Raw genomic sequence first — 55,170 nt, 5'->3', positions numbered from 1 at the left:
TCGAACTCATCGGCGGCGTCCGCTTCCCCGCCATCGGCGAACTCCCCTACCTCCTCACCCTCGCCGGCCACGGCTTCTACTGGTTCCGACTCCGCAAGGACATGGCCTAGAAACAGGGAGAAGAAGCAGGTAGGAGTAGAACGGGGGCGGGGCGGTTTCCCCCGCCCCGCCTTGGGCACGCATCAGTAACACCCCGACTCACCCGGTTTCCGGGTCCTGGGGAAAGGACGCGACGCCATGTCGGAAGCCGTCACCCGTTCCGTGCACTCCGCTTCGACGAGTCCAGGCCTCCTTGCGTCCCTCGATCCGCTGCTTCGCGAGTGGCTGCCACGGCAGCGGTGGTTCGCGGGTAAGGGCCGTCCCGTCACCGGGTTCTCGCTGGTGGCGGCCACAGAAGTGCTGCCGTGGGACTCGAAGCTGGGGCTGCTGCATCTGCTCGTGCGGGCGCATCAGCCGCTCGTACCGACGCAGAGTGCCGCCACGCATCCGGCCGACTGCTACCAGCTCCTGATCGGTGTGCGCGAGATGCTGCCGCCACGGCTGGCGCCCGCGCTGATCGGCCGTCCGACCGAGGGGCCGCTGGCCGGACGGACCGTGTACGAGGCTCTGCACGACACCCGGCCCGCCGATGTGCTCCTGGAGGCGCTGCGGGCGCGGGCGCGCGTCGGCGACCTGCGCTTCGAGCGGGACATGCGGCAGGACATCCGGGACGGCCTGGTGCCGCGGCTGGTGACGGCCGAGCAGTCGAACTCCTCGATCGTCTACGGAGATACGTTCATCCTGAAGCTGTTGCGGCGGATCGTGCCGGGGGACAACCCCGACCTGGAGCTGCCGCTGGTGCTGTCCCGCGAGGGCTGCCCCCGGGTTCCGGCGCCCGCCGGGTGGCTGCTCGCGGACCTGGCCGACGAGACGTACGTACTGGGCGTGCTGCAGCCCTTCGTCCAGGGTGCGGCGGACGGCTGGGAACTCGCGCTGCGCGAGCTCGCCAAGGGCGAGGACTTCAGCGGTGAGGCGCGGGCGCTGGGGCGCGCCACCGCCGAGGTGCACACGGCGCTGGCGCGGGCGCTGCCCACGGTGACCATGGGACGCGGGCAGATGGAACTGCTCGTGGACGGTATGACCGAGCGGCTGGAGGCGGCCGCCCAGGCGGTGCCCGCGCTGCGGCCGTACGCGCCGGGGCTGCGCACGGCCTTCGAGGCGCTCGCCGACCTGGCGGGCGAGGGCGAGACGTGGACGGCCCAGCGGATCCACGGGGATCTGCATCTCGGGCAGTGTCTGCGGTCGCCGTCCGGTGAATGGTCGCTGATCGACTTCGAGGGCGAACCGTCCAAGCCGCTCGCCGAGCGGCGGATGCCGCAGCCGACCGCGCGGGACGTGGCCGGGATGCTCCGCTCCTTCGACTACGCGGCGCACTCGCACGCGCCCGTGGTGCCCGGCTGGGCCGACGCCTGCCGGGCGGCCTACTGCTCCGGGTACGCCGAGGCCGACGGACGTGATCCGCGTACGGATCCGGTGCTGTTGCGCGCGTACGAGACCGACAAGGCGATCTACGAGGTCGTGTACGAGGCGCGGCACCGGCCCGACTGGCTGCCCGTGCCGATGGAGGCGGTCCGCCGCCTGGCCGTCTCCGGATCGTCGTAGGCGCCCGGATGTCCCGCCACCGCTCTGCCCGTCCCTCATCACCGTCGACTCCGCTGAGGAGGCCCCACCCGTGACGCCCCGCCCGAACCCGCCCGCCAAGAAGCCGAAGAGCGCGAAGGCCAAGTCCGACACCGGCAAGGCCGCCGCGAAGGCGAAGGCGAAGACCGAGCCCGCGGTCGCGGATCCCGCGGAGCCGGTACGCGAAGAGGAGCCGACCGTACGAGACGCGGAGCCGACCGTGCAGGACGCGGAGCCCGTACGGGATGCGGAGCCGACCGTGCAGGATGTGCGGCCGTTGGCGGTGCTGGACCGTGGTGACCGGGAGCGGCTGCTCGGGGGCGCGCACCACGAGCCGCACTCGGTGCTCGGGGCCCATCCCGTGCCCGACGGTGTGGTCTTCCGGGTGCTGCGGCCGTACGCGCTGTCGGTGACGGTCGTCACCGAAGAGCTGCGGGCCGAACTGAACGACGACGGCGAGGGCTTCTTCTCCACCGTGCTGCCGTTGCGGGAGGTGCCCCCGTACCGGTTGATCGTGGAGTACGAGGGGACGGTTCAGGACACCGAGGACGCGTACCGGTTCCTGCCCACGATCGGCGAGTTCGATCTGCATCTGTTCGGCGAGGGGCGGCACGAACAGCTGTGGACCGCGCTCGGTGCCGAGCCGATGGTCCACCAGGGTGTGGCGGGCACCCGGTTCACCGTCTGGGCGCCCAACGCCCGTGGGGTGCGGGTCGCCGGGACCTTCAACTTCTGGGACGCCACAGCCTTTCCGATGCGATCGCTCGGCTCCTCCGGGGTGTGGGAGCTGTTCATTCCCGGGATCGGCGAGGGCGAGCTCTACAAGTTCGAGATCACCCGGCCCGACGGTTCCAAGACGATGCGGGCCGACCCGATGGCGCGGCGTACGGAGATCCCGCCCGCCACCTCCTCCGTCGTGCACGCCTCGCGCCACGAGTGGCAGGACGGGGAGTGGATGGCGCGGCGGGCCTCCGACCCACCGGCCCATGAGGCGCCGTTCTCGGTGTACGAGGTCCATCTGGCGTCCTGGCGACCGGGGTTGACGTACCGTCAGCTGGCCGAACAACTGCCAGTGTACGTCTCGGACCTGGGCTTCACGCATGTGGAGCTGATGCCGGTGGCGGAGCACCCCTTCGGCGGTTCATGGGGTTACCAGGTCACGGGCTTCTACGCGCCGACTGCCCGGCTGGGGACGCCGGACGACTTCAAGTACCTGGTCGACGCGCTGCACCGGGCCGGGATCGGCGTGATCATGGACTGGGTGCCCGCGCACTTCCCGCGGGACGACTGGGCGCTGGCGGAGTTCGACGGCCGGCCGCTGTACGAGCACGAGGATCCGCTGCGGGCCGCGCACCCCGACTGGGGAACCCTGGAGTTCGACTACGGGCGCCGGGAGGTGCGCAACTTCCTGGTCGCCAACGCGGTGTACTGGTGCGAGGAGTTCCACATCGACGGCCTGCGGGTCGACGCGGTGGCGTCCATGCTGTATCTGGACTACTCGCGCGAGCCGGGCCAGTGGACGCCCAACGTCCACGGCGGGCGGGAGAACCTCGACGCCGTCGCCTTCCTCCAGGAGATGAACGCCACGCTGTACCGGCGGGAGCCGGGTGTCGTCACGATCGCCGAGGAGTCGACGGCGTGGGACGGCGTCACTCGGGCCACCCACCACATCGGGCCGGGCGGCTTCGGGGGTCTCGGCTTCGGGCTGAAGTGGAACATGGGGTGGATGCACGACTCGCTCGGCTATGTCGCGCACGAGCCGGTGCACCGCAAGTACCACCACCACGAGATGACGTTCTCGATGGTGTACGCGTACAGCGAGAACTACGTGCTGCCGATCTCCCACGACGAAGTCGTGCACGGGAAGCGGTCGTTGGTGTCCAAGATGCCGGGTGACTGGTGGCAGCAGCGGGCCACGCTGCGGGCGTATCTGGGCTTCATGTGGGCGCATCCCGGCAAGCAACTCCTCTTCATGGGGCAGGAGTTCGCGCAGGGCGCGGAGTGGTCCGAGGCGCACGGGCCCGACTGGTGGCTGCTCGATCCGTCGTACGGGGCCGCCGCCGACCACCGGGGTGTCCGTGATCTCGTCCGGGACCTCAACGCCGTGTACCGGCATGCTCCCGCGCTCTGGGAGCGGGACACCGATCCCTCCGGGTTCGCCTGGATCGCGGGGGACGCGGTCGAGGACAACGTCTTCGCGTTCCTCCGCCACGCGGCGGACGGCTCGCCCTTGCTGGCCGTGTCCAACTTCTCGCCGGTGGTGCGGCACGAGTACCGGCTCGGTGTTCCGGATGACGTGCCCGCCTGGCACGAGGTCCTCAACACGGACGCCGGCCGCTACGGCGGTGCCGACGTCACGAACCCCGACCCCGTCAAGCCCGACGCCCAGCCCTGGCACGGCCGCCCGGCCAGCATCCGTCTGACGCTGCCACCGCTGGCTACGGTGTGGCTGCGGCCGGCATAGCTCTTCTCGCCCCCGCCGCCCCTACCCTCCCCCATCTCTCGGCTTCGCTCGAGCGGGGGGACCCTCATCGCCCCTTACTCAGGGGCTCCGCCCCCGAACCCCCGCTCCTCAAACGCCGGAGAGGCTGAATACTGCGCAGTTCCCCGCGCCCCTAAAAGGGCGCGGGGAAGTGCGCGACCAGCCACAACAATCGGACGAGGCCGTCCAGGCCGACAGCGAGGAGCAACGGCACGACACGCCACCGCTCCCAACGGACCGTCACCCCTATGCCCGACCCAGCGAAAACGCCGTCCCCTCAAGCTCCGTTGTCTGCCGGCCACGCCTGGGGTCCGAGCCGCAACTGTCGATAGCGAAGTGATCGTCCGGTCGAGTCTCCGGGCGCCGGAAGCCTTCGCGAAGAACAACATCAGGCCGTGGGCCCGCCCGTGGGGGCCGGCCGAGGTGACCCCGCTACGGCAGAGCTCCCAGCAGCTTGCCACCCCAAGCCGACAATTCATGACATACGGCGTAGGCTGGTGTCATCGGATGGAGCCTGAGTGGCTCGGCCCAAGGCTGGTAGCTCAGTAACTGGACAGGCCCTCCGCTCCGGGCCACCCCTAAGCCGGTGTCTCCGTCGGGCAGGCGGCGCCCGGGCCGGACCGGGCGTATGAGGAGCCTCGCGAGACGCGCATGGTCTCGAATCCGCTCAACTCGGCGTGCTGTTCATCCAAAAAATCCGGTACGTGCAGTGTTCATTGCCGAATCACCTCGTAAACCGAGCACGGAATCACCCATGCCTGTGAGTGCAGATCCTGGATATCCCCGCCAGCCAACCCGGGTATCGAGAGGAAGGCCGGCGCCATGAATGCCAACTTCGTCAATGCCGAAGTGAACCGTGCCCTGGCGGGTGGCGCGCTCCTCCCCCTGTGGATCGTCCTGGGGTGCTTCGCTCTGATTTCCCTCGGGTTGTTGTTGACCCGCTTCCACGCTCGGCGTGGTCACCGATGAGTCGCTTCATCTCGGCCGCTGCGATGCTGGTGGTCGTGGCGATCATCCTGATCACGCAGGGCGGCACCATGGCATCCGTCTACGGGACCGCCGTCTTCGCCTTGATGTTCGCCAAACTGGGGGCTTCTCTCGTCCGCCGGCCGCAGACAGCCGCAGCCCCTGAGGACCTGGCGAAGGTGAACGAATTGACGGTCGGCGCGATCATCACTGTCTACAACGAGGACCCGGAAGCGTTCGCCAGGTGTCTCGACAGCGTTCTGGGTCAGACCCGCCGTCCGACCACACTGACGGTTGTCGATGACGCCTCGACGGACTCCCGCGCGTTGGCTTACGCGCTCTCGCCCGAGGTGGTCCGACGGTTCCGGGACGCGGGCATCGGCTACCAAGTGGTGGAATTTTCGGAGAACAAGGGAAAACGTCAGGGACTGGCGGCCGGTTTCCGGCTTCATGCCGATACGGACATATACCTGGGCATCGATTCGGACACTGTGCTGGACAAGTACGCCATCGAGCGGGGCATGCTTCCGTTCGCCTCGGACAAGGTGAACGCCGTCACTGGACTGGTACTGGCCCTCAATGCCCGCAAGAACGTTCTCACCCGACTGATCGATCTTCGTTACGCCAATGCGTTTCTGTACGAGCGTGCCGCATACAGCCTGCTGGGAGCGGTCCTGTGCTGTTGCGGATCACTGGCCTTCTACCGCGGAACCGTGGTGCGCGAACACCTTCACGGCTTCCTCAACCAGCGGTTCCTGGGTCGACTGTCCACCTTCGGCGACGACCGGCACATGACGAACTACTGCCTCCTGACCGGCAAGGCGGTCCTGCAGGCCAACGCGGTGGCCTGGACTCTGGTTCCCGAGAAATTCAGACACTACCTGCGACAGCAGGTGCGGTGGAACAAATCGTTCTTCCGTGAATCACTGTGGATTATCCGGGTCGGACAGATGAGCAGGCCGGCATTCTGGCTGGCGCTGCTGGAGTTGATATCCTGGACCTGTTTCACAGGGGTATTGATCTTCGCCATGGTCATGATGCTCATCAGTGCTCAGGGCGCCTTGCTGTTGGTGTACCTCATGCATGCGATGCTCCTCAGTTACGCCTGGTCTGCCAGATATCTGGAGTCCGGTGACCGTACCCGGATTCCCTGGACGGAACGGCTGGGAACCTTCTTGCTGGCTCCGCTGTACGGCCTGCTGCACATGGGTGTTCTGCTGTGGGTGCGGGTCTACTCCCTGTGCACGCTGCGCGACACCGCCTGGGGCACTCGCAAAGGAGTGGAAGTCTCCCTGCCGGCCATGACCGGTCCCGGGGAGCAGCACCCTGACGTCTCAGAGTGATGGGCGCCCGAGCGCCCTGTACGTCCATCCGGCTTTCCGCCAGCGCCCGGGATCCAGGCAGTTGCGCCCGTCGAGGATCCGTTTGTGGCACACCCCGTCGAGGGCCGCGGGTTCCATGTCCCGGAACTCCTGCCATTCGGTCAGATGAAGCACGATGTCCGCTTCATGAGCCGCATCCCGGGCCGAGTCCACGTAGTCGAGTGTCGGGAAGGTTCTACGTGCGTTGTCGTTGGCTCTTGGGTCGTACACGGTGACCTGTCCGCCGTACAGCTGGATCTGAGCTGCGACATTCAGTGCCGGCGAATCCCTGACGTCGTCAGAGTTCGGCTTGAAAGCGGCCCCGAGTACCGCCACCCGTTTACCGAGAAATTCGCCGCCGCAGTACTGGCGGGCCATGTCAACCATACGTGTCCGGCGGCGCATGTTGATCAAGTCGACTTCACGCAGGAAGGTAAGAGCCTGATCGGCGCCCAATTCGCCCGCACGGGCCATGAAGGCGCGGATGTCCTTGGGGAGACAACCACCTCCGAATCCCAGGCCGGCATTGAGGAACTCTTTGCCGATCCGCGCGTCGTGCCCCAGTGCCTCACTCAACTGCAGCACATCGGCGCCTGCGGCCTCGCACACCTCTGCCATGGCGTTGATGAAAGAGATCTTCGTGGCAAGGAAGGAATTCGCCGCGGCCTTCACCAGTTCGGCCGTGGCGAAATCCGTCACCAGAAAAGGCACTCCTTGGGAAATGGGTTTGGCATAGACCGCCCGCAGGAGAGATTCGGCGCGCCGACTGCGTACACCCACGACCAAGCGGTCCGGTCGCAGCGTGTCACCCACGGCGTGGCCCTCGCGCAGGAATTCGGGGTTCCAGGCAAGCTCCGCCTCCTTCCCCGCCGGTGCCAGCATCTCCAGGCGCTCGGCCAGCCGGGCGGCGCTTCCCACAGGAACGGTCGACTTGCCCACTACCAGCGCCGGACGGCTCAGATGAGGAGAAAGCGCCTCGATCGCCGCCTCCACATGGCTCATGTCCGCGGCAAGCCCACCGTGGCGCTGGGGCGTACTGACGCACACGAAATGCACGTCCGCGCCTGCGGCAGCCGTCTCCCATGACGTCGTGAATCGCAGCAAGCCGGTTGATCCAGGCTGCCCCACCACGTGCTTGGAAAGCAGCTCCTGCAAATCCGGCTCGTACAACGGCGCCCTGCCGGACGCCAGCAGAGCCACCTTCTCCGGATCAATATCGACCCCCACCACCTCGAAGCCCATCTCCGCCATGCACACGGCATGAGTTGCCCCCAGATATCCTGTCCCGATCACCGAGATGCCGATGGCCATGCCCCGTTACCTTCCGCCTCGCCGGACCCCACAGAGAAACCCTTGCACATGGGCGGCGTCTCCTCTCGGCAGCGGAAAGACGGAAAGCCACAAGCGGGCATATGTGCCGATGCCGCTGTGCGGTAAACAGAGCCAAGGTGAGGCAGACAGCGATACGGGCAACCCAGGACTGCCCACCCGCCAGCGCAGAACCTGCTGACGGCTGCGGGTCAAACACGCGCTTCGAGGGCTGCGGCCGTTGGGAAATCGCACTCCGACGCGGCGCGCGTGGCGCGGTAACGGGACGCTCGCATCAGCAGCGCGTGTCTGAGCCAAGAGAGTGGTTCTGGGGCGAGACCGCCGCCGTTGCGGCCACCGTTGGACGCGCGACGTCCTGACTGCGGACGGGATGAGCGCCCGGCCTGCTCGACGGCCTTCGGGCAACCGGAAAGTGCGGGGCCAACAGAGTTCCCCCCGGTGTCATACGGCCGCCGACGCGCACCGTGCCGCCGCCCCTGTGCCGCCCAGTGTGCGTTCGCCTGCCGCGGCTTTCCGCACGGGCCCATGTCGCCCTGAGGGGCGACACCTAGTCGTGATAGATCACAAATAGGGGCATCATGACGACATCACCAGCTGCGGTTCAAGGAGGACGCAGTCACGATGCATGGGTCCCGGTCAGGAGCGATGGCCAGTCAGCAGCCGTCGCTCGCACTCCTGGCGACGGTCCGTCGGACCACGCCATCTCGTCCGCCGGTCGTCCCTGGAACGGGAGCCGACGGTTATGGCCGAGCGACCTGTCCCGGTGCAGGCGCTTCGCAGGTCGTCCGTCCCGCTCCCCGCCGGTGGCGTCCCCCTGCCGCCACCGCGGCCTTCCTGGTCGCGCGGGACGAGCGCGCCTTCGTCGAGTTGACCGCAGGAGCCGTCACGTGACGCCGTCGTGCCACCCCGTTCCTTCGCCCGAGACTCCGGAGCAGCACCCCCGGGCCTCCGCCGCCTCCCATGACTGGTGGCGCAGCGCGGTCGTCTACCAGGTGTACATCCGCAGCTTCGCCGACGGAAACGGTGACGGCATCGGTGATATCGCCGGGCTGCGGGACAGGCTCCCCTACCTCGTGGAACTGGGGGTCGACGCCCTGTGGCTCAACCCCTGGTATCCCTCGCCCATGGCCGACGGGGGGTACGACGTCTCGGACTACCGCTCCATCGATCCGGTCTTCGGCACCCTGGAAGAGGCCGAGAGCATGATGAAGGATGCTCACGAGCTCGGACTCAAGGTCTTCCTCGACATCGTTCCCAACCACACGTCCGACCAGCATCACTGGTTCCGCGAGGCACTGGCCGCTGGACCGGGTTCCACCGCACGCGACCGGTACGTCTTCCGGACCGGGCGCGGCTCGGGGGGCAGCTTGCCGCCCAACAACTGGCGCAGTGGCTTCGGCGGCCCCGCCTGGGTTCGGGTGACCGAGCCCGACGGAACACCCGGCCAGTGGTACCTCCATCTGTTCGCGCCGGAACAACCGGATCTCAACTGGGACAACGCCGAGGTACGCAGAGAGTTCGAGGCCGTCCTGCGGTTCTGGTTCGACGTCGGCGTGGACGGTATCCGCATCGATGTGGCCCACGGACTGGTCAAGGAAAAGGGCCTGCCCGACCTGGGCCACTCGGACATCGAACGTATCGGGATGGCGGCCGACGGCGGGCACCCGCACTGGGACCGGGAAGGCGTTCACGCCATCTTCCGCGGCTGGCGCGCGGTCGCCAACTCCTACGACGAACCACGCGTATTCGTCGCCGAGGCATGGATGGGTGCCCCCGACCGGCTGGCCCGCTACGTACGCCCCGACGAACTGCACACGGCCTTCAACTTTGACTACCTCACCGCGCCTTGGCGCGCGGACCACCTGCGCGAGGCGATCGACACCAACCTCGTGGCTTTCCGCGCCGTCGGCGCACCGGGGACGTGGGTGCTGTCCAACCACGATGTGGCGCGACACGCCTCCCGCTACGGCAGGCCCCAGCCCGACGAGCCCGTACGGGCGCTCTCGGACTTCCTCAAGGACACACCCTTCGACCTGGAACTCGGCACCAGACGAGCGCGAGCAGCCGCACTGCTGACCCTTGCTCTTCCCGGAGGGGCCTATATCTACCAGGGGGAGGAACTGGGGCTGTGGGAGATCGAAAATCTCCCTGAAGAACTCTTGCAGGACCCCACCTGGAAACGCTCGGGGGGCACCGACCGTGGCCGTGACGGATGCCGGGTGCCCATTCCGTGGTCCGGCGTTTCCCCACCGTTCGGATACAGCCCCCCGGCGGCCACGGCAGAGCCCTGGCTGCCGCAGCCGACCGCGTGGAGGAGCCTGACCGTGCAGGCCCAGCGCGGCGATGAGAAGTCCATGCTGGAGCTCTACCGCAAGGCTCTTCACCTGCGCCGTGCGCATCCCGCCCTGGGCGACGGAACCATGACCTGGGACTCCACGGACCAGGAGGAGGTCCTCTCCTTCACCCGAGAGCCGGGGTTCCGATGCGTGGTCAATCTGTCCGAACACCAGGTCGCCCTACCTGATCACGCAGAGGTGATCCTCTCCAGCGCGCCGATCCACGACGGCTGCCTGCAAAGTGACACAGCCGTTTGGCTGACCATATAACCGCCCATGAGCGTGAATGGCAGTTGTCTTTCCGATCTTGAGAGATGCACGTCGAACGGGGGTCCCGATTGAGCGGTCGGGGGCGCTGGGCGCATGCGGGTGGCGCCCCCTGAACAGCTCGTAGCCGCCGACGCGCACCACCTGCTGGCCCTGGTCTGGGCCGACGGCGGCTACACCGGCAGCCTCGTCGAGTACTGCCTGGCCGCGCTCGCGCTGGTGCTGGTGCTGGTGCTGGTGCTGGTGCTGGTGCTGACGATCGTCAAGCGCCTCTTCGCCAACCTGATGCGGAATCGCCGCCTGGTGCGCGACTTGGGGCCGCGCACCAGTAGTGCCGAGGCGATGGTCCACTGGTCGATGCCCCCCGGCTCATGACCCTCTGGTTGTCCCGGCCACACCCGTGGCGAGCGTGAACCGGCCCGGCGCCGGCCCGGCCGGCCCGCCACGGGCAACCAGGCGTTTCGCCTTCGACCGCAGTGCCTCCACCCGTGCCGGCACCACGTCCATGCCGAACGCTGCGGCCATCTCCTGGCAGGTCAGCGGCCCTTGACCGACCCGGACCCGGTCCGCGAGCGCCTTGAGAATGCGCTGGTAGTCCACCGACAGCACCGACCGGGGCAGCTCCTCACACCACACCGGCACCTGCGGCTGCACCGCGTCCCGAGGCGCCGAGGGCACGTCCGCATCCCGGCGATCCTCGGCGACCTCCGCATCGGCGGTGGTACCGCCGTTCGGACCCAGCACCGTATCGACCCGCCTGCGGGCGATCACCCACTCCTGCCGTTCCAGCTCGGCCACGGCCAACCCGGCCTGGCTGCGATCGGCCTCCTCACGCAGTTCGTCCACGCGACGGCGAGCACCCAACTCACGCTGTTCCAACTGCCCAACCACCGACGGCATCCACGACCTCCACAGGAGCGACGACACGACAGTTCACCACTCCCACGGGATCGCCGCCCCTGTGCCCGACCAGCGAAAACGCCGTCCTCAAGTCCGGAAGGACAACAGCTGCTCAGCGGCTCAGCGCCTTCGCCAGTGGCGGCGGCAGCTCCCCCGTGTGCACGATCCCCAACGCCTGCGTGGCCCGCGTCAGGGCCACATACAGATCACTCGTGCCGTACCGCGCCGGCTCGACCACAAGCACCGCGTCGAATTCCAGCCCCTTCGACTGACGGGGGTCCAGCAGCACGACCGTATGGGTCAGATCCGGCTCCGCCCCAGCCGTGACCCCGTCGAGCCGCGCGGCCAGCGCCGCGTGCAGGTCCCGTGGCGCGATCACCGCGAGCCGCCCCTCGGCGGGAGCCAGTTCCGCGACGGCCTTCTCCACGGCGCCGGGCAGCTCGGCGGCGTCGGCGGCCTCGCGCACCAGCGGGCGCACCCCCGTCGAGCGGACCGAACTCGGCGGCTCGAAGTCGGGGTGCTCGGCGCGCGGGACGGCCGCCGCCACGTCCATGATCTCGGACGGGGTGCGGTAGTTGACCGCGAGGCGGGTGTGCTCCCAGCGGTCCTGGACGTAGGGGTGGAGGATGCCCGACCAGGAGCCGACACCCGCCGCGTCGGCCGTCTGCGCGGGGTCGCCGACGAGCGTCATGGACCGCGTGGGGCTGCGGCGCATCAGCAGGCGCCACGCCATCGGCGAAAGCTCCTGCGCCTCGTCGACGATGATGTGCCCGAACGCCCAGGTCCGGTCGGCCGCGGCCCGCTCGGCGGCGCTGCGGTGGTCGTCCTCCTCGTGGCGCTCGGCCATCCGCTCGGCGTCGATGATGTCGTGCGCGGAGAGAACCTCCGCGTCCTCGTCGTCCTTGTCCTCGAACTCGTACGTCCTGGAGGCATAGGAGACGTCCAGCACGCCCTGTGCGTAGGCGACTTGCTGGTTGCGTTCCCGCTCCGCGGCCGCCCTCGCCAACCGGTCGTCCTCGCCGAGGAGTTCGGCGGCCTCGTCGAGGAGGGGAACGTCGGCGGTGGTCCAGGCCCGTGTCACCGTACGGCGGATGGCGTTCGCGTCGGCCTCGGACACGTACGCGTCGGGTTCGGCGAGGAAGTCCGCGATCAGCCGTCGCGGGGTGACGCGCGGCCACAACTGGTCGATGGCGGCCCAGACTTCGCGGTTCTCGGCCAGCTCGTCGCGGATCTGGGTGACGTCGCTCGGGTCGAGCAGGTTCGTGCCGTCGAAGGGGTCCGTGCCGATCCGCTCGGCGAGCATGTCGGTGAGGGTGTTGAGGATGTGGCCCTCGAAGTGCTCGCGGGCCGCGTTGTGAGGCAGGTTCACCTCGCGGGTGCGGTCACGGGCGACGCGTACGAGACCGGCGTCGAGCATCAGGATGTCCCGGTCGTGCTCGATGGCGATCACCGGGTCGGGCAGCGCCTGGCGGTCGCGTACGACGGCGGCCAGGACGTCGGCCATCTCGGCGCGGCCCTTCACGGCGGCGGCCTCGGGGGTGTCGGACGCGGTCGCCTTCACACCGGGGTACAGCTCACCGACGGTCGCGAGGAGCACGCCCGTCTCGCCGAGCGAGGGCAGGACCTCGCCGATGTAGCCGAGGAAGGCGGGGTTCGGGCCGACGATCAGGACGGCACGCTTGGCGAGCAGCTCCCGGTGTTCGTAGAGGAGGTAGGCCGCCCGGTGGAGCGCCACGGCGGTCTTGCCGGTGCCCGGGCCTCCCTCCACCACCAGCACTCCGCGGTGCGGGGCGCGGATGATGCGGTCCTGCTCGGCCTGGATGGTCTGCACGATGTCGCTCATGCGGCCGGTGCGCGCGGAGTTGAGGGCGGCGAGCAGCACGGCGTCGCCGGTCGGGTCCTCGTGCCCGGTGCGCTGCTGGTCCCCCAGGTCGAGGATCTCGTCGTGCAGGGCGGCGACCGAGCGGCCGTCGGTGGTGATGTGCCGACGGCGGCGCAGGCCCATCGGGGTGTGACCGGTGGCGAGGTAGAAGGGGCGGGCGACCGGGGCCCGCCAGTCGATCAGGATCGGGGTGTGCTCGGTGTCGTCGGCGCGGATGCCGATACGGCCGATGTGATGGGTGAGTCCCGTGGTCAGGTCGATACGGCCGAAGCAGAGCGAGCCGTCCACGGCGTTGAGCGCGGCGAGCAGGCCCGAGCGCTCGGCGACGAGGATGTCCCGCTCCAGGCGGGCCTGCATCGGTGTGCTGCCCTGTGCGAGCGCGTCCGTCACCGAGTCCTCGGTGCCGCCGCGCAGGGCGTCCACGCGCGCGTACAGACCGTCGATGAATTCCTGCTCGTGCCTCAATTCATCGTCGGTGAATTCTGTGTGTGATCCCCTGTTTGACAATTCCGCTCCCGGCCGGATATACTGCGCCTAGTGAACTTCTTCGCGACCAAGTTCCTTGAAGTCGCGAACCATTCAATATACGCAAAGAAATCCCCCGCGAGCAATTGCTCGCGGGGGATTTCTTGTTGGCCCGGGAGTTTCGGCCGACCGGCTACAGCACGTCGGCCAGTTCCTCCAGCAGCCGTCGCTTGGGCCGGGCGCCCACCATCGACTTCACGGGCTGTCCGTCGCGGAACACAATGAGCGTGGGCATCGACAGCACCCCGTACGCGTTCGTGGTCTCCGGGTTCGTGTCCACGTCCAGCTGCACCACCTTGAGCCGGTCGCCCTCCTCGGCGGCGACGGCGCTCAGCACCGGCGCGATCTGCCGGCACGGCGGGCACCAGTCGGCGGTGAACTCCACCAGCACGGGCAGCTCCGCCCCGATCACCTCCGCCTCGAAGTCTGCGTCCGTCACTTCGGTCACACCCGCTGCTCTGATCATCTGAAGGTTCCTCCCAGTTCGCACACGGGCTCCGGACCGCCCGGAACCTCCGCCCCGGCCGCCAGCTCGTCCCTCGACGCCTCGGCGCGCGCCAACTGCTCGCCGACGTGCGCGCGTACGGACTGCAACTCACCGATCAGCGCGTCGAGTTCGCCCAGCTTGCGGCGGTACACGGCGAGCGACGCGGGGCAGGAGTCGCCCTCCGGATGCCCGGCCCGCAGACACTCCACGAAGGGCCGCGTCTCCTCCAGGTCGAACCCGAAGTCCTGCAGCGTCCTGATCTGCCGCAGGAGCAACAGATCGTCCTCGTCGTAGGTGCGATACCCGTTGCTCCCCCGCCGCGCGGGCAGCAGCCCCCGCGACTCGTAGTACCTGAGGGTCCGCGTGGTGGTCCCGGCCCGCGCCGCCAGCTCGCCGATTCGCATGCGTACGAACGTAATCCTTGACCCTGGCGTCAAGGCAACGCCGGCGGCAGCAGGGGCTTCCGCTCCACCGGGGACGACAGGAGGATCGACGTCGTCGTACGGCCGAGTGCCGAGGTCTGCTCCAGGACCTCCTCCAGATGGAGGGTGTCCTCGACCGCGACCTTGAGGATCCAGCAGTCCTCACCGACGACGTGGTGGGCCTCGGTGATCTCGGGGCGGGCGAGCAGCTCAAGGGTCCTCGGGTGCTTCAGCGTGTAGCCGCCGTGCGGGTTGACGCGGATGAAGGCCTGCATGCCGTAGCCGAGGCGGGTCGGCGAGACATGGGCGCCGTAGCCGGTGACGGCACCGACGGACTCCAGCCTGCGGACGCGTTCGGCGACCGCCGCCGGGGACAGCCGGACCCGGCGGCCCAGCTCGCTCAGCCTGATCCGGCCGTCGCTCTGGAGCAGCTCCAGGATCTGCCGGTCCAGGGCGTCGAAGGCCACCGACGTTTCGTTGGCGGCGGCTCGCAGATGCCGTGGTTCTTTCGGTACCGCGGCCGGATCTCCCATGACTCCCCCTTCAGACCTCACTCGTACGCCGGAAGAATTATGACCACAGGGTCCACGGAACAGGACCGCGGTGAAGAGCATTACGGGAGGGGCGCCGTGCGCGAGGTATGTGTCATTGGCGGAAACCGGTATTTCGGCAAGCGGCTCATCGCCAGGCTGACGGCCGCGGGAGACAGGGTCACCGTCATCAATCGCGGCTCGTCGGCACCTCCCCCGGGAACGACTCATCTCGTCGCCGACCGCAATGACGAGAATTCCCTTGAGAAAGCGCTCGGTTCACGGACCTTCGACGTCGTCGTCGACCAGGTCTGCTACACACCGAGGCAGGCGGAGATCGCCCGCCGGGTCTTCGCGGGACGCACGCGCCGCTATGTGATGACCTCGACGGTCGAGGTGTACGAGTACGAGGACTCGCCGGACCTCGTACGCGAGGACGCCGTGAACCCGCGTACGGTCCCCGTCGATCTCGAACTCCCCTGGGACGACCAGGAGTTCCTCGACACCCACTACGGCGAGGGCAAGCGGCAGGCCGAGGCGGTCCTCGCGGCCGATCCCGCGTTTCCGTACGTGACCGTGCGGGTGGCCCATGTGCTGGGCGGGGACGACGACTTCACGGGACGGCTCGACCACTACGCCGAGCGGATCCGCTCGGGCGAGGCGATCGCCGTCCCCGCCACGAACCACCCGGCGACGTACATCCACGTGGAGGAGATCGCCGACTTCCTGGCGTGGGCGGTGGGCGAGGAGTTCACCGGGCCGGTGAACGCCGCGTCCCACGGGGCGCTCACCACCGGGGAGTTGTGCGAGGCCCTGGCGGAACACCTCCCGGGCGGGCGGGCCGTGTTCCGGACCGTCGAGGTCGGGGAGCTCTCGCCGTTCTCCTTCACGCGCTCGTACGGGATGGACAACACGCGGGCCACGCGGCTCGGGTTCGCCTTCGGGAAGGCGCGGGAATGGCTGCCGCGTGCCGTGGTGGAGACGCTCGGGACGAAGGTCGACTGACATGCGATACCGCACAATTGGCGGGCTGCGGGTGAGTGCCGTCGGGCTCGGGACGATGCCGTTGTCCATCGAGGGCCGGCCGGACAAGGGGCGGGCCATGGCCACGGTGCACGCCGCACTCGACGCGGGCGTCACGCTCCTGGACACGGCCGACTCGTACCACCTGCCCGGTGAAGAGCCCGGGCACAACGAGCGTCTCGTGGCCCGCGCCCTCGCGACGTACGGCGGCGACACGGCCGACGTCCTGGTGACCACCAAGGGCGGGCGCGGCAGGCCGGCCGACGGCAGCTGGACGGTGACGGGGTCTCCCCGGCACCTGAAGTCGGCGGCGGAGGCCTCGCTGAAGCGGCTGGGCGTGGAGGCGATCGGCCTCTACCAGCTCCACAAGCCCGACCCCGCCGTCCCCTTCGAGGACTCGGTGGGCGCCCTGCGCGACCTGATCGACGAGGGCAAGATCCGCTACGCCGGTATCTCCAACACCGACACCGGCCTGATCCGCCGGGCCCACGCCCTCCTCGGCGACCGGCTGGTCTCGGTCCAGAACCGGTACTCCCCCGCCGTCCGGGACAGCGAGCCCGAACTGCGGCTCTGCGCCGAGCTGGGCCTCGCCTTCCTGCCGTGGAGTCCGCTGGGCGGGATATCGCGGAGCTCGCTGGACGGGCCGTCGCGGCTGCCGTCCGAAGACCCGGGCCACTCCACCCCGTCCGGCCACTCCACCCGGCTCAGTGACGCCACCCGCCCCGGCCACTCCATCCGTCCCGGTGACGCCACCCGCCCCGACCGCGCCACCGGCCTGGACGCCTTCCACGCGGTGGCTCGCGACCGGGGCGTCAGCCCTCAACAGGTCTGCCTGGCATGGCTGTTGGCGCGCTCACCGGTGATCGTCCCGATCCCGGGCGCCAGTCGGCCCGGGACGATACGGGACTCGGCGGGGGCGGCGGATCTGGAGCTGATGCCGGAGGAGGTGGCGCGCCTGGCGGCGGCGCGGCTGCAGACGGCGGTGGGCTCTTGAGCGCGTGTCAAGCGGGGCACCCCGTTCCGTCCCGGAGGCTCCGAACTCACTGACGGGTCAAAGGGTTTGGCTCGCGCGCTGACCGGGTGCCGAGTCCGCGTTGCCGCGTACGACTTCGATCGTGCTCGTCCAGCTGTCGGCTGCGTGACCGAGGGCGACGGCCTTGTCGTAGACCTCCTTGATCGGGCGGAGGGTGCTCACGTCGAGCCCTCGGTGCTCGGCCCACTCCAGGATGTGGCCCACGCCGGACGCCATCATGCCGAGGTTGGCGGCCACGCCCGGGTGGCTGCCCGCGTCGACGTGCTGGGCGGCCTCGGCGGCGAGGGACGGCATGAAGGCGGTGATGGTGTCCAGGTAGGGGGCGAGGTCCGCGGCGCGCACCCCGTCGGCGCCGGCGAGCGCGTACGCGTGCAGCAGGCCGGAGATCGATCCGTAGAAGTAGTCGAGCAGCGCGAGGTCGTAGACGGCGGCCAGCCCCTGGTCCTCGCCGAGGTGGGCGGGCTTGCCGCCCAGCGCCTTCAGTGCCGTCTCGTGCTTGTCGTACGCGGCCCGCGGACCGCTGTAGAAGATCAGTGCCGGCGGCTGTCCGATCAGGTCGACCGGCACCATGATCGAGCCGTCGAGGTAGTCGATGCCGTGTTCCTGCGCCCAGGCGCCGGTCTTGCGGGCTCGCTCCGGGGTGTCCGAGGTGAGGTTCACCAGGACCCGGCCGGGCAGCTCTTCGGCTACGGAGTCGAGGACGGCCGTGGCCGCGTCGTGGTCGACCACGCAGATGACGACCAGCTCGGCGGCGCGTACGGCTTCGCCGGCGCTGGACGCCCGGGCCGCGCCCCCTGCGACCAGCTCGTCGCCCTTGCCGGGGGAACGGTTCCAGACGGTGGTGGGGTGGCCCGCCTTCAGGAACGCGGTGGCCAGGGCCTGGCCCATGGCGCCCAGGCCGAGGACGGTGACGGGGGTCTTTTCAAGGTCATTTGTCATACGGACCATGCTGGTCTTGGGCCCAACTCACCACAAGTACGCACTATTTGGTCAGGTACTGAGCGGAAGGTAAGTGGGTAACCCTGCGGGAACCGGCTTGCGCCGCCGGGGAGTCGATCCGGGGGTGCGGGAGCCGGTAGGCATGGCTGGGGCCGTGGTGGGCCGGTCGCGCAGTTCCCCGCGCCCCTGAAGGGGCGTGCCTGGGCCATCGGTGCCTTTAGGGGCGCGGGGAACTGCGCGATCAGCCACAACACACCCGCACCCTGCCGAACACGCCCGCCCACCCAAAAGCCACCGGCCGGTGGGCCCGGTCGGGGAGGACCGGGGCCACCGGCCGGTGGCCGGGGAAGCTGCGGACTGCGGGTTGTGCGGTGTGAAGTGCATGACCGGGCGGCTGAGCGACGGGGGATGCACCCAGCCGCCCGGAGTTCTGGGACGGTGACGGGGGCCGGGCCCGGAGGCTAGGCCTTCGCCAGGGTCTTGTCCTCCGGCTGGTCCGGGACCTCCGCCGGGGCGGGAGCGGAACCGTGGCCGTCGTCCAGGAGGGTCGTCTCGTCGAAGGGCAGCTGCCCCGCGAGCACCTGGTCGACGCGGCCCTTGTCGATCTCCTTGGTCCACGTACCGATCAGAACGGTGGCGACCGCGTTGCCGGCGAAGTTCGTCAGGGCGCGGGCCTCGCTCATGAAGCGGTCGATGCCGACGATCAGGCCGATGCCGTCCACCAGCGCGGGCTTGTGCGACTGCAGGCCACCGGCCAGCGTCGCGAGCCCGGCTCCGGTGACGCCCGCCGCGCCCTTCGAGGCGACCAGCAGGAAGAGGAGCAGCGGAATCTGCTCGCCCACCGACATCGGCGTACCCATGGCGTCGGCGATGAACAGCGAGGCCATGGTCATGTAGATCATGGTGCCGTCGAGGTTGAAGGAGTAACCGGTCGGGACGGTGATGCCGACGACGGGCTTGCTGACACCCAGGTGCTCCATCTTCGCGATGAGCCGCGGCAGCGCGGACTCGGAGGAGGAGGTCGACAGGATCAGCAGGAACTCACGGCCCAGGTACTTGAAGAGCGTGAGGATGTTGAGGCCCGCGACGATCCGCAGCATCGCGCCGAGCACGAGGAAGACGAAGAGGAAACAGGTGACGTAGAAGCCCAGCATCAGGACGGCGAGGCTCTTGAGGGCGTCCACGCCCGCCGAGCCGGTGACCGCCGCGATCGCGCCGAAGGCACCGATGGGCGCCGCCCACATCACCATGGCGAGGATGCGGAAGACGAGACGCTGGATGTGCTCCACACCGCGCAGGATCGGCGCACCGGCCGAGCCCATGGCCTGGAGGGCGAACCCGGCGAGCAGCGCGACGAGCAGGGTCTGCAGGACCTCGCCGCCCGTGAAGGCGGAGACGATCGTCGTCGGGATGATCCCGAGCAGGAACTCCTCGGTGTTCTTGGCCTCGGTGACCTGCTCGTGGCCCGCGTCCTTGATCGCGTCGGTCACCGCGAGGCCCGTGCCGGGCTCCAGGATGTTGCCGACGACCAGGCCGATGGCGAGGGCGACGAACGACATGACCACGAAGTAGCCGAGCGCGATGCCGCCCACCGCGCCGACCTTGGCGGCCTTCCGTACCGAGCCGATGCCCAGCACGATCGTGCAGAAGATGATCGGCGAGATCATCATCTTGATCAGGTTCACGAAGCCGGTACCGATGGGCTTCAGCTCGACCGCGAAGTCGGGAGCGATCAGGCCCACGGCGATGCCGGCGGCCACGGCGGCGATCACCGCGATGTACAGGTAGTGGGTGCGGTCCCGCTTGGCAGCGGGAGCGGCAGGTGCCGTATTCGATGTACTGGTCACGGCTGCCCTCCTTGACGACGTCGTCGGCATCATCCGGCGTGCGGCTCACGTCCGGGGGTTGTCGGTGACTATCTCCCGCCTTGTGAGGGCCGTCACCCTTCCGTTCATTTAGTTCGCGCTTATCCGGAGGGGCAGACTGTTTGCATGCGCCTCCCCCGTGCTCCACGACCCCGCAGCCTGGCTGGTCAGCTGTTTGCCATGCAGGCCGTGCTCGTCGCGGTCGTGGTCGCGGGCTGTGCGCTCTTCACCTACATCAGTGACCGCAGTCAGGCCGAGGACGCGGCGGGGCGGCAGGCCATGGCGGTGGCCCGCTCCGTCGCGGACTCCCCGTCCGTGCGGGAGGCCATCCGTACGGACGATCCGACGAAGACGCTCCAGCCGTACGCGACGTCGGTGCAGCGTGACGCCCAGGTCGACTTCGTCACGATCATGAACCCGGACGGCATCCGCTGGACCCACCCCAACAAGGACCTGATCGGCAAGCACTTCCTCGGCAACACGCAGCGCGCGCTCCTCGGTCATCCCTTCACCGAGACATACACGGGCACCCTCGGCGAGTCCGTGCGGGCCGTCACGCCGATATACGACAACGACCGCATCGTCGGCCTCGTCAGCGCGGGTATCAAGGTCGACGAGATCAGTCAGCGGGTCGAGGGGCAGGTGCAGGCCCTCTTCGGTGTCGCGGCGGCTGCCCTGGCCCTGGGGGCCGTGGGTACGTACGTCATAAACGCCCGGCTGCGCCGCTCCACGCACGGGATGAACGCGGCCGAGCTCAGCCGGATGCACGACTACCACGAGGCCGCGCTGCACGCCGTGCGCGAGGGGCTGCTGATGCTGGACGGGCAGTTCCGGGTGGCGCTGATCAACGACGGCGGGCGCGAGCTGCTCGATGTGACCGACGACGTGGTGGGCCGCTCGGTGGCGGACATCGGCCTGCCCACGCCGCTGACGGGGGCGCTGCTGTCCGGGGAGCCGCGCGTGGACGAGGTGCATCTGACCGAGTCGCGGGTGCTCGTGGTGAACACCTCGCCGGTGTCCGGCGGTGAGCGCAGGGGCACGGTCGTGACACTGCGCGATGTGACCGAACTGCAGTCCCTGATGGGCGAGTTGGACTCCGAGCGCGGTTTCACGACGGCTCTGCGCTCGCAGGCGCACGAGGCCGCGAACCGCCTGCACACCGTCGTCTCCCTGATCGAGCTGGACCGGGCCGAGGAGGCCGTCGACTTCGCCACGGCCGAGCTGGAGCTGGCCCAGGCGCTGACCGACCAGGTCGTCGCGGCGGTCAGCGAGCCGGTGCTCGCCGCGCTGCTCCTGGGCAAGACGGCCCAGGCGAACGAGCGCGGCGTCGAGCTGCTGGTCTCCGAGGACAGCAGCATCGACGACGGCCTGCTCCCCGAGTCCCTGCCCTCCCGTGACCTGGTGACGGTCCTCGGCAACCTGATCGACAACGCCGTGGACGCGGCGCAGGGCTCGGTCGGCGCCCGGGTCACGGTCACGGCGATCGCGGACGCGGAGGGGCTGGTCCTGCGGGTCGTCGACACCGGGGCGGGCGTGGACCCGGCACACGCGGAGGCGGTCTTCCAGCGCGGCTGGTCCACCAAGCCCGCCGGGCCCGCCGGTCGGGGGCTGGGCCTGGCCCTCGTACGGCAGGCGGTGGCCCGGCACGACGGGACACTGACCGTGACGCAGGCCCCGGGCGGCGGGGCGTCCTTCGAGGTACGGCTGCCGCTGCCGACGGCGGGGCGGGGGAGGACTAAGGTCCACGCCGGGCCCGAGTCCGGGTCAGGGGCCGTGGACGGATCTGGGGACGGGTCCGGCGGCGGTCCTGGGCTCACGCACGAGCCCGAGCCCGAGCCGACGCCGCACGGAGGCACCGTATGAGCACGCCTTCCCCCTCGCGGGACATCCGCGTCCTGGTCGTCGAGGACGACCCCGTCGCGGCGGACGCGCATGTCCTGTACGTGGGGCGCGTGCCCGGTTTCACGGCCGTCGGCAAGGCCCACACGGGCGCGGAGGCCCGGCGGGCGCTGGACCGCATGCCCGTGGACCTGCTCCTCCTGGATCTCCACCTGCCGGACGTGCACGGTCTGCAGCTGGCCCGCTCGCTGCGCGCCGCCGGCCACCACGCGGACGTCATCGCGGTGACCTCGGCGCGCGACCTGACGGTGGTGCGGGAGGGGGTGTCACTCGGAGTGGTGCAGTACGTACTGAAGCCGTTCACCTTCGCCACCCTCCGTGACCGCCTCGTGCGCTACGCCGAGTTCCACGCGGCGGCCGGCGAGGCCAGCGGCCAGGACGAGGTCGACCGCGCCCTCGCCACCCTCCGGGCCCCCGGCCCGGCGGCCCTGCCCAAAGGGCTCAGCGCCCCCACCCTGGAGCGGGTCACCCGCACCCTGCGCGACTCCGACGAGGGGCTCACCGCGACGGGCGTCGCCGAGGCCGTCGGCATCTCCCGGATCACGGCCCGGCGCTATCTGGAGCACCTGGTGGACGCGGGGAGAGCGGGGCGCAGCCCTCAGTACGGACAGGTGGGCAGACCGGAGTTGCAGTACCGGTGGGTGAAGGGCTGACCGAACACCCCGGCGTACAGCATGACTTGGACCGCCGACCCCACTGCTCCTTCAAGCACGGACAGCAGCAACTGCCCTGTGGTGACGTCCCGTTCCGGCACGTCACGATCCCCTTCCGGATGCCCGGCACGCCCCGCCGGGCGGGTCCCTCGGCAGTACCTTGAGTGTGCGCGACCGTACGCACTGTGGCGGACTGCTCATGCAAAGTCATTGACCTGGCTGGACCAGCCCTCTTAGGTTCTCGTGCAGCCCAACCCGGCCACAAAGACGTCGGCCAGCAGGAGGTTGTACCCGTGCGCCCCACAGCCGTTCCACTTCTCCTCGCCACCCTGCTCACCGCCACCGCGCTCAGCGCCTGTGGCAGCGACTCCGGAAGTGATCCGGACACGGTGAAGATCTCCTTCAAACAGTCGACGGACAACTCCATCAAGGTGATGGACACGTATCTCGCCGACATCAAGGAGCAGTTCGAGAAGGCCAACCCCGGCAAGAGGGTGGACCTCGTCCCGATCAAGGCCCCGGACTCGGAGTACTACACGAAGCTCCAGCAGATGCTCCGCTCGCCGAAGACGGCCCCGGACCTGGTCTACGAGGACACGTTCCTCATCAACTCCGACATCACGAGCGGATACCTCAAGCCGCTGGACCCGTACCTCGCCAAGTGGGACGACTGGAGCCAGTTCATCGACACGGCGAAGGAGGCGGCGCAGGCCGAGGACGGTAAGACGTACGGCGTTCCCGACGGCACCGACACCCGGGGCCTGTGGTTCGACAAGGCCATCTTCAAGAAGGCCGGGCTCCCCGCCGACTGGCAGCCGGCGAACTGGGCGGACATCCTCGACGCGGCCCGCGCGATCAAGGCAAAGGTCCCCGGCGTCATACCCATGAACATCTACACGGGCAAGCCCGCGGGTGAAGCCGCCACCATGCAGGGCTTCGAGATGCTCCTCTACGGGACGGCCAGCGGGGCCAACGAGAGTCCCCTCTACGACCCGGCGTCCAAGAAGTGGATCACGGGAAGCCAGGGCTTCAAGGACTCCCTCGAATTCGTCGAGACGGTCTTCAAGGAGAAGCTCGGCCCGGACGTCTCGGACGCCCTCGACCCCAACATCGCGACCAGGGTCCGCGGCGAGTTCCTCCCCGAGGGCAAGCTCGGCATCAACCTCGACGGCTCCTGGCTCCCCCAGGACTGGCTGGAGGGCAGCGGCCACGAATGGCCGGAGTGGTCCGAGAAGCTGGGCCTCGCGTACATGCCGACGCAGACCGGCCAGGCCCCGAGCAAGGTGAGCATGTCGGGCGGCTGGACCTGGGCGATCCCGAGCAAGGCGTCCAACCCCGACCTGGCCTTCGAGTTCATCAAGACGATGCAGACGAAGGAGAACGCCCAGAAGTGGTACATCGCCAACTCCGGCATCTCGGTGCGCACGGACGTGGCGGAGGACCCGGCGTACGTGAAGGCGCAGCCCGGCATCAAGTTCTTCACGGACCTGGTGGCCAGCACGCACTACCGCCCCGCGTATCCCGCGTACCCGAAGGTCTCGACGGCCATCCAGGAGGCGATGGAGGGCGTGACGACGGGTGACAGCTCGGTCGAGGAGGCGGCGAAGGGCTACGACGAGGAGCTGAAGACGGCCACGGACAACCAGGTCATCGAGAAATGACCGGGGCTCGGAAGCACGGGAGCCGGGGCCCGGCCCGGCCGCACCGGAAAACGACCGGCCGCACCAGGGGATGAGTGAGAAATGATCGACCGCTCATGACCTCCGCACCTCCGGCGGGCCCGGGCGTGGTGAAGACCGCGCCGGGCCCGACCGCCCCACCGCCCCCGCCGGCCGGCCGCCGCGATGTCCGCCGTGCCCTGACGCGCGCGCTGCCCGTCTCCCCGGCCGTCGTTCTCCTGGTCCTGTTCCTCGCCGGCCCCATCGCGTACTGCGCGTACATCGCCTTCACGGATCTCCAGCTCACCGGCCAGGCCGAGTCGTCGTTCATCGGCTTCGACAACTTCAAGGCCGCGTTCAAGGACGATGCGTTCCTCAACGCCGTATGGCTGACCCTGGTGTTCACGGTGCTGAGTTCGCTGATCGGCCAGAACACGCTGGGGCTGACCCTGGCGGTACTGATGCAGCGCGCGTCGAAGCCGGTCCGTACGCTCACCGGCGGCATCGTGATCGCCGCCTGGGTGCTGCCGGAGGTCGTGGCGGGATTCCTGCTCTACGCGTTCTTCCGCCGCGAGGGCACGCTGAACGCCGTCCTCGACTGGCTCCATCTCCCGTCCCAGAACTGGCTGTTCACGCTTCCGATCCTCGCGGTGTCCTTCGCGAACGTCTGGCGGGGGACGGCCTTCTCGATGCTGGTCTACTCGGCGGCCCTGAACGAGATCCCGAAGGAGATCACGGAGGCGGCGGAGGTGGACGGCGCGGGCGGCTGGCGGCGGATGTGGCACATCACGCTGCCGATGATCCGCCGTTCCATCGGTACGAACCTGATGCTGAACACCCTCCAGACCCTCTCGGTCTTCGGTCTGATCTGGGTGATGACGAGAGGCGGCCCGGGAAACCGCAGCCAGACGCTCCCGCTCTTCATGTACGAACAGGCCTTCCAGAAGAGCATGATCGGCTACGGGACGGCCGTGGCCCTGCTCCTTCTGGTGGTCGGCTCCCTGTTCTCCCTGGTCTATATGCGCCTGCTGCGGACGGAGGTCTGACATGCCCGGCAGTACGACCCTCGTGACCCGCCGCAACAGCCGCCGTTACGCCGCCGACGCGGGCCTTCTCTTCGTGGCGGCCGCGTTCGTGCTTCCCCTCGCCTGGGTCCTCCTCTCGTCGGTGGACCCGAAGGCCGACCTGAAGGTGAAGGTCCCGGACGGCGTCACGCTCGACAACTTCGATGCGGTCCTGAAGCCGGACATCACGTTCACGCCTCTGCTCAACAGCCTGATCCTGTGCGGCGGGGCGACGCTGCTGACGGTGGTGTGCGCGGCGTTGGCGGCCTACCCGCTGTCCCGCTTCCGCTCCCGCCTGAACCGCCCCTTCCTCCTCACGATCATCTTCGCGACGAGCCTGCCGATCACGGCGATCATGGTTCCCGTGTACGCCCTGTTCGTTCAGGTCGACCTCATCGACACGATGCAGGGCACGATCTTCTTCTTCGCCGCGTCCCAACTGCCCTTCGCCATCTGGCTGATGAAGAACTTCATGGACGGCGTACCGAAGGAGCTGGAGGAGGCGGCCTGGACGGACGGCGCGTCCTCGTTCCAGTCCCTCCTGCGGATCGTGCTGCCACTGATGGGCCCGGGCGTCGCGGTGGTGACCGTCTTCTCGTTCGTCATGATGTGGGGCAACTTCTTCGTCCCCTTCATGCTCTTGCTGACCCCCGACCAGATGCCCGCGTCGGTCAGCATCAACGACTTCTTCGGAAACCGCGGGACGGTGGTGTACGGGCAGCTGGCCGCGTTCTCGATCATCTACTCGACACCGGTGGTCCTGCTGTACGTGCTGGTGGCGCGGCGGCTGGGCGGGGGGTTCGCGCTGGGCGGGGCGGTCAAGGGGTGACCGGAGGACGGGCCGGCATCACCCGGTGGGTTCGGAAGCCTCGGGCAGCTCGGGAAGCACCCCGGGCCGGAACTTCTCCACGCCCACCACATGCCGCACCCGCGTCGGCTCGATCAGGATCATCACGCGCCGCTCTCCGGGGAGCAGCCACGGATACCGGTCCTCGCCGATGTACTTCAGAGTGAGCCGGTCCATGGCGCGCTCGGCCACCTCGCCCTCGACGAAGCGGACGACCCGCCCCCGGATCTCCACCCGGTCGTAGGGGTTCCCGGTGTCGTGATGGGACAGAGAAACGAACGGATTGCGCCGAAGATTCTCCTCCTTCACGCGGCCCATTGACGTGTTGACCATGACGTACTCGTCTTCGAGGTCCGCCCACATGGGCGAGATCTGCGGCGCCCCGTCCGCGCCCACGGTCGCCAGATGCCAGAAGTTCGGCGCCAGCAGTCGCTCGCGAATATGCCCTTCGATCCTGCTCACGGCGCTTGCCACCTTCGATCCACCCTTCGGACTCGTCCGCACGAGCCCCTGCCCGACATCCTGATCTCCACACCACCCCGCCACCAGCTGATCTTCGGCCACCCCGAACAGACCTCGGTCAGACATCCGAAACCGTAGGTTCGCACGATCCGTAATCCTGGCCGAACAGACCGTAGTCACCGCAGCCCCGCACCCATACGTTGTGCGCGTGCACCAACCGTCGGCCCAACAGCCCACCCCGCCCTTCGACGCCTCTGCCGCCCGTAAACTGCGCCTCGCCCTGCGCATGGGGCCCGAGCATGTCGCGTACGGCATGCAGGCCTCGTTCGGACTGCCCTATGTGACCCCGGACCTCGTCGTCGCCTGGGAACGTGGCACAGCCGCGCCGAGCACTACCGAACTCACCGCGCTCGCGGGTGTGTTGTGGTGCTCGCCGGGCGATCTCATCGGCGCGCCGCGGACGTTGCGCGAGCACCGGATCGCGCGCGGTCTCGCGCCCGAGGACGTCGCGCGCGCCGTGGGACTCGAACTCCTCGTGTACGTACGGATGGAGGAGGCGGACGAGTGGCGCGGCAACGAACGTCAGTCCTCGGCGCTCGCCGAGGTGCTCGACCTCTCCCTGGCGGACCTCGTCACGGTCACCGGCCACGAGACGAAGCTGGCGGAGATGCTGCGCAACGCGGTGACGACCCGCTGGCAGGCGTACGTACGCCCGGTGGGCAAGCTGCTGCCGCTGGACCGGCGGCTCGTGGGTGACGTGCTGCGGGCGCTGCACACCGAGTACCAGGGGCAGATGGTGGCCACGCTGAGCTGGAGCGGCGGGGCGGCCGCCGGTGAGGCCGACGACGCGGGCCGGGACTTCCTGGACCGGATCGTCGACCGCTTCTGGTCGGTGGTCCAGCGCAACAGCGCCTGACAGCCGCCGACACCGGATGACACCGGCCGGCAGCGGCTGACACCGGCTGCTGAGAAGCCCCGGACCGGGCAGGCCCGTAACGATCGCCCGGGCCCGCCCGGGACGCCGCCCCCTGAACGACCGGCCCTCTAGAAGCCGATCCTCTAGAAGACCGACTCCGCCTCGTCCATCCGGTCCTTCGGGACCGTCTTCAGTTCGGTGGTCGCCTCCGCCAGCGGCACCATCACCACGTCCGTGCCGCGCAGCGCGGTCATCCGGCCGAAGTCGGACCGGTGCGCGGCCTCGACCGCGTGCCAGCCGAAGCGCGTCGCCAGCACCCGGTCGTACGCGGTCGGTGTGCCGCCGCGCTGGATGTGGCCGAGAATGACCGGCTTGGCCTCCTTGCCGAGGCGGCGCTCCAGTTCGTACGCGAGCGCCGTGCCGATGCCCTGGAAGCGCTCGTGGCCGAACTGGTCGATCGCTCCGTGGCCGTAGTCCATGGTGCCCTCGGCGGGGTGGGCTCCCTCGGCGACGCAGACGACGGCGAACTTCTTGCCCCGCGCGAAGCGTTCCTCGACCATCTTGACCAGGTCGGCCGGGTCGAAGGCCCGCTCGGGCAGGCAGATGCCGTGGGCGCCGGCGGCCATGCCGGACTCCAGGGCGATCCAGCCCGCGTGCCGGCCCATGACCTCGACGACCATCACCCGCTGATGGGACTCGGCGGTCGTCTTGAGGCGGTCCATGGCCTCGGTGGCGACACCGACCGCGGTGTCGAAACCGAAGGTGCGGTCCGTCGAGGAGATGTCGTTGTCGATCGTCTTGGGGACGCCGACCACCGGCAGGCCCGCGTCCGACAGCATGCGCGCCGCCGTCAGGGTGCCCTCGCCGCCGATCGGGATCAGCACGTCGATGCCGAACTCACGGGCCATGTCCTGCGCGTTCTCACAGGCCTCGCGGAGTCGGTCGCGCTGGAGGCGGGAGGAGCCGAGGATGGTGCCGCCGCGGGCGAGGATGCCGCTGACGGCGTCCAGGTCGAGGCCGCGGTAGTGGCCTTCGAGTAGTCCGGCGTAACCGTCCTCGAAGCCGATGACCTCGTCTCCGTAGTTCGTGACGGCTCGGTGCACGACCGACCGGATCACTGCGTTCAGCCCCGGGCAGTCGCCGCCTGCGGTGAGAACTCCGATGCGCATCGTGCTGTGTCTCCTGCTCGCTGTTGGGCTGTTTCTCCTGTGGTACCTGAGAGCCAGTCCGATTGTTTCATGGGCGACAGGGGGGCGCTGTCCGCGCCCGTCGCGCCTGCGCAAGCCCTCGGCGCGCCCCTCGCGCCCCCGCTCCCCCTGGGCGGAGCCGCCGTCCGCCCCCGTCGCGACGGGCGTCCTAACCATGCCCGGAGGTATTGTCAAGAGGGCACAGCCGATGATAACGGCTGTCTTTTTACCGCTATCGGAGGAAACGGAGAGCACGCGTGACGCGCAGCGTGTACGTGACCGGGATCGACCGAGGAGACGGCCGCCAGGTCATCGAGCTGGGAGTCATGGAGCTCCTGACCCGCCAGGTGGACCGGGTGGGGGTGTTCCGCCCCCTCGTCCACGACGGGCCCGACCGTCTCTTCGAGCTGCTGCGGGCCCGCTACCGGCTGGCCCAGGACCCGGCCACGGTCTACGGCATGGACTACCACGAGGCGTCCGCGCTCCAGGCCGAGCAGGGCTCCGACGAGCTGGTCTCGCAGCTCGTCGACCGCTTCCACCGGGTGGCCCGCGACTACGACGTCGTCCTCGTGCTCGGCACGGACTACGCGGACACGCAGTTCCCCGACGAGCTGGCGCTCAACGCCCGGCTGGCGAACGAGTTCGGCGCCGCCGTGATCCCGGTCGTGGGCGGCCGCAACCAGACCTCGGAGTCGGTGCTCGCGGAGACCCGCAACGCGTTCCGCGCGTACGACGGCCTCGGCTGCGACGTACTCGCGATGGTCGTGAACCGGGTCACCCCGGCCGACCGCGCGGAGATACACGAGCGGCTCGACAACCGCCTCCCCGTGCCGTGTTACGTGCTGCCGGACGAGCCCGCGCTCTCCGCGCCGACGGTCGCCCAGATCACCCACGCCCTCGGCGGCAAGGTGCTCCTCGGCGACGACTCGGGGCTCGCACGCGACGCCCTGAACTTCGTCTTCGGCGGTGCCATGCTGCCGAACTTCCTGGGCGCGCTGACCCCGGGCTGCATGGTCGTCACACCCGGCGACCGCGCCGACCTCGTGGTGGGCGCCCTCGCCGCGCACAGCGCCGGCACCCCGCCCATCGCGGGCGTCCTGCTCACCCTGAACGAGCGCCCCAGCGACCTCGTCCTCACCCTCGCCGCCCGCCTCGCCCCCGGCACCCCGGTGGTCGCGGTCGAGACCGGCTCCTTCCTCACCGCGTCCGAACTCTTCGGCATGGAGGGGAAGTTGAACGCGGCGACGCCCCGCAAGGCGGAGCGGGCCCTCGGCCTCTTCGAGCGGTACGTGGACACGGGCGGCCTGCTGAAGCGGGTCTCGGCGCCCAGCAGCGGCCGGGTCACGCCGATGATGTTCGAGCACACGCTGCTGGAGCAGGCCCGCTCCGACAAGCGGCGCGTCGTGCTGCCCGAGGGCACCGAGGCCCGCGTCCTGCACGCCGCCGAGGTGCTGCTGCGCCGCGGCGTCTGCGACCTCACACTGCTGGGCCCGGTCGACCAGATCCGCAAGAAGGCGGCCGACCTCGGCGTCGACCTCGGCGGCGCCCAGCTGATCGACCCGCAGACCTCCGAGCTGCGCGACCGGTTCGCCGAGAAGTACGCCCAGCTCCGGGCCCACAAGGGCGTGTCTGTCGAGCTCGCGTACGACGTCGTCTCGGACGTGAACTACTTCGGCACGCTGATGGTCCAGGAGGGCCTGGCCGACGGCATGGTGTCCGGGTCCGTGCACTCCACGGCGGCCACCATCCGCCCGGCCTTCGAGATCATCAAGACCAAGCCGGAGGCTTCGATCGTCTCCTCGGTCTTCTTCATGTGCCTCGCCGACAAGGTCCTCGTGTACGGCGACTGCGCGGTCAACCCCGACCCGAACGCGGAGCAGCTGGCCGACATCGCCATCCAGTCCGCCGCCACCGCCGAGCAGTTCGGGGTCGAACCGCGGATCGCGATGCTCTCGTACTCGACCGGCACGTCCGGTTCGGGCGCGGACGTCGACAAGGTGCGCACGGCCACCGAGCTGGTGCGGTCGCGCCGCGACGACCTGAAGATCGAGGGGCCGATCCAGTACGACGCCGCCGTCGAGCCGACCGTCGCGGCCACCAAGCTGCCGGGGTCGGAGGTCGCGGGACAGGCGTCCGTGCTGATCTTCCCCGACCTCAACACCGGCAACAACACGTACAAGGCCGTGCAGCGTTCGGCCGGCGCGATCGCCGTCGGGCCGGTGCTGCAGGGCCTGCGCAAGCCGGTCAACGACCTGTCCCGCGGCGCCCTGGTCGGGGACATCGTGAACACCGTCGCCATCACGGCGATCCAGGCCCAGGCCGCCCAGCAGGGCCCCGCGGCCCCCACCCCCTCCGCGTCCCCGACCTCGAAGGCTCCCGCCCAGTGACCGCCACCCGTGTCCTCGTCCTCAACTCCGGCTCCTCGTCGGTGAAGTACCAACTGCTCGACATGAGCGACGGCAGCCGACTGGCCGTGGGCCTCGTCGAGCGCATCGGCGAGGAGACCTCCCGGCTGAAGCACACGCCCCTCGCCACCGGCGAGTCCCGCGAGACGAACGGACCCATCGCCGACCACGAAGCCGCCCTGAAGGCCGTCGCCGAGGAGCTGGCCAGGGACGGGCTCGGCCTCGACTCCCCCGAGCTGGCCGCGATCGGCCACCGGGTCGTGCACGGCGGCAGGACCTTCACCGAGCCGACCGTCATCGACGACGCGGTCCTCGCCGAGATCGAGCGCCTCATCCCGGTGGCGCCCCTGCACAACCCGGCCAACCTGACCGGTATCCGTACCGCACAGGCGCTGCGCCCGGACCTCCCGCAGGTCGCCGTCTTCGACACCGCGTTCCACACGACGATGCCGGAGGCCGCGGCCCGCTACGCGATCGACGTGAAGACCGCCGACGAGCACCGCATCCGCCGGTACGGCTTCCACGGCACCTCGCACGCGTACGTGTCCCGCGCGACCGCCGAGCTGCTGGGCAGGGCGCCGGAAGAGGTGAACGTGATCGTGCTGCACCTCGGCAACGGCGCCTCGGCGTCGGCGGTCGAGAAGGGCCGGTGCGTGGACACCTCCATGGGACTGACGCCCTTGGAGGGGCTCGTGATGGGTACGCGGTCCGGTGACATGGATCCCGCGGTCATCTTCCATTTGATGCGTGTTGGCGGGATGTCCACGGACGAGATCGACACTCTTCTCAACAAGAAGAGCGGTCTGATCGGCCTGTGCGGCGACAACGACATGCGCGAGATCCGCCGCCGCATCGACGAAGGTGCCGAGGACGCCGCACAGGCCCAGCTCGCCTTCGACATCTACATACACAGACTGAAGAAGTACATCGGCGCGTACTACGCGGTGCTCGGCCGGGTCGACGCGGTCGCCTTCACGGCGGGTGTCGGCGAGAACGCCGCCCCCGTGCGCGAGGCCGCGATCGCGGGTCTGGAGGCGCTGGGCCTGTCGGTCGACGGCGAGCTGAACGCCGTACGGTCCGGCGAGCCGCGGCTGATCTCGCCCAAGGGCGCGCGGGTCGCGGTGGCCGTGGTACCGACCGATGAGGAACTGGAGATCGCCGACCAGACCTACGCACTCGTGGGGAACGGGAACGCCTGAGGAGCCGCCGGTGAGCAGCCGACGAGCCGCTCGAAGAGAGCACCGAGGAAGCCGGCCAGGCCCACGCCTGAGCGCGTACCCGCCCATTTGTATCTTCCACCAGACGGAATATTCCGTAGCGAAACAAACCGATAGGATCGCCCCATGCGCCGTTCCAAAATCGTCTGCACACTGGGCCCCGCCGTCGACTCCCACGAGCAGCTCGTCTCGTTGATCGAGGCCGGCATGAACGTGGCCCGTTTCAACTTCAGCCACGGCTCCCACGCCGAGCACCAGGGCCGTTACGACCGGGTCCGGGCCGCCGCCGAGGAGACGGGCCGCGCCATCGGCGTGCTCGCCGACCTGCAGGGCCCCAAGATCCGGCTGGAGACCTTCGCCGAGGGCCCCGTGGAGCTGGAGCGGGGTGACGAGTTCACCATCACGACCGAGGACGTTCCGGGCGACAAGTCGATCTGCGGCACCACGTACAAGGGTCTGCCGGGCGATGTCTCCAAGGGCGACCAGGTTCTGATCAACGACGGCAACGTCGAGCTGCGGGTCGTCGCGGTCGAGGGCCCCCAGGTCAGGACGATCGTCATCGAGGGCGGTGTCATCTCGGACCACAAGGGCATCAACCTGCCCGGCACCGCCGTGAACGTGCCGGCGCTGTCCGAGAAGGACGTCGACGACCTGCGTTTCGCCCTGCGGATGGGCTGCGACCTGGTGGCGCTGTCCTTCGTGCGCGACGCCCACGACGTGAACGACGTGCACAAGATCATGGACGAGGAGGGCCGCCGGGTCCCCGTCATCGCCAAGGTGGAGAAGCCGCAGGCGGTGGAGAACATGGACGCCGTCGTCGCGGCCTTCGACGGTGTGATGGTGGCCCGTGGCGACCTCGCCGTCGAGTACCCCCTCGAAAAGGTCCCGATGGTGCAGAAGCGCCTCGTGGAGCTGTGCCGGCGCAACGCCAAGCCGGTGATCGTGGCGACCCAGATGATGGAGTCGATGATCACCAACTCCCGCCCCACGCGCGCCGAGGCGTCCGACGTCGCCAACGCGATCCTGGACGGCGCGGACGCGGTCATGCTGTCGGCCGAGTCGAGCGTGGGCGCGTATCCGATCGAGACCGTGAAGACGATGTCGAAGATCGTCGTCGCGGCCGAGCAGGAGCTGCTCTCCAAGGGTCTGCAGCCGCTCGTGCCCGGCAAGAAGCCGCGTACGCAGGGTGGTTCGGTGGCCCGTGCCGCGTGCGAGATTGCGGACTTCCTTGGCGGCAAGGGCCTGGTGGCCTTCACCAAGTCCGGTGACACGGCCCGCCGGCTGTCCCGCTACCGCGCCGAGCAGCCGATCGTGGCCTTCACCACCGACGAGGGCACCCGCAACCAGCTCGCGTTGAGCTGGGGCGTCGAGTCCTACGTCGTGCCGTTCGTGCACAGCACCGACGAGATGGTCGACCTGGTCGACAGCGAGCTGCGCAAGCTCAACCGCTTCAGCGAGGGCGACATCGTCGTGATGACCGCCGGCTCGCCCCCCGGCGTCCCCGGCACCACCAACATGGTCCGCGTGCACCACCTGGGCGGCTGACTCCGCCCGTACGGCCGCTCGTTGGCCCGTACGGCCGGCCGCCTGTCGGCGCGTACGGCCGCTGTACGCCGCTGAGGGCGCCCCCTGCCGCGCAGGGGGCGCCCTCAGCGTGTTTTGCGGCTCCCGGAGGTCGTTTGCTCCGGTGGGCGCCCGGAGGGCCGCGTACGGCCCGTCCGTCGCGTCCGGGTCGGTCTGGTCAGTCGGTCGTGAACTGGTGCATGCCGGGTACGGTCAGCGTCCCGCCGAACTGGGCGGCCTGCACGACCTTCACCTTCGTGAAGTAGATCAGCGGGATGTTCAGCGGCGGCGGGTGCTCCGGGTCGAACGTGATCGGGATCAGACCGAGCAGGTTGCCGGAGATGCTCTCCGTGTACATGACTGTCTTGCCGTCGCGGATGGTGGACGTGGTGCCCTTGCCCGCCTGCACGTGGTAGGTCTTGCCGGCCTGCTTGTCGGTGACGGTCTGGTGCAGGTCACCGATGTCGGTGCCGTCGGAGATCACGTACTTGAGGACCTCCTTGACCTTGCCGCTGGCCGTCTTCACCTTGACGATGCCCTGGTAGTCGGCGCCCTTGAGCAGCAGCGAACTGGCCTCCAGCTGCCAGGGGTCGTCGGCCAGGGCGGGAATGCCCTGCTCGACACCGCCCTCGTCGTCCGTGGCGGTCGGGCAGTCGTCCGGGTCCGTGGTGGAGCTCGCGGACGGGCTGGGGGTCGGGGAGGCGGTGGCGTCGTCGGCCGCCTCCTCCGCCTTCTCCGCGGTGTCCTCGGCGGCGTCGGTCGCCGCGTCGGTGACGTCCTTGACCGTGTCCTCGGCCTTCTCCACCGTGTCCTTGACCGGGTCCTCGGCCGTGTCCGCCGGCTTCTCGGCGGGCTTCTCGGCCGCGGGGGTCGACGCGGAGGGAGTCGGGGTCGGGGTCGCCGTCTCCTCCTCGTCGGGGGTGAAGATGTCCTTGATCGCCTCGCCGACACCCAGGGGGTCGAGCGGGTTCTTCGACTCGGACGCCGAGGGGGTGGGCGTCGGTGTCGGCTCGGTGTTCTCGGCGGGCGCCTTGGACTCCGAGGCGGACGGCGTCGGTTCGGGCTTGTCGTCGGAACCTGAATCCGACGAAGAGCCCGAGCCCGGCGTGTCCGAACCCGACGGGTCCGAGGCGCTCGGCTCCTTCTCGTCGTCCGCGGGAGTGCTCGTCGAGGCGGAGGGCGACGGCGTGGGGGACGCGTCGTCCTTGGCCTCCTCGGTCTCCTCCTCCAGCGCGTCGACGCAGTCCTTGTACTCGTCGATCGTCAGGTTCTTCGCCGACGGCTTGTCCTCGGCGCGGGCGAGCGTCGGTGTGAAGCCCATTCCCATGAGGATCGCCGTCGGCATCGACGCGATGGCTATCGCCTTGCCCGCGGGCACGTGCAACCTGGTGAACAACGGCTTCTTGGGGGCTGCGTGCCGCGGCCCGGTTCTCTCACGGGACTCCCCCGCGGGGCCCGCGTATTGGACCTCGTCAGCCGGCACTGTGCCTCCCGTTCGCCCCGTTGGTCGGGCTCGTTCCTGACAGATCGTTCGGCTCGCTCGCACCGTTGGCCAGTGCGGCCTCCGGGGCGTCTCCCTTGTCCGTACGGTCCGTCTCGGCCGGGCGCGCGGCGGGCTCCTCGCCCGGGGCCCAGGCCACGGCCATTCCGCCGCCCACCAGGGACAGCAGGAAGCCGACGAAGAAGCCTCCGAAGTTGGACACCGGCAGCGACACCAGGCCCAGCAGGATCGCCGCGACACCGGCGAAGGTCCGGATGTGCTTCTGGTACCAGAGGCTGATTCCGAGAACACCCAGAAGTACGCCGATGATGAGAGACCCCGCACCCGCGGTCGTCGCCATGGCCAGCGTGAGATGCCCGATCTGCAGGTTCGCGTACGGAAGGTATGCGATCGGGAATCCGGCGATCAGGATGAACAGGCCCGCCCAGAACGGCCGGCCGCCCCGCCAGGCACGGAACCGCAGCCGCCAGATGGTGAATTGACCGCGCGCGGCAGGAGTCTCGGCGCTCATGGAAAACAGCTCCCTGGAACGGCGTTGCTGAGGGTTTCACGTACTACGAAAAGGGACGGGCGGGTGAGGCAGCGCAGGCTCCCTCACCCGCCCACGGAGTGCCTAGTAGCACTCCTTGACACCCTTGGACAGCGACATCTTCAGGCCGCTGAGCTTGAAGGTGCCGGCGGTGGTCGCCCACGCCGTCTGCTTCACGTCGGTCAGCGTGGCCGACTCGGCCTGCTGGGCGAAACCGTAGGGGTTCGCCTGCTCCTTGCCGCCCTTCATGCCGGGACCCTTGGTGGCGTCTCCGGCGGCAACACCGATGTCGATGTTGCGGAAGGTGGCGTTGGCCTGGAGGTCCTCGACATCGATGTAGAGGTTCTCGGCCTCGACCGGCGTGCTACCGCCACCGGCCTTCAGCGTCAGGCTGACGGAACCGATCAACGGGATGTCCGGGGTGACCACGGACTGACACATGTTGGTGATCTTGGCGCTCTTGAACGCCGACACCGCAACCGGGTGCGCCGTCTTCTCACCCTTGAGCGTGTAGCCCTGGTCGATGGCCCCGTACTGCGAGAAGCCAACACCATCGAGCCGGTCCGCCGTCACCTTGAACGACTGACCCGACACGCTGAACGACGCGGCGAGAGCACCCTGAGCCAGGGCGACACCTATCGCGGCGGTCGCGGCCACGCTGGGCACCATGACAACCGCGAACCGCTTCCATCTGGTCCCGCCACGCACCTGGGACTCCATATTTCCTCCTTCTCGGACGTACATCTCCGGCCCTGGCTGCCCCCAGACGGCGGCTCAGCCGGGCAGGGATGGGAGAAGTGCTACGTCCTCGGGAAGGAGAGCGCCCCAACCCGGAGGCGCGGAACGCACCCGAATCACCGGCGATCACCCCCGAGCGACAACCACTGGTCGCGCCTGAACACTTCACGCACAACCTGCCGGACAGGCTCCACCGAACGGCGAAGACCCCCCTGCCCAAGGGCCGGCTCCACTGCCGCCGTCCCTACTCGGTGGGGACCCAAGGAAACCCGCTGACCCGATTGGCTGTCGGAGAAGGGGAATGGACCGAGCGTCGCCGATCGTGGTGCATTCTCGCCGCCCGCACAAGGGGGTTCGTTACTGGCTAGTAACGGCCGGATAACCGAACAACGACCCGTCGGTATCGGCCGACAACTCTGGGTGGCACCAAGGGCGGTGACAAAGTGATCGAACTTTGGACGGAATCCGACAGATCACCGCCTCTGACTTACTCGCAGTAACAGCGGCCGCGTTTACCAAGTTTTGGTAAAACGCGGCCGCAGTGTCGCTCTGTCGCCAAATCCTTCACTCGGGCACCACGGGTCCCGACGTTTAGCGACTGGTCAGAACAGGGCCCGGGCCAGCGCCCGGCGCGCCGCGGCGACACGCGGGTCGTCGGCGCCCACCACCTCGAAGAGCTCAAGAAGCCGTACGCGCGCCGCGTCCCGGTCGTCACCCGCTGTACGCGCCACCGCGTCGACGAGCCGCCCGAAGGCGTCCTCGACATGGCCGCCCACCAGGTCCAGGTCGGCGGCGGCGATCTGCGCCCGTACGTCACCGGGGTTGTCGGCGGCTTCCTTGCGCACCTGCTGCGGGTCGGCGCCCTGCACCCGCTGGAGCAACTCGGCCTGGGCCAGGCCGAGCTTGGCCTCCGTGTTGCCCGGGTCGTCACTCAGTACGTTCTTGTACGCCTGCACCGCGCCGCCGAAGTCGCCCGCGTCCAGGGCCTGTACGGCGGCTTCGAGCAGCGCGTCGTACGGACCGGCCGGGACCTGGGGCTCCGCTGGCTGCGCGCCCTGCCCACCCTGCTCGCCGTCCGCGTCGACGGTCAGGCCCGTCAGACCGAAGCGCTCCTCGGCGACCTGCACGAGCTGGTCGAGGGTGCCCCGGATCTGGGCCTCGGGTGCGGCGCCCTGGAAGAGCGGCAGGGCCTGCCCGGCCACCACCGCGAACACCGCCGGGATCCCCTGGATCCCGAACTGCTGCATCAACATCTGATTCGCGTCGACGTCGATCTTGGCGAGGACGAACCGGCCGTTGTACTCGGCGGTGAGCCGCTCCAGGAGCGGGCTGAGCTGCTTGCACGGCTCGCACCACTCGGCCCAGAAGTCGATGACGACCGGCACCTCGGTGGAGCGCTGCAGGACGTCCCGCTCAAAACCCGCCTCGTCGACGTCGATGACGAGACTCGAGGGCGACACCGCGGAGACGGCTCCGCCGCCCTGCCGCGCCGCTTCCGCACGCGCCTGCTCCGCCTTCGCCTTGGCCTCTTGGGCCGCCTTCACCGCGGCGAGGTCGACGACTCCGCTCATGGACATGTTCCGTGGCTGCATGCGTCTATCCTCCCCCCTCCGCGCGCCTCTGTGAAAAGCGTTGTGAAAGCTGGTCGATTACGTGGTCCAGTACTGGTCAACGTCGGTCGTGGCGCCGGGTCCCCACCTGGCGCCGCACGGTTGTCGCTCACGTACGCGCTTTCGCTACGGGTCGTAGCGTAACTGGCCCCGGGGGATCGCGGGAAGCCCACTTCGGTGATCTCCCTCACGGCTCCACGGAATCCCCTTACTCAGCAGTCCCCGGATATGGTCACCGGCATGCAGAGCCGCACCTCCGCCCCCCGCACCGGGCGTCCCCGCAGCGCCACCGCGGACGCCGCGATCCTGGCGGCGACGCGTGCGGCTCTCGTCGAACTGGGCTGGTCCAAGCTGACGCTGGGGGACGTGGCGACCCGCGCCGGGGTCGCGAAGACGACCCTCTACCGGCGGTGGGCGGGCAAGAACGAGCTCGTGGTCGACGCGGTGGCGGCGCTCTTCGACGAGTTGGAGCTGCCCGACCGGGGGAGTCTCGCGGCGGACATCGAGGGTGTGGTGCTCCAGTTCGCGGCGATCCTCGCCCGGCCCGAGGCGAAGAGCGGGCTCATGGCGGTGCTCGCCGAGTCGACGCGGGACGACGCGCTGCGGGAGCGGATCCGGGCGTCTGTCGTCGACCGTCAGAAGCGGCTCGTTCTGGAAGGGCGCAGGCGGGCCCAGGTCCGTGGCGAACTCCCTCCGGAGTCCGACCCCTCGGCTGCCGCCCGCACGGTCGATCTCATCTTCGACATGGTCGCCGGTGCGGTGGTCCATCGCACCCTCGTCAGCGCCGAACCCGTCGACCCGACCTGGGTCCACGACTTCACCCAAGTCCTCCTACTGGGCTTGTCCGGCGCGGCCACCACCGAGGGTTGACCTTTTCTCGCCCCCGCCGCCCCTACCCATTCCCGTCCCTTTCGGGGGCGCTGCCCCCGAACCCCCGCTCCTCAAACGCCGGAGAGGCTGAAATTCAGCCCGTCCGGCGTTTGAGGCGAGCGCGTCAGCGCGATACGGGGGTCTGGGGGCGGAGCCCCCAGGGACGGGACGGGTAGGGGCGGCGGGGGCGAGGAAGACGGCTAGAACCCCGCCGGTTCCGTGTACTCGCCCCACTCGGCCCGGAGGGCGTCGCAGATTTCGCCGAGGGTCGCCTCGGCCCGCACCGCGTCGAGCATCGGCCCGATCATGTTCGCCCCGTCCCGCGCGGCGGCGAGCATCGCACCGAGGGCGGCGTCCACAGCCGCCTCGGAGCGAGAAGCCCGCCGCCCCGCAAGCACCCGCACCTGCTCCCTCTCCACCTCGTGCCCGACCCGCAGGATCTCCAAGTCCCCAGTGACAGAGCCATGGTGGACGTTGACACCCACGACCCGCTTCTCCCCCTTCTCCACACCCTGCTGGTACCGGAACGCCGACTCCGCGATCTCCCCGGTGAACCACCCGTCCTCGATCCCCCGCAGAATCCCGGACGTGACGGGCCCGATCGGATGGACCCCGTCGGGATGCGCCCGCACCCCCCGCTCCTTGATCTGCTCGAAGATCCGCTCCGCGTCCGCCTCGATCCGGTCCGTCAGCTGCTCGACGTACCAGGAACCGCCCAGCGGATCCGCGACGCCCGCGACACCGGTCTCCTCCATCAACACCTGCTGCGTACGCAGGGCGATCTCCGCGGCCTGCTCGGACGGCAGGGCGAGCGTCTCGTCGAGCGCGTTCGTGTGGAGGGAGTTGGTGCCGCCCAGCACCGCCGCCAGCGCCTCCACGGCCGTACGCACGACGTTGTTGTACGGCTGCTGCGCGGTGAGCGAGACGCCCGCCGTCTGCGTGTGGAAGCGCAGCCACTGCGCCTTCTCGGACCGCGCCCCGTACACGTCCCGCATCCACCGCGCCCAGATCCGCCGCGCGGCCCGGAACTTGGCGATCTCCTCGAAGAAGTCGACGTGCGCGTCGAAGAAGAAGGACAGCCCCGGCGCGAAGACGTCGACGTCGAGCCCGCGCGAAAGCCCCAGTTCCACGTACCCGAACCCGTCCGCCAGCGTGTACGCCAGCTCCTGCGCGGCCGTGGAGCCGGCCTCGCGGATGTGGTAGCCGGAGACGGACAGCGGCTTGTACGCGGGGATCGACGAGGCGCAGTACTCCATCAGGTCGCCGATGAGGCGCAGATGCGGCTCGGGCGGGAAGAGCCACTCCTTCTGCGCGATGTACTCCTTGAAGATGTCGGTCTGGAGCGTGCCGTTGAGCACTCCCGGGTTCACGCCCTGCCGCTCGGCGGCCACCAGGTACATGCAGAAGACCGGGGCGGCAGGTCCGCTGATCGTCATCGACGTCGTCACGTCGCCCAGCGGGATGTCCCTGAACAGGACCTCCATGTCGGCCGCGGAGTCGATCGCGACCCCGCAGTGGCCGACCTCGCCGAGCGAGCGCGGATCGTCGGAGTCGCGCCCCATGAGCGTGGGCATGTCGAAGGCCACGGAGAGCCCGCCCCCGCCGTCGGCGAGGATCTTCCTGTACCGCTCGTTGGTCTGCTCGGCGTTCCCGAACCCGGCGAACTGCCGGATGGTCCACGTCCGCCCTCGGTAGCCGGTCGAGTAGAGGCCCCGCGTGAAGGGGTACTCCCCGGGCCAGCCGATCCGCTCGAACCCGTCGTACTCGTCCCCGGGCCGAGGCCCGTACACGGGCTCCACCGCGTCACCGGAGAGCGTGGTGAAGTCGCCCTCCCGCTTGTGCGAGGCGTCGTACCGGGCCTGCCAGCGACGGCGGCCCTCCTCGATGGCGTCAGCGTCCATACCATCAAAATTACTGGGACGCCCTAGTAAACGTCGACGGCAAACCGCCACAGATCGCACCTGCGGCGGTGGGGGCGGGGCGGGAGGCGGCTACGCCCAGGACCGCGTCACGCCTTGGCGACCGCGCCCGCGTCCTCCGTGACCTTGGACTCCAGCTCGCGGCTGACCTTGCGCTCCACGAAGAAGGCGGCCGTGGGGACGGTGCCCGCGAGCAGCACCCACAGCAGCTTCGGGACCGGCCACTTGGCCTTGGAGCCCAGGTCGAAGGCGAAGACCAGGTAGACGACGTACAGCCAGCCGTGCGCGACGCTGACGACACGCGTGAAGTCCGCGGCGCCGTCCAGGTCGAGCACGTACTTGCCGATCATCCCGAGGACCAACAGGACCAGCAGGACACCGGTGACGTAGGCCATGACGCGGTAGCGGGTCAGCACGCTCTTTTTCATGGCTACGAGCGTAACGACCGGTTCCGCACGATCTTCCGCCACCCCCGCCCGTCGTCGGGGCCCGGCAACGGGCCCCGCAAGGGGAGCGGCCGGCCCCCGCCGACCCGCAGTCGACGAACCGCACCCGGCGGAGCTACTCGTCGAAGTCGTGCGCCGCCACTCTCAGCGGCCGCAGCATCGCGAAGATCTCCCGGCACTCCTCGGCGTCGTACACGCCGAGGCCGAACTCCATCGCCATCAGGTCGCGGGTGGCGGCGTCGCAGACCTCGCGGCCCTTGTCGGTGATGGAGGCGAGGGTGCCGCGGCCGTCGTTGGGGTTGGGGCGTTTGTCGACGAGACCGGACCGGGCGAGCCGGTCCACGGTGTTGGTCACCGACGTCGGGTGCACCATCAGCCGTTCGCCGATCTTGGACATCGGCAGTTCGCCGGCCTTGGAGAAGGTGAGCAGCACCAGGGCCTCGTAGCGCGCGAACGTCAGCTCGTACGGCTTGACGACCGCGTCGACCTCGGCGAGGAGGATCTGGTGCGCGCGCATGATGGAGGTGATCGCGCCCATGGACGGCACGGATCCCCAGCGTTGCTTCCAGTGCTCGTCGGCACGGGCGATGGGATCGAAGGCAAGACTGAGCGGCTTCGGCACGGCAAAGACCCTACCGGCCGGTCATATCGTGGTCAGCCCCGTCTCGCGTATCGATATCCGCCCCCTTTTCCACCTTCTCTCCCCACCCCTTCACCAGCGCCGTCCCCTCGTCCTCCCGGACCCTTCCCGTACGCCGTACCTCCACCGCCAGGAGCACGCAGCACACGGTCCCCACCACGCCGACGCCGCCCACGACCGTGCTGACCGCCCAGAACTCGGCGGCCGCACCGGCGAGCGCCATGCCCACGCCCTGGATCGTCATCAGCCCGGCGGTGTGCACGGTCATGGCCCGGCCGCGCAGTTCCTCGGGCACGGCGTCCACGAACCAGCGGTCGAGCCCCAGGGTGTACGCGCCCGCCGACCCGGCGAGCACCAGCACGAGGAGGATCCAGCCGAGGCCCGGGTGGAAGGGGTAGAGGAGGAGCGGCAGCAGTCCGCCGCCCGCCAGGGGCAGCACGATCCGGGAGCGGGCCGCGGGAGACAGGGCGGCGCCGGCGTACAGCTCCCCCGCGATCGTCCCGACCGGCATCGCGCACATCAGCAGCCCGATCCAGGCCGTGCCGACCCCGATCTCGTCCGCGTACGCGGCGGCCAGCGCCTCCGGCGCCACGACGAACATCGGCGGCACCCACAGGAGCAGCAGCAGCGCCCGGATCCGGCGGTCGCCCAGGACCTGCCGGGCACCGGAGAGCGAGTACCGCACCAACGCCCCGCCTCCGGCCCGGGCCGGCCGGCGCCGCGTGCCCAGCCGCAGGAGCAGCGCCGAGGCGAGAAAGGTGCCCAGCGTGACGGCCAGTGCCCCGCGCGGGGAGACGACGGTGAGCAGGACGCCGCCGAGGCCGAAGCCCACGAGCACGGCACTCTGCGACACGATCCGCAGCAGGGACCGGCCAAGCACGAACAGGTCGCCGTCCCCGAGGATGTCGGTCAGCGTGGCCATCCGTGTCCCGCTGAACACCGGTGACACGGCCGCGATGACGCACCGCAGCACGAGCAGCGCGGCGACGGGTGTGGACGGCAGGGCCATCAGCGCCGCGCACCCGGCGCACACCAGGTCGCAGACGACGAGCACCCGTCGCGGCGGGAACCGGTCGGCCACTCCGGACAGCAGCGTGCCGCCCACGAGATAGGGGAGGAAGCCCAGCGCGAACACCAGCGCGCTGAGCAGCGGCGACCCCGTCAGCCCGTACACGAGCACGGTCAGCGCGATCTCGCTGACGACGACGCCGAGCAGCGAGAGGGCGTGTGCGAGGAACACGGCACGGAACTCGCGTACGGCGAAGACGGGACCGTAACCGGTCTTCTCGGGTGCGGGCAGCGTCGTCGTGCCCCTGTTCTCTTCCGGCATGTCCCGCAGCGTGCCCGCGCACGGGCCGCCCGCCGTAGAGTTTCGGTGTCAGCCGAATCTTCGCGACCGACCGCGGCGGGAGAGCCCGTGCCGTTCCATCTGCGCTTCGGCGAGGACGACCTCCTCAGGTGCCGCTTCGCCGTGTCCCCGCTGTGGGAGACCCAGGAGGCGGTCCGTACCCTCAACCGCCCCGAGCGGCACGGGTATCACGCGCACTGGCTCCGTCGTACGCGTTCGGCGGCCGCGGAGCTCGACCTGACGCCCCTGTGGCTGCTGATGCCCCAGCGCGGGCACACCCCGGACTGGCTGGGGCCTCCCCCGCTCGGCCCCTCGGCCACGTTCGACGAGGAGATCGCGGCGGTTCGCGGTGCCGATCCCGAGGCGGCCCGCGAGGACACCGCACTGGCGCTCGCGGACACCCCGGGCGCACTCGAATCCCCGCGCGGGCAGGCCCTGCTGGCCGACCCGGTCCGCATGATCCAGGAGCTGACCGACCTGCTGGCGGCGGCCTGGCGCGCGCTCGTCGAGCCCGACTGGCCGAGGCTGCGCGCCCTCCTGGAGGCTGACGTGGTATTCCACTCGCGGCGCCTGGCCGAGGTGGGCCTCGGCGGGCTGCTGTCCGAGCTGGACCGGCGGTTCGCCTGGGACGCGGGCAGGCTCACGATCGATGTGAAGGGCGAGCACGTCCGCGAACTGGGCGGCCAGGGCCTGGTGTTGATGCCCAGCGTCTTCTCCTGGCCGGATGTGGTGAGCGGCTTCGAACCACCCTGGCAGCCGACGCTGGTCTACCCGGCGCGCGGTATCGCGGGCCTGTGGGCCGAGCCGTCCGACCGCACGCCCGAGGCGCTCGCAGCGATCCTCGGCCGCGGCCGGGCCGCCGTCCTGACCGCGCTCGACGACCCCGCCACCACGACGGGCCTCGCGCACCGCCTCGGCCTCGCGCCCTCGTCGGTGTCGGCGCATCTGTCGGCGCTGCGCGACGCGGGCCTGCTCGTCTCGCGCCGGTACGGACACCAGGTGCTGTACGAGAGGACGCCGCTGGGCATCGCGCTGGCGTCGGGCGGCGCCTGACGCCCCGACAGGAGCCCGCAGGAGCGCGACAGGAGGCGGCTGCCCACGGTGTCGCACCCCTGCCGGTCAAGTCCGTTATGTCACGATAGTCGGACATCGTCACTGACCGTCACCTTCGCCCAAGGGGGCAGGATGTTCCGGCAGACCCGTACCCGTACCCTCGCGGCGCTCGCCGTGCTCGGACTCGCGGCGGGCTGCTCGTCCGCACCCGAGGCCGACACGACCACCGCCGCCCGTGAGACGTCCCCGCAGGCGAGCCCCGCCGCCGGTTCCCCGTTCTGGGTCGACCCGGCGAGCCCCGCGGCCCAGCAGGTACAGCGGTGGGAGCAGCAGGGGCGCGAGCGCGACGCCCGGCTGCTGAAGCTCATCGCGGACCGGCCCGCCGCGATCTGGCCCTCCGCCGAGCGCCCGGAGCCGAAGATCAGGGAGGCGACCGCGGCGGCGGCCCGGGAGGGGCGTACCGCGGTCTTCGTCGCGTACGACATCCCGCACCGCGACTGCGGACAGCACTCGGCGGGCGGGGCGTACGGCGCGGACGCCTACCGGGACTGGATCGACCGGTTCGCGCGGGCCATCGGCGACAGCGACGCCCTGGTCGTGCTGGAGCCCGACGCGGTCGCGCACATCGTGGACGGCTGTACCCCGGGCGAGTACCACGCCGAGCGCGAGCAGATGCTCACCGAGGCGATCGTGCGGCTGAAGCGGCAGCCGCGGACGAAGGTGTACCTCGACGCGGGCAATCCGGCCTGGATCCGGGAGTCGTGGAAGCTGGTCGAGCCTCTCAAACGCGCGGGCGTCGCGAACGCCGACGGGTTCGCCCTGAACGTCTCCAACTTCCAGACGGACGAGACGACGAAGGAGTACGGCCGCCGGCTCTCGCAGGACCTCGGCGGCAAGCACTTCGTCGTGGACACCAGCCGCAACGGCAACGGTCCGCTGGACGGCGACCCGTCCCAGGCCTGGTGCAACCCACCGGGCCGAGCGCTGGGCACCCCGCCCACCAAGGACACCGGCGACCCCCTCGTGGACGCCTACCTGTGGATCAAGCGGCCCGGGGAGTCGGACGGACAGTGCCGCGGGGGCCCGTCGGCGGGCCAGTGGTGGGCGGACTACGCGCTGGGTCTGGCGCGCAACTCCGAGGCATAGCAGGCGACTTCACCCGCCGGGCCGCTTCACCTGACCTGGACCCACTTCGCCTCGGACGGCGTCCCGTCCGTGTCCGTCACGAACAGCATGTACCAGCCGGGCGGCACCAGCGTCCGGTCCTTCGGTACGTCCACGGTGACCGAGTCCTTCGTCTTCGTGACCCCGAGCGCGATGGACCGCTGCTCGACGTCCGTGGTGTGGGTGACCGCGCTGGGCCGCATCAGACGGGCGCTCACGATCCGGTCCGGATGCCGGGTGGCGAAGGTCGCGCGGCCCTCGCCGTCGACCTCCTGCGGACCGTCGCCCAGCACGGGACGGCTCTTGGCGTTCTTGTGCAGGGCGGGCGGGGTGTAGATCTCCATGCGCTGCTCGAAGTGGCCGAGCTTGGTGTTCTGCTGGTCGTCGAAGAGCGGGTCGGAGCCGAAAGTGGCGACCCGCCCGTCGGGCAGCAGCAGCGCCTCCGAGTGGTAGTTGCGGCCGACCCTGGGCGAGGCGGCCGAACGGAAGGAGTTGGACTTCGGGTCGTAGAACTGCGCCTTGAGGATGTTGCTGGCGCTGCGCCCGCGGTAGTCCGAGGAGCCGTTGGACGTGAACACCGAGTCGTCCGGCATGATCACGCTGTTCAGGTAGCGGGTGCCCTGCGGCAGGTCGGGGCCGTCCTCGAAGACGGGGTTGTCCTTCTTGAGGTCGATGACCGCCGTGCGCGAGGTCGCCTTCTTGGACTCGCCGACGCCTCCGCCGCCGAGGATCATCACCTTCTGGTCCTGGGCCGGAGGCAGCAGCAGGGACGCCGACGTCTCCGTCTGGTCGAGGTCGCTCAGCCCCGGCACCTTCTCGAACTTGTTGGTCTTCAGATCCCACAGGCCGGGTTCGCGCCCCATGGTGGCGGGCCCGTAGCCGGCGTTCGAGGCCGGGTAGAAGAGCTTGCCGCCCTTGGTGAGGAAGAGGGCGGGATAGGTCGGGAAGTAGTGCTTGGGCCCCGGGGTCCACTTCTTGGTCTTCGGGTCGTAGATCTCGTTGTCGCCCGGGTCGATCACCCCGACGTCGTCGAGCCCGGAGACAGCGAGCACCCGCCCGTCCTCCAGACCGACCAGCGTCGGATACCAGCGGGCCTTCTCCATCGGCGCGACGGGCACGTACTTCTCCGCCGTCGGGTCGAACTCGTACGCGGCCTTGATCCCCTGGAAGTCCTGCTTGTCCATGGTGATCTTCTCGGAGAGGCCGTACGTGTTGGCCGCCTCCTTCCCCTTCAAGCCGACGATCTCGTACTGGGCCTGCTTGCCCGTGACCGACCGCTGCCCCAGCTCGGCGGCCTCGACGAAGACCCGGGCCTCGCTCGCGGCGACTTTTGTCTTCCAGGGCTGCATCACACCGGCCCTGTTGTACGTGATCTCCTGCGTGCGCTTGGCCTTGGGGACGGTGACGTCGAACCTGCTGACGTACTCCACCCCGGTCGGCGAGCGGAACCGGGTGCCCTTCTTGAGGACGACCGGCCTGTCCGGGTTCTCGTTCTTCACGCGCATACCGCCGCCGGCCCGGTCGACCTCGCCGTCCAGCAGCTCGTAGCGGGCCGTGCCGCCGGCCACCAGCATTCTGCCGCTGGGGAGTTGGGCGTGCCCGGCGCAGAAGAAGTCGTCCGGGGTGGGGATCTTCTTGAAGGTGTCGGTCCTCGGGTCCCACAGGACGGTGTCGAAGGAGCCCTTGTCGAACTTCTTCTGCTCGTTGCCGGAGCCCGCGACGATCAGCACCTTTCCGGTGTGCAGGAGCGCCGCGTGGATGGCGTTGGTGCGGAACTCCCTGGGAATGTCCAGGTGCTTCCAGGAGCCGTACTTCGCCTTGTAGCCGGGCTGGGCGATCTTGTACTCGTGGTACTGCTCCGAGGCGAAGCCGATCGCGGCCGGGGCGTTGAGTCCGGCGAGCAGGGCGACGCCGCCTATGCCGAGCAGCCTCTTCTGGGCCTTCTTCGAAGGGCGGTAGGCCATGGCCTAGTTACCTCCTGTCGTACCGCTGGAGACCGTCCCGCTGGGGATCGAGCCACTGGGAAGCGTGCCGCCGGCGCTGAAGGCCGGCGCGGGTGCCTGCTCTCCTTCCGTGACCCGGGCGACGGCGGGGGCGACGCGCTGCCGGGCCCGGCGTTCCTGGAACAGGGTGCCGAGCCACACGCCGACCGGGGCGAGGGAGATGGCCAGGGCGAGGACGGCCCAGGTGCGCATGGCCGCGTGGGTGTGCCCGAGGACGAACGACGCCACCAGCGAGGCCGTCAGGACGGCCGACCAGAACAGGTGGATCCGGAAGGTCATCACCCGGTCGGGGCTGGCGCCGCCGCCCTTCGGGGTGACCACGAAACGGCTGGGTCGGCGGACCACGGCCGCGCCGAGCGACCTGAGGTAGATCGGCGCGGAGAGGGCCGACATCGCCATGCCGGCGAGGCCGCCCGAACCCTCCGGTTCGTGCGGGGAGACGTTGTGCCGCCGGTTCCAGAGGTAGAGGCCGATCTGTAGGGCCGCGGCGTCGCTGTAGAGCATCAGCCACATGGAGGCGGCGACCTGGGTGCCGGACGCGCCGAACCACAGGAACAGGACGCAACTGAGGATGCCCAGCAGCCAGTTGACGGCCGTCATCGGGTAGTAGACGAGCATCAGCGTGTACGAGAACAGCCGGCCGGGCGGCATCGTGAAGGGTGCCTTCCAGTACTGCTTGAACAGCGTCTCGTACGTGCCGCGCGACCAGCGCATCTGCTGGGTGAAGAAGTCGGTCCAGGACTCGGGGCCCTCGCCCACGGCCAGTACGTCGGGTGTGTAGACGGACTGCCAGTGGTGGCCGGTCCTCGGGTTCTTGTGCCGGTGCAGTTCGAACCCGGTGGCCATGTCCTCGGTGATGGAGTCGTACAGCCCGCCGACCTGCCGGACGGCCGCCATCCGTACGACGTTGTTGGTGCCGACGAACATGGGGGCGCGGTAGCGGTTGCCGGCGCGCTGGATCAACGCGTGGAACAGGAACTGCTGGGACTCGGCCGCCTTGGTGACCGGAGTGGTGTAGTTGCCGTACACCTGCGGGCCCACGACGAACGCGACGTCCGGGTCTCGGAAGTAGCCCATCATCCGCTCCAGGAACTCGGGGAGCGGGACGTGGTCGGTGTCGACGGAGGCGAAGAAGTCGTACTCGCCGCCGTGCATCGCGATCCACGCGTTGTAGTTGCCGTGCTTGGTACGGGCCTTGTGGACGCCCTTGGCCCTGTTCCACTCGGGGACGCCGTGGCGGGTGAAGTGGCGCACGCCCAGTTCGGCGCAGAGGGCCTTTGCCTGTTCGTCGTCACCCTCGTCGAGGAGCCACACATCGACGCCGTGGGGGCCGGGGTGGGTGACGCGGACGGCGCCTTCGAGGGTGGCGCGGACCATGGAGAGGGGTTCTTTGCCCGGGACGTACGTGGTGAGGAAGGCGACCCGGGTTCCGGGCTCGGGGGTCACGGGGACCGGGTCCCTGGCGACCATGGTCGCGTGGGCGATGGAGACCACGTTGACGACCATGAACAGCTCGATCAGGCCGATGGATATGAGCATCGCGATGTCGAGGCCGACGAGCCAGCGGGTGCCGCCTTCTCTGGCGACCCAGTGCGTCGGCCAGACCAGGTAGACGAGGAGCAGTCCCGTGAGCAGCGGGGCGAGCGTCATGAGCAGGACGGCTCGTATTCGGTGTGGCTCGCGCGACAGGAGCTTTGTGTACTGCACCCGGTACGCGGTGCCGGACGGCTCCGTGAGCGGTCCGGCCAGTTGGCTGTGGGTGTCGTAGTCGTAGCCCTCCGGCCGCACAGCGCCCTCCAGTGATCGAACGAGCCGATACCCACACAAAAGTGGCTTTTGGTCGGCGTGTCGAACGGAGAGGGTCCAGTTGGGGGGGTAGAGGGCTTCGTCGGTTCACCTGCGGGCGGGTGGGGCCGGCCGGGCAATTCACGCGCCCCCAACCCACCCAGGGGCGCGGGGAACTGCGCGACCTCAGCCGCCACTCACCCGCATCCACCGCACATCCACCGCGGCAGCGGCACCGCGGTTACGCCGAGAGGTGTCGCTCCACCGTGTCGACCTTGGACGTCAGGCCGTCGGTGACCCCGGGCCGGATGTCCGCCTTGAGGACGAGCGAGACCCGCGGAGCCCGCTCCTCCACCACGGCGACGGCACGCTTCACGACGGCCATCACTTCGTCCCAGTCACCTTCAATGGAGGTGAACATCGCATCGGTGCGGTTCGGCAGCCCCGACTCCCGCACGACCCGCACGGCGTCGGCGACGTACTCGCCCACGTCCTCGCCGACACCCAGCGGCGTCACGGAGAAGGCGACGATCATGCGTTGACGATCCCCTCGTTGCGGGCGCGGGACGCGATGAGCGCGCTCTCCGCCTCACGCTTGAGCTTGCGCTCGGCGAAGAAGCCTCCGGTCGGCAGCACGGAGAGGACGAAGTAGAGGGCCGCGGTCTTCAGGTCCCACTTGGCGCGGTTCCAGGCGTCGGCCCAGAAGATCAGGTACAGGATGAAGAGGACGCCGTGGACCATGCCCATCACGGGCACCACGTTGAAGTCCGTCGTCCGCTTCAGCACCGAGCAGACCAGCAGCAGGAGGAAGGAAACGGCCTCGGGGGCCGAGACCAGACGGAGACGACGGAGGGCGGAGGCGGTCTTGATGTCCACGAGTCACCTTCGGTGGGAGGAGTCTGGGGTGGATTCGGAAGGGGTGCCGGTGCGGCGCCGAAGCTTTGTGAACGCACGCACAAGCTTTCCCATTGAAGCATCCTGACCCCTGCCGTCCGGCCTCGGGGTCCGGACCCACGGAACCCGGCCGACCGAACCCCGGGGTCTTTTCAGGGACGCATCATCCCGAAGGATCTGTTCGGCGACCAGGCCCGACGGTTACCGTCGTCATCGTGGCGATGTTCCGACTGCAAGGCAGCAAGGTGCTGGCCGTCGACATGACCGGCGACGCCGTGAAGGCGAAGAACGGCTCGATGGTGGCGTACGACGGTCAGATGGCCTTCAAGAAGCTCAGCGGCGGCGGCGAGGGGATCCGCGGCATGGTGACGCGCCGGATCACCGGTGAGCAGATGACCCTCATGGAGGTGAAGGGGCAGGGGACCTGCTGGTTCGCCGACCGGGCCGGCGAGATCAACCTCGTGAACCTCCAGGGCGACAAACTCTTCGTCGAGTCGAGCAATCTGCTCGCGACCGACTCCGGCCTGCGTACGGGCACGTCCTTCACGGGGCTCAGGGGCGCCTCACAGGGCAACGGACTGTTCACGACGACCGTCGAGGGGCACGGCCAGGCGGCGATCATGTCCGACGGTCCTGCCGTGGTGCTGCGGGTGAGCTCGCAGTATCCGCTGACCGTCGACCCGGGGGCGTACATCGCCCATCAGGGCAATCTGCGGCAGTCCTTCCAGTCCGGTGTGACGTTCCGCACGTTCATGGGCGAGGGCGGCGGCGAGGCCTTCCAGATCCGCTTCGAGGGCGACGGCGTCGTGTACGTACAGCCCAGTGAGCGCAACTCGATCGCGGGAGATGTGTGACATGCCCTTCCGTGAGATCAACTCGAAGATGATCGAGGCCACGGTCATGCCGGGGCAGCGGCTGTTCAGCCAGCGCGGCGCGATGCTCGCCTACAAGGGCGAGGTGTCCTTCACCCCCAACATGCAGGGCGGCCAGGGCGGCCTCATGTCGATGATCGGGCGGCGGGTGGCCGACGAGGCGACTCCGCTGATGACCGTCGAGGGCTCCGGCACGGTCCTGTTCGGGCACGGCGGCCACCACATCCAGGTGATCGGCCTCACCGGCGAGACCCTGTACGTGGAGGCGGACCGGCTGCTCGCCTTCGACGGCACCCTGGAGCAGGGCACGATGTTCATGGGCTCGCAGGGCGGGGTCATGGGCATGGTGCGCGGCCAGGTGACGGGGCAGGGGCTGTTCACCACGACCCTCAAGGGGCACGGCAGCGTCGCCGTCATGGCGCACGGCGGGGTCATCGAGGTGCCGATCAGCCCGCAGCGCCCGGTGCATGTCGACCCGCAGGCGTACGTCGCCCACCACGGGGACGTACGCAACAAGCTGTCCAGCGCGCTCGGTCTGCGCGATCTGGTGGGCCGCGGCTCGGGCGAGGCGTTCCAGCTGGAGCTCAGCGGGAGTGGTGCGGTGTACGTGCAGGCGTCGGAGGAGAAGCTGTGACCACCTACCCGGGCACGGGCCCCGTGATCCACGACCCGTCGACCCTGCCGGTCGACGACAACGTGAACGCGTACACCTTCTGCGTGGAGCTCAAGGGGAGCGAGTGGTTCCTGCAGAAGGGCAAGATGATCGCCTACTACGGCTCGATGGAGTTCAACGGCATCGGGCACGGTCGGCTGGACCGGCTGGTGCGGACGAGTTTTCATTCGCCGTTGCACGCGAGCGACTGGGTCGTGGCCTCCGGCTCGGGCAAGATGCTCCTCGCCGACCGGGCCTTCGACGTGAACTCCTTCGATCTGGAGGAGGGCAATCTGACCATTCGCTCGGGCAATCTCCTCGCTTTTCAGCCAAGTCTCGCGCTCAAGCAGTCGATCGTGCCGGGCTTCCTCACGCTGATCGGGACGGGCAAGTTCGTGGCCGCGTCGAACGGTCCCGTGGTGTTCATGGAACCCCCGATCCGGGTCGACCCGCAGGCCCTGGTCGGCTGGGCCGACTGCCCCTCGCCGTGCCACCACTACGACCATGGGTACATGACAGGCCTGATGGGCGGTCTACGTGCACTGACGGGCCTGGGCGGGGCCTCCGGGGAGGAGCACCAGTTCGAGTTCGTGGGCGCCGGCACGGTGCTGCTCCAGTCCAGCGAGGCCCTGATGGCGGAGCAGGCCGCGGGCGCGGTCCCGCACGAGCCCGGAGTGCCGGGTGGCGGCGGGGCACCCGGCCACCAGGGACAGCAAGCCGGCGCACCGCGCCTTCCCGGACAGCTGGGAGACCTCCAGCGTCGCTTCGGGCTGTGAGCGGTAGTCTGCGGAGTGTGACGTCGAACGTGTGCGCGCCGTCACGCCACCCTCACTAGTTCGCTTTTCAACATCTTAGGTAGAATTCATACATGGAGACCGAGACGGCCACTCGCTGGCTGACCGATGCGGAGCAGTGCGCCTGGCGCACCCACCTGGAGGTCAACAGGCTGTTGACGTATCAGCTCGAAAAAGACCTCCAACCGTTCGGCCTGACGATGAACGACTACGAGATCCTGGTGAACCTCTCCGAGTCGGAGGGCGTACGGATGCGGATGAGCGACCTCGCGTCCGCCACCCTCCAGTCCAAGAGCCGCCTCTCCCACCAGATCACCCGCATGGAGAACGCGGACCTGGTCAGGCGCGAGAACTGCGAGTCCGACCGCCGTGGGCTGTACGCCGTGCTCACGGACCACGGCCTGGAGACGATGAGGAAGGTCGCGCCCCATCATGTGGCGTCCGTGCGGCGGCACTTCATCGACCTCCTCTCGCCGGAGGCCCTGGAAGAGCTCCACAAGTCCCTGACCCCGATCGCTGAGCACCTGCGGGGCCAGCGGGGACGTTCCTGACGTACGACCGGACCGACCTGACCGACCTGACCGACCGGACCGACCAGACCGACCGGCTAGACCGGCTGAGTCGACCGGTCCGGTCGGGCCGACTGTGCCAAGGGCAGGCGGAGTTCGAACAGGGCTCCGCCTGTCGGCGCGTCCCGGACGGTGAGTGATCCACCGTGCCGGACGGCGACATCGCGGGCGATGGCGAGGCCGAGACCGGCTCCGCCGTCGTCGCGCGTACGGGCCTCGTCGAGCCGTACGAACCGCTCGAAGACCCGCTCGCGCTCGGCGGCGGGCACGCCCGCGCCGTCGTCGGCGACCCCGACGACCGCCCACTGCCCCGAGCGCCGCACGGTCAGGGCGACCGAGGTGCGCGTGTGCCGCTGCGCGTTGTCCAGCAGATTGCCGAGCACCCGCGTCAGCTGACCGCGGGATCCGCTCACCTCCACGTCGTCCGCGTCGTCCGCGTCCACGGACACCTGGACCCGGTCCCCGACCCGCTGGCCCGCCTCCTCGCGGACGAACGCAGCCAGGTCCAGACGCGCGTCCGGCGACCGCTCCCCCGCGTCCAGCCGGGCGAGCAGCAACAGGTCGGCGGCCAGCCGCTGCAGCCGTACGGTGTCCTCGACGGCCCCGTCCACGTCCAGCAACTCCGGGTGCGCGGCGCCCACTTCGAGCTGGGTGCGCAGAGAGGCGATGGGGCTGCGCAGCTCGTGCGAGGCGTCGGCGACGAACGCGCGCTGCCGCTCCACCGAGGCCTCCAGGGCGGCGAGCGTCTCGTTCGTCGTACGGGCGAGGCGGGCGACCTCGTCGTGGGTGGCGGGCTCGGGGACGCGCCGCGAGAGGTCCTCGGAGGCCGTGATGGCGGCCATCTCGGCCCGGATCCCCTCCACGGGACGCAGGGCCCGCCTGGTGACGACGTACGTCACCCCGCTGACCGTCACCAGCAGCAGGGGCAGGCCGATCAGCATGGCCGTCAACGCCGTGCCGACGGCGCCCTGTTCGGCGGAGAGCGGGGCGCCCGCGTAGACGGTGAGCGGGACACCTCCCTTCGTGACCACGTCGACCCCGGCGAACCGGTAGTCGTCCGTCTCCCCCTCGACGGTCGCGGTGCCCTCGCCGTACCAGGTCTCGTCGGCGATGTCGCCGGGGCCGAGAGCGTCCTCCTCGTCGGCGACTCCCTCGTCCGTGTCGCCGGCGTCGTCATTGGCGACGGAGTTCAGCCGGTCCGAGGCCCTGGCTGTCACGCTCATGCCCTCGACGTCCTCGCCGGAGGCGACGGCCTTCCCCTTCCGGTCCAGGACCTCGACGGGGTTCTCGTCGCCGTCCGGCAGGTCGAGATCGTTGTACGCGAGCCCGTTCGACAGTGCCGAGGCGGCGTTGCGGGCCACCGAGTCGGCCTCGGCGTCCGCCTGGCCGATGAGGCTGCCCCGCAGCGCGAGCAGCACGGCGGCGCCCGCGGCGACCAGGGCCACGGCGACGACGAGGGTCGCGGCGAGCGTGGCGCGGGCCCGTACCGATCTCATGCGCCGCCTCATGCCCGTGCCTCCAGTCTGTATCCGGCCCCGCGTACGGTCCTGATCAGCTCCGGGCCGAGCTTGCGGCGCAGGGTGCTGATGTAGACCTCGACGATGTTCGGGTCGCCCTCGTACGCGAAGTCCCAGACGTGCTCCAGGATGTCGGCCTTCGACACGACCTCCCCGGCCCGCACGACGAGCTGCTCGAGGACGGAGAACTCCTTGGTGGTCAGGGTGATCTCGTCGTCCGCGAGGAACACGCGCCGGGCCGCGGTGTCGACCTTCAGGTGCCCGATCTCGTACACGGGCGAGGCCCCGCCCGACGGGCCGCGCCGCCGCAGGAGCGCCTTCACCCGGGCGACGAGGACGACGTACGAGAACGGCTTGGTCAGATAGTCGTCGGCGCCCGTGTCCAGGCC

The 55,170-nt window shown here is 69.4% G+C and carries 48 protein-coding genes (1 of these 48 only partly in view); 24 read left to right on the top strand and 24 right to left on the bottom strand.

The features are described 5' to 3' along the window. From ACZ5VQ_RS07415 to ACZ5VQ_RS07400, 4 genes are all read left to right on the top strand, one after another. On the top strand, positions 1 to 110 hold a 110-nt coding region (locus ACZ5VQ_RS07415; protein WP_359730884.1), incomplete at its 5' end, for an alpha-glucosidase C-terminal domain-containing protein. Positions 111 to 237: 127 nt separating this feature from the next. Further along, positions 238 to 1,641 (top strand): maltokinase N-terminal cap-like domain-containing protein, encoded by a 1,404-nt coding sequence (locus ACZ5VQ_RS07410; protein WP_469104047.1) that lies wholly within the window; start codon positions 238 to 240, stop codon positions 1,639 to 1,641. A 70-nt stretch (positions 1,642 to 1,711) separates the two neighbouring features. After that, positions 1,712 to 4,123: a 1,4-alpha-glucan branching enzyme gene (gene glgB, locus ACZ5VQ_RS07405; RefSeq protein ID WP_469104046.1), complete on the top strand. Its 2,412-nt coding sequence runs from the start codon at positions 1,712 to 1,714 to the stop codon at positions 4,121 to 4,123. Between the two features lie 983 nt (positions 4,124 to 5,106). Further along, positions 5,107 to 6,450, top strand: a complete 1,344-nt coding sequence (locus tag ACZ5VQ_RS07400; RefSeq protein WP_469104045.1) for a glycosyltransferase — start codon at positions 5,107 to 5,109, stop codon at positions 6,448 to 6,450. Here the strand turns inward: ACZ5VQ_RS07400 and ACZ5VQ_RS07395 are convergent. Then, positions 6,442 to 7,779 carry a UDP-glucose dehydrogenase family protein gene (locus ACZ5VQ_RS07395; protein ID WP_469104044.1) on the bottom strand — a complete coding sequence of 446 codons (1,338 nt, stop codon included), beginning with the start codon at positions 7,777 to 7,779 and terminating at the stop codon, positions 6,442 to 6,444. The two genes, ACZ5VQ_RS07400 and ACZ5VQ_RS07395, sit on opposite strands and share 9 nt — an antisense overlap. 905 nt (positions 7,780 to 8,684) lie before the next feature. On the opposite strand from ACZ5VQ_RS07395, the gene ACZ5VQ_RS07390 reads away from it, so the two are divergent. Then, entirely contained in the window at positions 8,685 to 10,403 is a 1,719-nt protein-coding gene (locus ACZ5VQ_RS07390; protein ID WP_469104043.1) for a glycoside hydrolase family 13 protein, read from the top strand. Positions 10,404 to 10,496: 93 nt separating this feature from the next. Then, positions 10,497 to 10,775: a hypothetical protein gene (locus ACZ5VQ_RS07385; RefSeq protein ID WP_469104042.1), complete on the top strand. Its 279-nt coding sequence runs from the start codon at positions 10,497 to 10,499 to the stop codon at positions 10,773 to 10,775. Here ACZ5VQ_RS07385 and ACZ5VQ_RS07380 read toward each other — a convergent pair. The 5 genes from ACZ5VQ_RS07380 to ACZ5VQ_RS07360 form a co-directional block, all read right to left on the bottom strand. Beyond that, complete coding sequence (locus ACZ5VQ_RS07380) at positions 10,770 to 11,300, bottom strand: hypothetical protein (protein ID WP_469104041.1); 531 nt, start codon at positions 11,298 to 11,300, stop codon at positions 10,770 to 10,772. The two genes, ACZ5VQ_RS07385 and ACZ5VQ_RS07380, sit on opposite strands and share 6 nt — an antisense overlap. A 112-nt stretch (positions 11,301 to 11,412) precedes the next feature. Further along, positions 11,413 to 13,707 carry a HelD family protein gene (locus ACZ5VQ_RS07375; protein ID WP_469104085.1) on the bottom strand — a complete coding sequence of 765 codons (2,295 nt, stop codon included), beginning with the start codon at positions 13,705 to 13,707 and terminating at the stop codon, positions 11,413 to 11,415. Between the two features lie 133 nt (positions 13,708 to 13,840). Continuing rightward, a complete protein-coding gene (trxA, locus tag ACZ5VQ_RS07370; RefSeq protein WP_469104040.1) occupies positions 13,841 to 14,173 on the bottom strand; it encodes a thioredoxin in 333 nt (110 codons plus the stop codon). Continuing rightward, positions 14,170 to 14,598: a MerR family transcriptional regulator gene (locus tag ACZ5VQ_RS07365; RefSeq protein WP_469104039.1), complete on the bottom strand. Its 429-nt coding sequence runs from the start codon at positions 14,596 to 14,598 to the stop codon at positions 14,170 to 14,172. The genes trxA and ACZ5VQ_RS07365 overlap by 4 nt, the downstream gene beginning before the upstream one ends. A 29-nt stretch (positions 14,599 to 14,627) precedes the next feature. After that, on the bottom strand, positions 14,628 to 15,149 hold the full coding sequence (locus ACZ5VQ_RS07360) for an Lrp/AsnC family transcriptional regulator (RefSeq protein ID WP_362086638.1): 522 nt from the start codon (positions 15,147 to 15,149) through the stop codon (positions 14,628 to 14,630). A gap of 96 nt (positions 15,150 to 15,245) precedes the next feature. On the opposite strand from ACZ5VQ_RS07360, the gene ACZ5VQ_RS07355 reads away from it, so the two are divergent. Both ACZ5VQ_RS07355 and ACZ5VQ_RS07350 read left to right on the top strand, forming a co-directional pair. Next, positions 15,246 to 16,151 carry an NAD-dependent epimerase/dehydratase family protein gene (locus ACZ5VQ_RS07355; protein ID WP_469104038.1) on the top strand — a complete coding sequence of 302 codons (906 nt, stop codon included), beginning with the start codon at positions 15,246 to 15,248 and terminating at the stop codon, positions 16,149 to 16,151. Between the two features lies 1 nt (position 16,152). Further along, positions 16,153 to 17,163, top strand: a complete 1,011-nt coding sequence (locus ACZ5VQ_RS07350) for an aldo/keto reductase (protein WP_469104037.1) — start codon at positions 16,153 to 16,155, stop codon at positions 17,161 to 17,163. Positions 17,164 to 17,220: 57 nt separating this feature from the next. Here ACZ5VQ_RS07350 and ACZ5VQ_RS07345 read toward each other — a convergent pair whose 3' ends face one another. Continuing rightward, positions 17,221 to 18,141, bottom strand: a complete 921-nt coding sequence (locus tag ACZ5VQ_RS07345) for an NAD(P)-dependent oxidoreductase (RefSeq protein WP_469104036.1) — start codon at positions 18,139 to 18,141, stop codon at positions 17,221 to 17,223. 461 nt (positions 18,142 to 18,602) lie between these two features. Beyond that, positions 18,603 to 19,988: a cation:dicarboxylate symporter family transporter gene (locus tag ACZ5VQ_RS07340; RefSeq protein WP_469104035.1), complete on the bottom strand. Its 1,386-nt coding sequence runs from the start codon at positions 19,986 to 19,988 to the stop codon at positions 18,603 to 18,605. 144 nt (positions 19,989 to 20,132) lie between these two features. On the opposite strand from ACZ5VQ_RS07340, the gene ACZ5VQ_RS07335 reads away from it, so the two are divergent. The 5 genes from ACZ5VQ_RS07335 to ACZ5VQ_RS07315 all read left to right on the top strand — a co-directional run bounded on the left by ACZ5VQ_RS07335 (position 20,133) and on the right by ACZ5VQ_RS07315 (position 26,109). Beyond that, positions 20,133 to 21,869 (top strand): sensor histidine kinase, encoded by a 1,737-nt coding sequence (locus ACZ5VQ_RS07335; protein WP_469104034.1) that lies wholly within the window; start codon positions 20,133 to 20,135, stop codon positions 21,867 to 21,869. Continuing rightward, on the top strand, positions 21,866 to 22,558 hold the full coding sequence (locus tag ACZ5VQ_RS07330) for a response regulator (protein WP_362086620.1): 693 nt from the start codon (positions 21,866 to 21,868) through the stop codon (positions 22,556 to 22,558). Before ACZ5VQ_RS07335 ends, ACZ5VQ_RS07330 begins: the two co-directional genes overlap by 4 nt. Before the next feature lie 293 nt (positions 22,559 to 22,851). Beyond that, positions 22,852 to 24,219, top strand: coding sequence for an extracellular solute-binding protein (locus ACZ5VQ_RS07325; RefSeq protein ID WP_469104033.1), 1,368 nt, complete (start codon positions 22,852 to 22,854; stop codon positions 24,217 to 24,219). 95 nt (positions 24,220 to 24,314) lie between these two features. Next, the gene (locus ACZ5VQ_RS07320; RefSeq protein WP_362086614.1) at positions 24,315 to 25,262 is read left to right on the top strand and encodes a carbohydrate ABC transporter permease; all 948 of its coding nucleotides are present in this window, start codon (positions 24,315 to 24,317) and stop codon (positions 25,260 to 25,262) included. 1 nt (position 25,263) lies between these two features. Then, positions 25,264 to 26,109, top strand: coding sequence for a carbohydrate ABC transporter permease (locus tag ACZ5VQ_RS07315; protein WP_362086611.1), 846 nt, complete (start codon positions 25,264 to 25,266; stop codon positions 26,107 to 26,109). An 18-nt stretch (positions 26,110 to 26,127) separates the two neighbouring features. On the opposite strand, the gene ACZ5VQ_RS07310 is transcribed toward ACZ5VQ_RS07315, so the two are convergent. Beyond that, on the bottom strand, positions 26,128 to 26,589 hold the full coding sequence (locus ACZ5VQ_RS07310) for a PPOX class F420-dependent oxidoreductase (RefSeq protein WP_469104032.1): 462 nt from the start codon (positions 26,587 to 26,589) through the stop codon (positions 26,128 to 26,130). A gap of 286 nt (positions 26,590 to 26,875) precedes the next feature. On the opposite strand from ACZ5VQ_RS07310, the gene ACZ5VQ_RS07305 reads away from it, so the two are divergent. Continuing rightward, a complete protein-coding gene (locus tag ACZ5VQ_RS07305) occupies positions 26,876 to 27,505 on the top strand; it encodes a helix-turn-helix domain-containing protein (RefSeq protein WP_469104084.1) in 630 nt (209 codons plus the stop codon). 143 nt (positions 27,506 to 27,648) lie between these two features. On the opposite strand, the gene ACZ5VQ_RS07300 is transcribed toward ACZ5VQ_RS07305, so the two are convergent. After that, positions 27,649 to 28,674: an ATP-dependent 6-phosphofructokinase gene (locus tag ACZ5VQ_RS07300; protein WP_055614533.1), complete on the bottom strand. Its 1,026-nt coding sequence runs from the start codon at positions 28,672 to 28,674 to the stop codon at positions 27,649 to 27,651. A gap of 275 nt (positions 28,675 to 28,949) precedes the next feature. Between ACZ5VQ_RS07300 and pta the strand changes: the two genes are divergently transcribed. The 3 genes from pta (at position 28,950) to pyk (ending at position 33,859) form a co-directional block, all read left to right on the top strand. Continuing rightward, positions 28,950 to 31,079 carry a phosphate acetyltransferase gene (pta, locus tag ACZ5VQ_RS07295; protein ID WP_469104031.1) on the top strand — a complete coding sequence of 710 codons (2,130 nt, stop codon included), beginning with the start codon at positions 28,950 to 28,952 and terminating at the stop codon, positions 31,077 to 31,079. Further along, positions 31,076 to 32,296, top strand: a complete 1,221-nt coding sequence (locus tag ACZ5VQ_RS07290) for an acetate kinase (RefSeq protein ID WP_469104030.1) — start codon at positions 31,076 to 31,078, stop codon at positions 32,294 to 32,296. The genes pta and ACZ5VQ_RS07290 overlap by 4 nt, the downstream gene beginning before the upstream one ends. A gap of 144 nt (positions 32,297 to 32,440) precedes the next feature. Further along, positions 32,441 to 33,859 carry a pyruvate kinase gene (pyk, locus tag ACZ5VQ_RS07285; RefSeq protein ID WP_469104029.1) on the top strand — a complete coding sequence of 473 codons (1,419 nt, stop codon included), beginning with the start codon at positions 32,441 to 32,443 and terminating at the stop codon, positions 33,857 to 33,859. 196 nt (positions 33,860 to 34,055) lie between these two features. Here the strand turns inward: pyk and ACZ5VQ_RS07280 are convergent, their stop codons facing one another. The 4 genes from ACZ5VQ_RS07280 to ACZ5VQ_RS07265 form a co-directional block, all read right to left on the bottom strand. Further along, positions 34,056 to 35,360 (bottom strand): hypothetical protein, encoded by a 1,305-nt coding sequence (locus tag ACZ5VQ_RS07280; RefSeq protein ID WP_469104028.1) that lies wholly within the window; start codon positions 35,358 to 35,360, stop codon positions 34,056 to 34,058. Beyond that, on the bottom strand, positions 35,350 to 35,889 hold the full coding sequence (locus ACZ5VQ_RS07275) for a DUF6114 domain-containing protein (RefSeq protein ID WP_362086592.1): 540 nt from the start codon (positions 35,887 to 35,889) through the stop codon (positions 35,350 to 35,352). The genes ACZ5VQ_RS07280 and ACZ5VQ_RS07275 overlap by 11 nt, the downstream gene beginning before the upstream one ends. 102 nt (positions 35,890 to 35,991) lie before the next feature. Beyond that, a complete protein-coding gene (locus tag ACZ5VQ_RS07270) occupies positions 35,992 to 36,627 on the bottom strand; it encodes a DUF6230 family protein (protein ID WP_055614527.1) in 636 nt (211 codons plus the stop codon). Between the two features lie 620 nt (positions 36,628 to 37,247). Continuing rightward, positions 37,248 to 38,237, bottom strand: a complete 990-nt coding sequence (locus ACZ5VQ_RS07265) for a tetratricopeptide repeat protein (RefSeq protein WP_469104027.1) — start codon at positions 38,235 to 38,237, stop codon at positions 37,248 to 37,250. Between the two features lie 258 nt (positions 38,238 to 38,495). On the opposite strand from ACZ5VQ_RS07265, the gene ACZ5VQ_RS07260 reads away from it, so the two are divergent. Next, positions 38,496 to 39,125: a TetR/AcrR family transcriptional regulator gene (locus ACZ5VQ_RS07260; protein ID WP_469104026.1), complete on the top strand. Its 630-nt coding sequence runs from the start codon at positions 38,496 to 38,498 to the stop codon at positions 39,123 to 39,125. A 200-nt stretch (positions 39,126 to 39,325) separates the two neighbouring features. Here ACZ5VQ_RS07260 and ACZ5VQ_RS07255 read toward each other — a convergent pair whose 3' ends face one another. The 4 genes from ACZ5VQ_RS07255 to ACZ5VQ_RS07240 form a co-directional block, all read right to left on the bottom strand. Next, positions 39,326 to 41,026 carry an acyl-CoA mutase large subunit family protein gene (locus ACZ5VQ_RS07255; protein WP_469104025.1) on the bottom strand — a complete coding sequence of 567 codons (1,701 nt, stop codon included), beginning with the start codon at positions 41,024 to 41,026 and terminating at the stop codon, positions 39,326 to 39,328. 107 nt (positions 41,027 to 41,133) lie between these two features. Next, positions 41,134 to 41,472 carry a DUF3817 domain-containing protein gene (locus ACZ5VQ_RS07250; protein WP_189845567.1) on the bottom strand — a complete coding sequence of 113 codons (339 nt, stop codon included), beginning with the start codon at positions 41,470 to 41,472 and terminating at the stop codon, positions 41,134 to 41,136. Between the two features lie 133 nt (positions 41,473 to 41,605). Then, complete coding sequence (locus tag ACZ5VQ_RS07245) at positions 41,606 to 42,112, bottom strand: MarR family winged helix-turn-helix transcriptional regulator (RefSeq protein WP_200395803.1); 507 nt, start codon at positions 42,110 to 42,112, stop codon at positions 41,606 to 41,608. 10 nt (positions 42,113 to 42,122) lie between these two features. Beyond that, positions 42,123 to 43,460 (bottom strand): MFS transporter, encoded by a 1,338-nt coding sequence (locus ACZ5VQ_RS07240; protein WP_469104024.1) that lies wholly within the window; start codon positions 43,458 to 43,460, stop codon positions 42,123 to 42,125. Positions 43,461 to 43,547: 87 nt separating this feature from the next. Between ACZ5VQ_RS07240 and ACZ5VQ_RS07235 the strand changes: the two genes are divergently transcribed. After that, positions 43,548 to 44,531 (top strand): ArsR/SmtB family transcription factor, encoded by a 984-nt coding sequence (locus ACZ5VQ_RS07235; protein WP_469104023.1) that lies wholly within the window; start codon positions 43,548 to 43,550, stop codon positions 44,529 to 44,531. Positions 44,532 to 44,663: 132 nt separating this feature from the next. Beyond that, positions 44,664 to 45,677, top strand: a complete 1,014-nt coding sequence (locus ACZ5VQ_RS07230) for a glycoside hydrolase family 6 protein (RefSeq protein WP_469104022.1) — start codon at positions 44,664 to 44,666, stop codon at positions 45,675 to 45,677. A 26-nt stretch (positions 45,678 to 45,703) separates the two neighbouring features. Here ACZ5VQ_RS07230 and glxA read toward each other — a convergent pair whose 3' ends face one another. The 4 genes from glxA to ACZ5VQ_RS07210 all read right to left on the bottom strand — a co-directional run bounded on the left by glxA (position 45,704) and on the right by ACZ5VQ_RS07210 (position 50,359). Further along, positions 45,704 to 47,659: a radical copper oxidase GlxA gene (glxA, locus tag ACZ5VQ_RS07225; RefSeq protein ID WP_469104021.1), complete on the bottom strand. Its 1,956-nt coding sequence runs from the start codon at positions 47,657 to 47,659 to the stop codon at positions 45,704 to 45,706. A 3-nt stretch (positions 47,660 to 47,662) separates the two neighbouring features. Continuing rightward, entirely contained in the window at positions 47,663 to 49,486 is a 1,824-nt protein-coding gene (locus ACZ5VQ_RS07220; RefSeq protein WP_469104020.1) for a glycosyltransferase family 2 protein, read from the bottom strand. 238 nt (positions 49,487 to 49,724) lie between these two features. Further along, entirely contained in the window at positions 49,725 to 50,018 is a 294-nt protein-coding gene (locus ACZ5VQ_RS07215; protein ID WP_362086565.1) for an MTH1187 family thiamine-binding protein, read from the bottom strand. Then, a complete protein-coding gene (locus ACZ5VQ_RS07210; RefSeq protein WP_469104019.1) occupies positions 50,015 to 50,359 on the bottom strand; it encodes a DUF3817 domain-containing protein in 345 nt (114 codons plus the stop codon). Before ACZ5VQ_RS07210 ends, ACZ5VQ_RS07215 begins: the two co-directional genes overlap by 4 nt. 239 nt (positions 50,360 to 50,598) lie before the next feature. Between ACZ5VQ_RS07210 and ACZ5VQ_RS07205 the strand changes: the two genes are divergently transcribed. The 4 genes from ACZ5VQ_RS07205 to ACZ5VQ_RS07190 all read left to right on the top strand — a co-directional run bounded on the left by ACZ5VQ_RS07205 (position 50,599) and on the right by ACZ5VQ_RS07190 (position 53,246). After that, entirely contained in the window at positions 50,599 to 51,231 is a 633-nt protein-coding gene (locus ACZ5VQ_RS07205; RefSeq protein ID WP_469104083.1) for an AIM24 family protein, read from the top strand. Position 51,232: 1 nt separating this feature from the next. Further along, on the top strand, positions 51,233 to 51,883 hold the full coding sequence (locus ACZ5VQ_RS07200) for an AIM24 family protein (RefSeq protein ID WP_469104018.1): 651 nt from the start codon (positions 51,233 to 51,235) through the stop codon (positions 51,881 to 51,883). Continuing rightward, positions 51,880 to 52,677 carry an AIM24 family protein gene (locus ACZ5VQ_RS07195; protein WP_189845558.1) on the top strand — a complete coding sequence of 266 codons (798 nt, stop codon included), beginning with the start codon at positions 51,880 to 51,882 and terminating at the stop codon, positions 52,675 to 52,677. Before ACZ5VQ_RS07200 ends, ACZ5VQ_RS07195 begins: the two co-directional genes overlap by 4 nt. A 92-nt stretch (positions 52,678 to 52,769) precedes the next feature. Further along, entirely contained in the window at positions 52,770 to 53,246 is a 477-nt protein-coding gene (locus tag ACZ5VQ_RS07190; RefSeq protein ID WP_469104017.1) for a MarR family winged helix-turn-helix transcriptional regulator, read from the top strand. A gap of 56 nt (positions 53,247 to 53,302) precedes the next feature. On the opposite strand, the gene ACZ5VQ_RS07185 is transcribed toward ACZ5VQ_RS07190, so the two are convergent. Both ACZ5VQ_RS07185 and ACZ5VQ_RS07180 read right to left on the bottom strand, forming a co-directional pair. Then, entirely contained in the window at positions 53,303 to 54,772 is a 1,470-nt protein-coding gene (locus ACZ5VQ_RS07185) for a HAMP domain-containing sensor histidine kinase (RefSeq protein ID WP_469104016.1), read from the bottom strand. After that, on the bottom strand, positions 54,769 to 55,170 hold the 3' portion of the coding sequence (locus tag ACZ5VQ_RS07180; protein ID WP_469104015.1) for a response regulator transcription factor. 321 nt of this gene lie beyond the right edge of the window; only the last 402 of its 723 coding nucleotides appear in the window; its start codon lies off the right edge, out of view; its stop codon occupies positions 54,769 to 54,771. The genes ACZ5VQ_RS07185 and ACZ5VQ_RS07180 overlap by 4 nt, the downstream gene beginning before the upstream one ends.

This window comes from Streptomyces sp. NPDC033178, assembly GCF_055577685.1.
Note: the sequence above shows the minus strand (reverse complement) of the source record. Positions and strands in the feature narration are given on the sequence as shown.

Bases quoted from the DNA above. Each gene is read 5' to 3' on its own strand.
- ACZ5VQ_RS07410 (WP_469104047.1), top strand. From the start codon at position 238: ATGTCGGAAGCCGTCACCCGTTCCGTGCACTCCGCTTCGACGAGTCCA.
- ACZ5VQ_RS07400 (WP_469104045.1), top strand. From the start codon at position 5,107: ATGAGTCGCTTCATCTCGGCCGCTGCGATGCTGGTGGTCGTGGCGATC.
- ACZ5VQ_RS07395 (WP_469104044.1), bottom strand. From the start codon at position 7,779: ATGGCCATCGGCATCTCGGTGATCGGGACAGGATATCTGGGGGCAACT.
- ACZ5VQ_RS07385 (WP_469104042.1), top strand. From the start codon at position 10,497: ATGCGGGTGGCGCCCCCTGAACAGCTCGTAGCCGCCGACGCGCACCAC.
- ACZ5VQ_RS07380 (WP_469104041.1), bottom strand. From the start codon at position 11,300: ATGCCGTCGGTGGTTGGGCAGTTGGAACAGCGTGAGTTGGGTGCTCGC.
- trxA (WP_469104040.1), bottom strand. From the start codon at position 14,173: ATGATCAGAGCAGCGGGTGTGACCGAAGTGACGGACGCAGACTTCGAG.
- ACZ5VQ_RS07365 (WP_469104039.1), bottom strand. From the start codon at position 14,598: ATGCGAATCGGCGAGCTGGCGGCGCGGGCCGGGACCACCACGCGGACC.
- ACZ5VQ_RS07360 (WP_362086638.1), bottom strand. From the start codon at position 15,149: ATGGGAGATCCGGCCGCGGTACCGAAAGAACCACGGCATCTGCGAGCC.
- ACZ5VQ_RS07350 (WP_469104037.1), top strand. From the start codon at position 16,153: ATGCGATACCGCACAATTGGCGGGCTGCGGGTGAGTGCCGTCGGGCTC.
- ACZ5VQ_RS07345 (WP_469104036.1), bottom strand. From the start codon at position 18,141: ATGACAAATGACCTTGAAAAGACCCCCGTCACCGTCCTCGGCCTGGGC.
- ACZ5VQ_RS07335 (WP_469104034.1), top strand. From the start codon at position 20,133: ATGCGCCTCCCCCGTGCTCCACGACCCCGCAGCCTGGCTGGTCAGCTG.
- ACZ5VQ_RS07330 (WP_362086620.1), top strand. From the start codon at position 21,866: ATGAGCACGCCTTCCCCCTCGCGGGACATCCGCGTCCTGGTCGTCGAG.
- ACZ5VQ_RS07320 (WP_362086614.1), top strand. From the start codon at position 24,315: ATGACCTCCGCACCTCCGGCGGGCCCGGGCGTGGTGAAGACCGCGCCG.
- ACZ5VQ_RS07315 (WP_362086611.1), top strand. From the start codon at position 25,264: ATGCCCGGCAGTACGACCCTCGTGACCCGCCGCAACAGCCGCCGTTAC.
- ACZ5VQ_RS07305 (WP_469104084.1), top strand. From the start codon at position 26,876: ATGGGGCCCGAGCATGTCGCGTACGGCATGCAGGCCTCGTTCGGACTG.
- ACZ5VQ_RS07300 (WP_055614533.1), bottom strand. From the start codon at position 28,674: ATGCGCATCGGAGTTCTCACCGCAGGCGGCGACTGCCCGGGGCTGAAC.
- pyk (WP_469104029.1), top strand. From the start codon at position 32,441: ATGCGCCGTTCCAAAATCGTCTGCACACTGGGCCCCGCCGTCGACTCC.
- ACZ5VQ_RS07275 (WP_362086592.1), bottom strand. From the start codon at position 35,889: ATGAGCGCCGAGACTCCTGCCGCGCGCGGTCAATTCACCATCTGGCGG.
- ACZ5VQ_RS07270 (WP_055614527.1), bottom strand. From the start codon at position 36,627: ATGGAGTCCCAGGTGCGTGGCGGGACCAGATGGAAGCGGTTCGCGGTT.
- ACZ5VQ_RS07265 (WP_469104027.1), bottom strand. From the start codon at position 38,237: ATGCAGCCACGGAACATGTCCATGAGCGGAGTCGTCGACCTCGCCGCG.
- ACZ5VQ_RS07260 (WP_469104026.1), top strand. From the start codon at position 38,496: ATGCAGAGCCGCACCTCCGCCCCCCGCACCGGGCGTCCCCGCAGCGCC.
- ACZ5VQ_RS07255 (WP_469104025.1), bottom strand. From the start codon at position 41,026: ATGGACGCTGACGCCATCGAGGAGGGCCGCCGTCGCTGGCAGGCCCGG.
- ACZ5VQ_RS07250 (WP_189845567.1), bottom strand. From the start codon at position 41,472: ATGAAAAAGAGCGTGCTGACCCGCTACCGCGTCATGGCCTACGTCACC.
- ACZ5VQ_RS07240 (WP_469104024.1), bottom strand. From the start codon at position 43,460: ATGCCGGAAGAGAACAGGGGCACGACGACGCTGCCCGCACCCGAGAAG.
- ACZ5VQ_RS07230 (WP_469104022.1), top strand. From the start codon at position 44,664: ATGTTCCGGCAGACCCGTACCCGTACCCTCGCGGCGCTCGCCGTGCTC.
- glxA (WP_469104021.1), bottom strand. From the start codon at position 47,659: ATGGCCTACCGCCCTTCGAAGAAGGCCCAGAAGAGGCTGCTCGGCATA.
- ACZ5VQ_RS07215 (WP_362086565.1), bottom strand. From the start codon at position 50,018: ATGATCGTCGCCTTCTCCGTGACGCCGCTGGGTGTCGGCGAGGACGTG.
- ACZ5VQ_RS07205 (WP_469104083.1), top strand. From the start codon at position 50,599: ATGTTCCGACTGCAAGGCAGCAAGGTGCTGGCCGTCGACATGACCGGC.
- ACZ5VQ_RS07200 (WP_469104018.1), top strand. From the start codon at position 51,233: ATGCCCTTCCGTGAGATCAACTCGAAGATGATCGAGGCCACGGTCATG.
- ACZ5VQ_RS07190 (WP_469104017.1), top strand. From the start codon at position 52,770: ATGGAGACCGAGACGGCCACTCGCTGGCTGACCGATGCGGAGCAGTGC.
- ACZ5VQ_RS07185 (WP_469104016.1), bottom strand. From the start codon at position 54,772: ATGAGGCGGCGCATGAGATCGGTACGGGCCCGCGCCACGCTCGCCGCG.